Here is a 56544-nt window from a genome sequence, read left to right as displayed (position 1 = left end):
TCCATGAGACCGCCCCCGCACGATCGAAGTCCCGCTACACTCCCGCCACCCGGCGGAAAGACCTGGTCAGGCAGCGAAATCCTGCTGGAGTACTAATACTCCAGCCGTAGATCGTGATCTTGTCTCTTGCCGGCGGGAGGTCTGGGCTCGGGGTCTACGCGATGTTGTCGACCGCAGACTGCCATCCGATGACATCGTCGTGTCGGACCTCGCGCAGGATCGCTCCCTTGAGGCGGGCGCCGGTGATGTCGGTGAGGCCGTACGGTGGTCTGCCGGTGTTGACTCGGCCGAGGTCAGCGTCCGTGAGATCCGCTCCGCGCAGATCCGCGTCGCGAAGATCGCAGCCGGCGAGGTGCGCTCCCCTCAGTGAGGCTCCGCGCAGGTCTGCACGGTTCAAATCGCAGAACTTGAACGAACAGCCGTCCAAGCTGGCGTGACGCAGGTCGGCCTCCACGAACGAGCATCGGGTGAATCGCAGCTGTGAAGTCCTGGCCGAGACGAGGCTCTGGCCGGTGAAGTCCTCGCCGCTCAAGGCTGAGTAGCGCTGGAGTGCGGCGAGTCGTTGTCGGGGGTGCAGGGGTGTGGCCATGAGCGCTAGCGTGCCAGCCAAGCCGGAATCCGGCTCGCGGAATTTCCGCGGCCGGGCCGCTGCGGGAACGGGTGCGGCCACCGTTGATCATCGGTGTGTGAAGACAGAAGGTCAGGCGGTGGCCGCAGGTCACAGCGTAGACCCTGCCCGCTGGCAGGAAGCATTCGAGGCCCTGATGGGCCGCATCGCGGGCCGGTTCGCGCGGGTCGAGCCACGGCGTCGGGTCAGGCAGTTGGCCCTCGGGCTCCTGTCGGGCCAGCCGCGCAAGAACTGCTGGACCATCGCCGAATGGGCCGGGGACACCACCCCGGACGGCATGCAGCACCTGCTCGGCCGGGCCAAGTGGGACGCCGACGCCGTGCGTGGCTATGTGGTTGAGCACCTGCACGACGACCGAGCTGTGCTCGTTGTCGACGAGACCGGCGATCTGAAGAAGGGCACCGCCACGGTCGGCGTCCAGCGCCATTACACCGGCACCGGCGGCAGAATCGAGAACGCCCAGGTCGCTGTCTACCTCGTCTACGCCAGTCGGCGCGGCCACGCGGCCGTGGACCGGGAACTGTACGTCCCGCGCTCGTGGACCGCCGACCCCGACCGCTGTCGGGCCGCGGGCCCCTGCCCGAGGAGACCTCCTTCGCCACCAAGCCGGAACTGGCCGCTCGCATGATCACCCGGTTCCTCGACACTGGCCACCATGCCGCGTGGGCCGCGGGCGACGAGGTCTACGGAGGCAACCCGAACCTGCGGAGCGCTGGAGGAACGCGGCACCGGCTACGTCCTCGCGGTGGCCACCAACGCCAAACCACCCGCGCATGAAGATCACGATCTACGGCTGGAGTACCAAGCGCTTGCTCCATTGACATCCACGGCTGACCTCAAGGGCGGGGAACGATGACGCATCAAAGAGATCGCAGCCGGATCGCAGGGCGCCCATGGAGCCCCGTTTCGGCACGCCATGCCGCGGCGGGATCGAACGCGTAGAGCGGCTGCCTCCGCAAAGCACGAGCGCCCTCCCGGGCCGTCCTCGGGCCGTGGAAGGGCGCTCAATGGTGACCAACGTCGGCAGGTGCCGACAGCTCGGCAGCAGGTCAGGGCGTTGATCGATTAGGCGGCCGCAGGTCACAGCCGCCCGTGATCAGTTGTGGCTGTGCAGGACCTCGTTCAGCCCGCCCCACACCGCGTTGTTCGGCCGGGCCTCCACCGCGCCCGTGACCGAGTTGCGGCGGAAGAGGATGTTGGAGGCGCCGGAGAGTTCGCGGGCCTTGACGATCTGGCCGTCGGGCATCGTCACCCGCGTGCCCGCCGTGACGTACAGGCCGGCCTCGACCACGCACTCGTCGCCCAGCGCGATGCCGACGCCCGCCTCGGCGCCGATCAGGCAGCGCTCGCCGATGGAGATGAGGACGTTGCCGCCGCCGGACAGCGTGCCCATCGTGGAGGCGCCGCCGCCGATGTCCGAGCCGTCGCCCACGACGACGCCCGCCGAGATGCGGCCCTCGACCATCGACGTGCCGAGCGTGCCGGCGTTGAAGTTGACGAATCCCTCGTGCATGACCGTGGTGCCCTCGGCGAGGTGCGCACCGAGGCGGACGCGGTCGGCGTCGGCGATGCGGACGCCCTTGGGGGCCACGTAGTCCGTCATCCGCGGGAACTTGTCGATCGAGGTCACCTGGAGGTGCAGGCCCTCGGCGCGGGCGTTCAGGCGGACCTTCTCGACGTCGTCCACGGCGACCGGGCCGAGGGACGTCCAGGCCACGTTGGCGAGGAAGCCGAACTGGCCGTCCAGGCTGAGGCCGTGCGGCTTGACCAGACGGTGGGAGAGCAGGTGCAGACGCAGGTACACGTCGTGCGCGTCGACGGGCTTGTCGTCGATCGAGGAGATGACCGTGCGGACCGCGACGACCTCGACCCCGCGCCGGGCGTCCGGGCCGATCGCCTTGGCGGCGCCCTCACCGAGCAGTTCCACGGCCTTCTCGGCGGACAGCCGCTCGCTGCCGGAGGGGCCGGGCTCGGCGACGAGCTCGGGCGCGGGGAACCAGGTGTCCAGAACGGTGCCGTCGGCGGCGATCGTGGCAAGGCCGGCGGCCACGGCGCCGGTGGTGCGGGGAGCAGTCGTGTCGGTCATGAGGGAAACCTAACCGGCGCGGGGCCGCTCGGGCCAACCGGCGTCCGGGACGTCTCAGGGTGCGGGCCGAGGAGAGGGAGGCAGGGTCCCGCCCGGGCCGGTGACCCTAGATCGCCCCGACCCCACCCCCTCGCCCCACGACCCGCCCCAGCACCTCCCGGGCGTACCCCTCGTCATACGGCACCTCCGTGAGCAGCACCTGCAGGCAGATGCCGTCCATCAGCGCCACCAGCGCCCGCGCCGTGACCGGGTCCGTGTGGCGGGCCAGCAGGGCGGCCAGGGCGTCGGCCCACTCGGCGGCGACCGGGCGCAGGGCGGGGCGGCGCAGCGCGGCGAGGTAGAGCTCGTACTCCAGTTCCACGCCGGTGTGGTCGCCCGCCAGCCACTCCCCCATCCACCCGGCGAGTTCGGCGGCCAGGTCGGTGTCGGGGTCCTCCAGGCCGCCGCGCGAGGCGATCACCTTGGCGAAGCCCTCGTTGGCCTGGCGCAGCGCGGCCACGAGCAGGTCGTCGAGGGTCTTGAAGTGGTACGTCGTGGAGCCGAGCGGTACGTCCGCCTCCGCGGCGACCGTGCGGTGGCTCAGCCCCGCGATGCCGTGCGCGCCGACCACGCGGATCGCCGCGTCGATGATCCGCTGTCGTCGTTCGGGGTCGTAGCGCCGGGCCATCAGTGCGCACCGCCCAGGTTGAGCACGACCACGCCGAGGATGATCAGCGCGATGCCGGCGGCCTTGACGGCGGTCATCCCCTCCCCCAGGAACAGGACGCCGATGGTGGCGATGGTGGCGGTGCCGACCCCGGCCCAGATCGCGTAGGCCGTGCCGACGGAGACGGTCCTCAGGGTCTGGGCGAGCAGCGTGAAGGAGACGAGGTAGCCGAGCGCGGTCAGCAGGGAGGGCAGAAGCCTGCTGAAGCCTTCGCTGTACTTCATGGCGGTGGTGGCGGCCACCTCGGCCGCGATGGCTCCGGCCAGCAGCAGGTATCCCATGCGTACGAGCGTACACAGCGATACGTACGAGGGTACATAGCGATGCGTACGGCATGACACACGCATCGCTCGCGCGCGTTATGCGCAGAGCCCCTTCAGCAGGTCCGGCGCCGGTAGCCGGACTCCCCCCGCGCCACGACGTCCAGGTCCCGCAGGACCACCGAGACCCGGTCGCCCCAGCCCTGGCAGGCCGCGTCGAAGCCGTCCGTCCGGTACTCGATGTCGAAGACGCGGTCGTCGTAGGCGTCCGCGTACACATCGCACTCGTCGTACTGCCCGCACTCCTCGGCGACCGCGAAGTCGAAGCCGATGCGGCGTCCCCGCCCGGCCAGTTCGGCGGCGTTCTTCTGGCCGATGGCGAGGCCGGCGGCGTGTGCCCGCGCGGTGATCAGCTTGCCGAAGGCCATGTTGTCGGCCGCGGTCAGCAGCCCCTCGGAGCGTTCGTGCGAGTCGAGGTTGTCCGCCTCGACGGCCTGGAAGCCGTCCTTCGCGCAGCCGTCGATCCACTCGCCGACGATCCGGGCGAGGCGTTCGCGCTTGCCCCGTGTGGAGATGTCCAGGACCAGTTCGTCCCAGTCGCGGTCGACGACCGGGGCGCCGTCGGCGTCGCGCAGCACCAGGTCCGGGTGATGCTCCTGCCACCAGTCGCCGGCGTCCGGCTGGGCCTGGAAGGCGTTGACGTAGCAGATGGTGTAGACGCCCTTCGCCGGCTTCGACGTACGGTCGCGGGACACCGCGCGCACTCCGGCCGGGGGCCGGTAGGCGCCGCCGATCTGGTAGTCGAAAGCGAGACCCGGTTCGGGTGCCCGCACCGCGCGGGGCGCCGCCTTGTCCTCCTCGCCGCCGGAGCCGGCGCAGCCGGTCAGGGCCGTGCCGAACGCACCGCACAGGGCCGCGGCCGCCGTCAGCCGGCGCAGGGCGCGGGGGACGCGCTGGAACATGGTCGGGGCACTCCTGTCGTCGCCGGGAGATGATCTCCCGCCATGATGCCGTGCGGGGACCGCGAGACGGCCACGGACAGGGTCCGCGGTCGTCCCGCGTACGCGTCAAGTCCCCTTTGTGGCACGTGAGTTGCGTATGCGTGGGGAAGGAACACGTAACTGGACACGGATCACTTCGAACCGTTACTCCGGAGCCCTCGTCTCCACTAGTGTTCCACCGTTCACACACCAGTCCTGCACAGCCACGGCCGTCGCCGTTGGACGCCGCTGGAGGAATTCCGATGCCCGACAACGCATCCCGGCCGCCCCAGGACCGGCCGGTCTGGGAGGACGGCTGGGCCCCGGACACCTCCCGGGCGCCGGGGACCCGCCGTCTGTGGCTGGCCGGCGGGCTGGCCGTGGGGACGATCGTCGCCTGTGCGACGGCACTGACCGTCTCCGGTTCGGATGCTGACGACGTGTCGGCGACGCCGGCGCCCTCACGCGTCGAAGTCAGCGTCCCCGGTCTGCTCTCGTTCTCCACGCCCTCCGAGACTCCCCCCACCGGGCAGAGCGGCATGGCCGCGGGACAGTCGAGGACCCCGGCACCCGGGCGGGACGGCACCTCCACCCCGGCGTCCGCGCCGGAGGCGTCCCCGTCGGCCTCGGCCGGGGCCCGCCCGTCGGCCCGTCCCACCGGCCCCTCGCCGGTCCAGGCCGCCTGGCGCTCGGTCCGCGCGGTCAACTACCCCGACCGGCAGTGGCACGTGGCCGGCGGTTCCGTGCGGCTGGACCCGGTCGGCTCCGGGCAGCGCGCCGACGTCACCTTCCGGTTGGTCGCGGGCCTCGCCGACGTGTCCTGTCACTCCTTCGCCACGGCCGACGGCCGCTATCTGCGCCACCGGGACTTCCTGCTGCGCGAGGACCCCTACGACGGCTCCGCCCTGTTCCGTCAGGACGCCACTTTCTGCCCCCGCTCCTCGCCGCACTCCGGTGCCGTCATGCTGGAGTCGGTGAACCATCCCGGCCGTTTCCTGCGGCACCGGGACTTCCGGCTGTGGCTGGACCCCTACCAGCGGGACGGCCTGTTCCTGGCCGACTCGGCGTTCCGGCTGGTCGACGCGCCCGGCCGGGTGAGCCCGGACACACCTGTGGCCCCCGGCCGGTGAAGCCGGGGGCCACAGGGTCGCCGAAGCGGGGGTCTCAGACGTTGAAGCCGAGCGCGCGCAGCTGCTCGCGCCCGTCGTCAGTGATCTTGTCCGGGCCCCACGGCGGCATCCAGACCCAGTTGATGCGCAGCTCGCTGACGAGGCCGTCCGTGGCGGACTTGGCCTGGTCCTCGATGACGTCCGTCAGCGGGCAGGCCGCCGAGGTCAGGGTCATGTCGAGGGTCGCGATGTTCGCGTCGTCGACGTGGATGCCGTAGATCAGGCCGAGGTTGACGACGTCGATGCCCAACTCGGGGTCGACGACGTCGTACAGCGCCTCGCGGATCTCTTCCTCGGAGGCCGGCTTCATCTCAACGGTCTCGCTCATGCCGTCTTCCTTTCGGCGTCGGCTCCGGCGTCCAGCGCCTGGGCCGTCGCGTCCTTCCATGCCATCCAGCTGAGGAGGGCGCACTTGACCCGGGCCGGGTACTTGGAGACCCCGGCGAACGCGACCGCGTCCTCCAGGACCTCCTCCATGGCGTCGTCGGGCTCGATCTTCCCCTTGGACTGCATCAGCTCCAGGAAGGTCTCCTGGATCGTCCGCGCGTCGGAGAGGTCCTTGCCGACGAGGAGTTCGTTCAGTACGGACGCGCTCGCCTGGCTGATGGAGCAGCCCTGGCCCTCGTACGAGACGTCCTCGATCGTCGTGCCGTCGTACTTCACACGCAGGGTGATCTCGTCGCCGCACGTCGGGTTCACATGGTGCACCTCGGCGTCGCCATCCCTCAGACCACGCCCGTGCGGGTTCTTGTAGTGGTCCAGGATGACTTCCTGGTACATCGAATCCAGCTTCATGCGATCGCTCGTCCCGTCCCGTCAGCCGAAGAAGTTCCGTACGTGCTCCAGGCCGTCCACCAGAGAGTCGATCTCGGCCGGCGTGGAGTACAGATAGAACGACGCTCGCGTGGTCGCAGGAATTCCGTACCGCAGGCACACCGGACGGGCGCAGTGGTGGCCGACCCGGACCGCGATGCCCTGCTCGTCGAGCACCTGGCCCACGTCGTGCGGGTGGATGTCGCCCAGCGTGAAGGAGATCGCGGCGCCCCGGTCCTCGGCCGTGGTGGGGCCGATGATCCGCAGGTCGGGGACCTCCGTCAGGCGCTTCACCGCGTACTCCGTGAGAGCCTGCTCATGGGCGAGGATCTTGTCCATGCCGATCGAGTTGAGGTAGTCGATCGCCGCGCCCAGACCGATGGCCTGCGAGATCGGCGGGGTGCCCGCCTCGAACTTGTGCGGGGCGGGGGCGTACGTCGACGAGTGCATCGAGACGGTCTCGATCATCTCGCCGCCGCCGAGGAACGGGGGCAGGTCCTCCAGCAGCTCCTGGCGGCCCCACAGGACGCCGATGCCGGTCGGGCCGCACATCTTGTGGCCGGTGAAGGCCACGAAGTCGGCCTGGAGGGACTGCACGTCCAGCGGCATGTGCGGAGCCGCCTGCGAGGCGTCGATGCAGACCAGCGCGCCGACCTCCTGCGCGCGGCGCACTATGGCCTCGACCGGGTTGTGGGTGCCGAGGATGTTCGACACCAGCACGAAGGAGACGATCTTCGTCTTCTCCGTGATCACCTGGTCGATGTCGGACAGGTCGAGACGGCCGTCGTCGGTGAGGCCGAACCACTTCAGCTTCGCGCCCGTGCGCTGCGCGAGCAGCTGCCACGGCACGATGTTGGAGTGGTGCTCCATCTCCGTGATGACGATCTCGGTGTCGGCGTCCACGCGGTAGGGCTCGTCGGCCCAGCCCAGCATGTTCGCCACGAGGTTCAGGGATTCGGAGGCGTTCTTGGTGAAGATCACCTCGTCGCGCGAGGGCGCGTTGATGAACTCCGCGACCTTGTCCCGCGCACCCTCGTACAGTGCCGTGGCCTCCTCGGCGAGGACGTGCACGCCACGGTGGACGTTGGCGTTGTGCTGCTCGTAGTACTCGGAGAGCACGTCGAGGACCTGGCGCGGCGTCTGCGAGGTCGCCGCGTTGTCCAGGTACACGAGCTTCTTGCCGTCGTGCAGGACGCGGTCCAGGATCGGGAAGTCCTTGCGCAGCGCCTCGGTGTCGAGGAGGCCCGGCAGCTGTGTCACGCGGATGCGCCACCCTTCACGTACTTGTCGTAGCCCTCGGCCTCCAGCTGGTCCGCGAGCTCCGCCCCGCCGGACTCGGCGATACGGCCGTTCGCGAACACGTGCACGTGGTCGGGCTTGATGTAGCGCAGGATGCGCGTGTAGTGGGTGATGAGGAGAGTGCCGACCTCACCGGTCTCACGGACGCGGTTGACGCCTTCGGAGACGACGCGCAGGGCGTCGACGTCCAGGCCGGAGTCGGTCTCGTCGAGGATCGCGATCTTCGGCTTGAGCAGCTCCAGCTGAAGGATCTCGTGGCGCTTCTTCTCACCGCCGGAGAAGCCCTCGTTGACGTTGCGCTCGGCGAAGGCCGGGTCCATGTTGAGGCGCTCCATGGCCTCGCGGACCTCCTTCACCCAGGTGCGCAGCTTGGGGGCCTCGCCGCGGACGGCGGTGGCGGAGGTGCGCAGGAAGTTGGAGACGGAGACGCCGGGGACCTCGACCGGGTACTGCATCGCGAGGAACAGGCCGGCGCGGGCGCGCTCGTCGACGGACATCTCCAGGACGTCCTCGCCGTCGAGGGTGACGGAACCGGACGTGATCGTGTACTTCGGGTGACCCGCGAGGGAGTAGGCGAGGGTCGACTTGCCCGAGCCGTTGGGGCCCATGATGGCGTGCGTCTCGCCCTGCTTCACGGTGAGGTCGACGCCCTTGAGGATCTCCTTCGTGGCGTTGTCGGCCTCGACGGTGACGTGCAGGTCTCGGATTTCAAGCGTTGCCATGGGTGCCTCAGGACTCCTGGGTGAGGGAGACGAGCACGTCGTCCCCTTCGATCTTTACGGGGTATACGGGGACGGGGCGCGTCGCGGGAAGGCCGGACGGCTTGCCGGTGCGGAGGTCGAAGGCGGAGCCGTGCAGCCAGCACTCGATCTGGCAGTCCTCCACCTCGCCCTCGGAGAGCGAGACGTTCGCGTGGGAGCAGATGTCGTAGATCGCGAACACCTCTCCCTCGGTACGGACGACCGAGACCGGCGTGCCGTCGAGTTCCACCCGCTTGGGGGTGCCCTCCTCCAGCTCGCTCAGCCCACAGGCGCGTACGAAGGCCATCAGACCGACGCCTCCAGCTCTTCGTCGATCCTCTCGAGCAGCCGGGCCTGGAGGTCGTCGACGCCGATCTGCTGGACCAGCTCGGCGAAGAAGCCGCGGACCACCAGACGGCGGGCCTCGTCGGCCGGGATGCCGCGGGCCATCAGGTAGAAGAGCTGCTCGTCGTCGAAGCGGCCGGTCGCGGAGGCGTGGCCGGCGCCGACGATCTCACCGGTCTCGATCTCCAGGTTCGGCACGGAGTCGACACGGGCGCCGTCCGTCAGAACCAGGTTCCGGTTCATCTCGTAGGTGTCCGTGCCCTCGGCCTTGGCCTCGATGAGGACGTCGCCGATCCACACGGCGTGGGCGTCCTCGCCCTGCAGCGCGCCCTTGTAGACGACGTTGGACTTGCAGTGCGGGGCGTTGTGCGTGACCAGCAGGCGGTGCTCCTGGTGCTGCCCGGCGTCGGTGAAGTACAGGCCGAACAGCTCGGCCTCGCCGCCGGGGCCGGCGTACTCGACGCGCGGGTTCAGCCGGACGACGTCGCCGCCGAAGGTGACGACGACCGACTTGAAGGAGGCGTCGCGGCCCACGAGGGCGTTGTGCTGAGCCACGTGCACGGCCTTGTCGTCCCAGTCCTGGACGGAGACGACGGTCAGCTTGGCGCCGTCGCCCAGGATGTAGTCGACGTTGGCGGCGAGCACGGCGTCACCGGTGTGGTCGATGACGACGACGGCCTCGGCGAAGGCGCCCAGTTCGATGACCTGGTGGCCGTAGCGGACCCCGCCCTCGCCGTGCACGGCGATGCGGATGGGCTCGCTGAGGACCGTCTCCTTGGGGACGGTGACCACGCCGGCCTGCTCGAAGGCGGAGTACGCCTGGGCGGCGACGCGGTCCGCGGGGGTGCCCGCCTTGCCGAGCCGGGCGTCGTCACGGCCGACGGTCTCGACGACCACGCCGTCGGGCGCCGACACGGTGATCTTGACGCCCTCGCCGGCCGCGACGGCGGTGCCGTCGTGCAGGCCGCGCAGGCGCTCCAGCGGGGTGAACCGCCATTCCTCCTCACGGCCGTGCGGGACGGGGAAGTCCGCCACGTCGAACGACGGGGGCGCGCTCATGCGCGAGACGACGGTCGACTCCGCGGCCACCGCGATCGAGCCGGCGGTGGTCGACCCCACCGGTAGGGGTCCCCCCGCCCGAACGGAGTTGAGGGTGGGGGAGTTCTGGGCCTCAGCCATGGCTGTCGGTCTGCTCTCTTCCTACGTTTACGATCTTCGGCCCGCCGCTGGGGCGGGCCGCCTGCTGCCGGAGCGGAGGGCGGGTGTCAGCCGACCGCGCCTTCCATCTGCAGTTCGATCAGCCGGTTGAGCTCGAGGGCGTACTCCATCGGCAGCTCCTTGGCGATCGGCTCGACGAAGCCGCGCACGATCATCGCCATCGCCTCGTCCTCGCTCAGACCGCGGCTCATCAGGTAGAAGAGCTGGTCCTCGGAGACCTTGGAGACGGTCGCCTCGTGGCCCATGGAGACGTCGTCCTCGCGGACGTCGACGTACGGGTAGGTGTCCGACCGCGAGATCGTGTCGACGAGCAGGGCGTCACAGAGCACGTTGGACTTCGAGCCCGGGGCGCCCTCGCCGATCTCGATGAGACCGCGGTAGGAGGTACGGCCGCCGCCGCGCGCCACCGACTTGGAGACGATGTTGGAGGACGTGTTCGGGGCCATGTGGACCATCTTGGCGCCGGCGTCCTGGTGCTGGCCCTCGCCCGCGAAGGCGATGGACAGGGTCTCGCCCCTGGCGTGCTCGCCCATCAGGTAGACGGCCGGGTACTTCATCGTCACCTTGGAGCCGATGTTGCCGTCGATCCACTCCATGGTGGCGCCCTCGTAGGCGACGGCGCGCTTGGTGACCAGGTTGTAGACGTTGTTCGACCAGTTCTGGATGGTCGTGTAGCGGCAGCGGGCGTTCTTCTTGACGATGATCTCGACGACCGCGGAGTGCAGCGAGTCGGACTTGTAGATCGGCGCGGTGCAGCCCTCGACGTAGTGCACGTAGGCACCCTCGTCGACGATGATCAGGGTCCGCTCGAACTGGCCCATGTTCTCGGTGTTGATCCGGAAGTAGGCCTGGAGCGGGATCTCGACGTGCACGCCCTTCGGCACGTAGATGAAGGAGCCGCCGGACCACACCGCGGTGTTCAGCGCGGCGAACTTGTTGTCACCGGCCGGGATGACGGTGCCGAAGTACTCCTTGAAGAGCTCCGGGTGCTCCTTCAGCGCGGTGTCGGTGTCGAGGAAGATGACGCCCTGCTCCTCCAGGTCCTCGCGGATCTGGTGGTAGACGACCTCCGACTCGTACTGGGCGGCCACACCGGCGACGAGGCGCTGCTTCTCGGCCTCCGGGATGCCCAGCTTGTCGTAGGTGTTCTTGATGTCCTCCGGGAGCTCGTCCCAGGACGCCGCCTGCTTCTCCGTGGAGCGCACGAAGTACTTGATGTTGTCGAAGTCGATGCCCGACAGGTCCGAGCCCCAGTTCGGCATGGGCTTCTTCTCGAAGAGCTTCAGGCCCTTGAGGCGCAGCTTCGTCATCCACTCCGGCTCCGACTTCTTGCCGGAGATGTCGCGGACGACGTCCTCGTTCAGGCCGCGCTTCGCTGCGGCACCGGCCTCGTCGGAGTCGGCCCAGCCGTATTCGTAGGTGCCCAGGCCCTCGAGCTCAGGGTGGGCGGTCTCCGTGGGGAGAGTCATGCGGGGTTCCTCCCGGCCGTGCTTGCAGATGCTTGGTCAGTGGTGTGGGAAATCCTGGGGATGAACGTCGTGCAGACGCCGTCGCCGTGCGCGATGGTCGCCAGTCGCTGGACGTGGGTCCCGAGCAGCTCGGCGAAGATCTCCGTCTCCGCCTCGCACAGCTGCGGGAACTGCTCCGCGACGTGGGCGACCGGGCAGTGGTGCTGGCAGAGCTGCTCGCCCTGCTGCGGGTGGGGCGCACTGCGCGCCGCCGCAGCGTACCCGTCGGCGCTGAGGGCCTTGGCCAGGGCCTCGGTGCGCTCGTCGGGTCCGGCCGCCTCGATCGCCTCGCGGTAGGCGCGCGCCTGGGCCGCGATACGGGCGCGGGCGAAGGCGGCGACCGCCTCGCTTCCGCCCTCGCGCTCGGCGATCCACTTCAGGGCGTCCGCCGCGAGCTTGTCGTAGGACTGGTCGAAGGCGTCGCGACCGCAGTCGGTGAGCGCGAAGACCTTGGCGGGCCGCCCGCGCGTGCGCGTGCCGTAGACACGCTGCTCCCGGGCCTCCACGACGTCGTCGGCGACGAGCGCGTCGAGGTGCCTGCGCACGGCGGCCTGGGTGAGGCCCAGCCGGCCGGCCAGGTCGGCGACGGTCGACGGCCCGTGGTCCAGGATGGATCGCGCGACCCGGTTGCGCGTCGAGCGCTCTCCGGTCGCGAACTCCTCCTGAGGGGCCCCCGTGGGGGTCTCCCGAGCCTCGCCGACGTTTTTCACAACGCCATTGTTGCGTAATTCCTCGAAGCCAGGCAACCCACCCCCCTCCGCGACGACGGTGCCCTGCGTCACTTAGGTATACCTAACGTGACCTGCGGAAACGATCTTTGATCGATCAAACCGGTGGCGCCGGACGCCCCCGTCCGGAACACTCGCCGACCATGGCGACACCCCCTCCGACCGGCCCTCTTGTCACTCGCGACACCCTCGCGGCCCAGTTGCGCGCGCTCGGCGTGCGGGAGGGTGACACGCTCCTCGTGCATTCCTCGCTCAGTGCCCTCGGCTGGGTGTGCGGAGGTGCCGTCGCCGTCGTCGAAGGGCTGCTCGAAGCGCTCGGCCCGGACGGCACGCTGGTGGTCCCCACCCAGACCGGTGACCTCTCCGATCCGGCCGTGTGGCAGAACCCGCCGGTGCCCGAGGAGTGGTGGGAGACCGTCCGGGCGACCATGCCCGCCTTCGACCCCCGGGTGACCCCCTCACGTGGCATGGGCGCCGTCCCGGAGACCGTGCGGACCTGGCCCGGTGCCCTGCGCAGCGCGCATCCGCAGACGTCCTTCGCGGCCCTCGGCGCCCGCGCGCGGGAGATCACCGACGGGCACGCCCCGGACTGCCGGCTCGGCGAGCGCAGCCCGCTGGCCCGTCTGGAGGCGCTGCACGCGCGCGTGCTGCTGCTCGGCGCCGGCTACGGCACCTGCACCGGCTTCCACCTGGCCGAGTACCGGATCCCCTCCCCGCGGGTGCGCGTGGGACGGCCGGGGCCCCAGGGGTGGGAGGTGGTCACCGAGGTGTCGATCACCTCGGAACGCTTCGACGAGCTCGGGCACGACTTCGAACGGGACCGGCCGGTCCTGCGCGGCCAGGTGGGCGCGGCCGAGGCACGCCTGTTCCCGCTGCCGGACGCGGTGGCCTACGCGGTGCGGTGGCTGGAGACGCACCGGCCCCGCGCCGAGGAGATATGAGGCGGCCGATCGGGGAGATGCGCACCCGGCCGTTCGGGGGACCCGCGGTCTCCCTAGACTCTTGAGCCATGCGAAACGAGCCCGTGGTCCAGGTCCACGCCCTGGTGAAGCGGTACGGCGGCAAAACCGCGGTGGACGGTCTCGACCTGGTGGCCCGGGCGGGCGTCACAGCCGTGCTCGGACCGAACGGCGCGGGCAAGACGACGACGGTGGAGACCTGCGAGGGCTACCGCAGACCCGACTCCGGCACGGTGCGCGTCCTCGGCCTCGACCCGGTGCGGGAGTCCGGCGCGCTGCGGCCCCGGATCGGGGTGATGCTCCAGTCCGGCGGTGTCTACTCGGGTGCGCGCGCGGACGAGATGCTGCGCCATGTCGCCAGGCTGCACGCCCACCCCCTGGACGTGGACGCGCTCATCGAGCGGCTGGGGCTCGGCGGCTGCGGCCGGACCTCGTACCGCCGGCTCTCGGGCGGCCAGCAGCAGCGGCTCGCGCTCGCCATGGCCGTCGTCGGCCGGCCCGAGCTGGTCTTCCTGGACGAGCCGACCGCCGGGCTCGACCCGCAGGCCCGCCGTGCCACCTGGGACCTGGTCCGGGACCTGCGTGACGACGGCGTCTCGGTGATCCTCACCACGCACTACATGGACGAGGCCGAACAGCTCGCCGACGACGTCGCCATCATCGACGCGGGGCGGGTCATCGCCCAGGGGTCCCCCGAGGAGCTGTGCCGCGGCGGCGCCGAGAACACCCTGCGCTTCACCGGCCGCCCCGGCCTGGACGTGGGCTCCCTGCTCAAGGCGCTGCCCGCCGACTGCACGGCCGCCGAGCTGACGTCCGGCTCGTACCGGGTCGTCGGCAAGGTCGACCCGCAACTGCTCGCCACGGTGACGTCCTGGTGCGCGCAGCACGGGGTGATGCCGGACCGGATCTCGGTGGAGCGGCACACGCTGGAGGACGTCTTCCTGGAGCTGACCGGCAAGGAGCTGCGCTCATGACCACCACGAGCACCGGGGCGTACGCCCCGAAGCCGGGCGCCGCGCCGCTGGGGCGCATGATCGCCGCGCAGGCCGCGCTCGAGACGAAGATGCTGCTGCGCAACGGCGAGCAGTTGCTGCTGACGGTGGTGATCCCGACCCTGCTGCTGGTGCTCTTCAGCTCGGTCGACATCGTGGACACCGGCTCCGGGAAGGCGGTCGACTTCCTCGCCCCCGGCATCCTGGCGCTCGCCGTGCTGTCGACGGCGTTCACCGGGCAGGCCATCGCGACGGGCTTCGAGCGCCGGTACGGCGTGCTGAAGCGGCTGGCGGCCTCCCCGCTGCCGCGCTGGGGCCTGATGACCGCCAAGACGCTGTCGGTGCTGGTCACCGAGGTCCTGCAGATCGTCCTGCTGACGCTGATCGCCTTCTCGCTCGGCTGGTCGCCGCACGGCAACCCGGCGGCCGTGCTCGTGCTGCTGGTCCTCGGCACGGTCGCCTTCTCGGGCCTCGGCCTGCTGATGGCGGGCACCCTGAAGGCGGAGGCCACGCTCGCCGCCGCCAACCTGGTCTTCCTGCTGCTGCTCGTCGGCGGCGGGGTCGTCGTGCCGCTGGAGAAGTTCCCGGAGGCCGCCCAGGACGTCCTCGGCCTGCTGCCCGTCTCCGCGCTCTCCGACGGGCTGCGGGACGTGCTCCAGCACGGCTCCGGGATGCCCTGGGGCGATGTGGCGATCCTCGCCGCCTGGGCGGTCGTGGGCCTCGCGGCGGCCGGCCGGTTCTTCCGCTGGGAGTAGCGCGCCGGCCCGCGGTGCGCCCCCCTCGTGAAAGCGTGCACAAGCGGCGGCCTACGATGGTGCGCGTGCAGAACCTGACCCGCGCCGACGCCCAGGCCGCCGTGCGCAACCCGCTCGCCTTCATCGCCGCCCGCTGGACCCCGGACCCGAGGACCGTCCGGCGCGCGGCGCTCGCCGCGCTCGTGATGTCCGTGATCATCGTGGTCACCGGCGGGGCCGTCCGCCTCACCGGTTCCGGGCTCGGCTGCCCGACCTGGCCCAAGTGCACCGGCGACTCGCTCACGTCCACCCGCGAGATGGGCCTGCACGGCGCGATCGAGTTCGGCAACCGCATGCTGACGTACGTGCTGTGCGCGGCGGTCGGCTGGGCGATCATCGCCGCCCGCTCCACCGAGCCGTACCGGCGGGGCCTGACCCGGCTGGGCTGGGCGCAGTTCTGGATCGTGATGAGCAACGCCGTGCTCGGCGGCGTCGTCGTCCTCGTCGGCCTGAACCCGTACACCGTCGCGGCCCACTTCGCGGCGTCGTCCGCGCTCATCGCGGTCGCCGTGGTGATGTGGCAGCGCACCCGTGAGGGGGACGCGGCGCCTCGTCCGCTGGTCGGCAAGGCCGTCCAGCAGCTCGTGTGGTTCCTGGTGGCCGCCTCGGTGCTGCTGATCCTGGTGGGCACGGTGGTCACCGGCGCGGGTCCGCACGCGGGCGACTCCAGCGAGGTCGAGCGGATGCCGGTCGACTGGGAGACCGTGACGAAGCTGCACGCCGTGCTGGCCTGGATCGTCGTGACGCTGACCTTCGCGCTCTGGTTCGTCCTCAAGGCGGTCGACGCCCCGAAGGGCCCGCTGGACCGCACCCGCGATCTGTTCCTCGTGCTGCTGGCGCAGGGCGTCGTCGGCTACGTCCAGTACTTCACGGACCTCCCGGAGCTGCTGGTCGGCCTGCACATGCTGGGCTCGGCCCTGGTGTGGATCGCGGTGCTGCGCGTGCTCCTCGCGCTGCGCGAGCGGCCGGAGGCGTCCGTGCCGGATCCGCCCGCTCAGCCGCTCGACGCCACCAGCGCGTCGATCGCCGGCCCCAGGTAGGCACGCGTCAGCCGGGCCCGGCGCGCCGCCCAGGCGTCGGACGGCGGTTCGGACCGGCCGTAGCGGCGGCCGTGGACGTCGTCGACGACCTCGGCGGGCGCCCCCAGCCGGGGCAGCAGCTCCAGAGCCTCCCGCTTGGAGATGAGCCGTCCCTCGCGCGCGGTCACGCTCGCCCGCGCGAAGGTGATCAGCCCCAGGTCGACCCAGACGTCCCGCGTCCACAGCCGGGCGTCGGCCAGGGCGGGCCGCCAGAAGTCCCGCTGGTCGCGCACGACGAACGCGGCCAGCTCAGGGTCCGGCACCGGCGGCAGCAGGGCGGCGGGCGCCTCGCCGTGCAGCACGCGCCCGAAGGTGTGCAGCTCCCGCCGGGTCACGGGGGTGACCGGCCGCCGGAACAGCTCCTCGTGTGCCCAGGTGAGATGGCGCCGGGCGGGGTCGGCCAGCGTGTCCGGGGTGAGGTAGGAGCAGTGCAGCAGCGGCGCGAGCGGCGCGGTCCGCAGCCGGGCGTGCAGCGTCGCCAGACGCCAGATCGTGCGCGCGGTGAGCGGGCCGTCCAGGACGGCGATCAGGTCCAGATCGCTGCGGCCCTCCTGGTAGTCGCCGCCGGCGAGCGAGCCGTGCGCCCAGACGGCGAGGGGCTCCAGCGGTCCGAGGGCGGTCAGGAAGCGGTCGAGCAGGGCGTCGGTCGGCATCCGGCCAGTCTGGCCGCGGGCGCGCCGGGCGTACACCCCGCTCACTCCAGGCCGTAGACCCGGCGGGCGTTCCCCCACGACACCATCTCCGCCACCCGCTGGGCGTCCGCCGGTGACCACGCGCCCTCGGTGACCCAGGTGCCGAGTACCCGGGCGAGGGACTCGCGGAACAGCTGTGCGGCGACGACGTGCAGCTCGGGCAGACCCTGGGCGCCGCTGGAGAAGAGGATCTTGCCGAAGGGGGCCAGCTCCAGGATCTCGGCGAGGATCGTGGCCGCGCGGGCGCCGGTGCGCACGAGGGCGGCGCCGGAGTCGGAGTAGACGTGCGGGAAGACACCGGCGAGATGGGCGGCGTGCCGGTGGTAGGGGTAGCCGTGCAGCAGGACCAGGTCGGTGCCGAGGCCGGCGGTGGCACGGACGAAGTCCGTGAGCAGGACCGGGTCGGTGCGGTCGATGCGCAGACCCGGCTGGCCCAGCCCGGCGTGCAGCTGGAGCGGCAGCCCGGACGCCACCGCGATCCACAGCAGGTGCCGCAGCAGCACCGGGTCGGTCAGCTCGCCGCCGACCTCGCGGGCCGCGAGCCAGCGTCCGGCCGCGCCCCGCACCTCCCCCGGCCCCGGCGGCTCGGGCGCGAGCGCCAGGCCGTGCCGTACGCCGGCGACCGAGGTGAAGGCCACGGCGTGCGCGGCCGCGGCGTGCACGGACTCGGCGAGGTTGGCGAGGAAGGACTCGACGGTGCCGGAGGTGTCGGCGACCTGTTCGGCGAGGAGTTCGAGGCGGACGATCTCGTGGGCCTCCGCGGAGGCGGCGGAGGCCATCTCCGGGGGGCCGGTCAGGTCGCCGGGCAGGCCTGTGTCGACCAGGTAGGTCGTGATGCCGCTGCCCCGCAGCAGCCGCCGCCCGGCCTCCCAGACGCCGAGCTCACGGCGCCGGGCCAGATAGCGGGCGGGGGCGCAGTGCGGCTCCAGGCCGAGGAGCGGGGGGCACCAGCGCCGTACGGCGAAGCCGGTCTGGGTGTCGAAGAGCGTGGTGCCGGGCGCCGGTGGTCCCTCGGTGCGGGCGAGCTGGGCCTCGAAGGTGCCGAGGCCCAGTTCCGCTCTCAGTACGCCGTGGCAGTACTGGTCCACGAGGGACGGCGTGTCGATCATCCGGGCTCCCCGGGGGTGGACGCTGGCGTGCTCTACACGTCCTAACGGGTGAACCGGTGCCGAGGTGTTGGGGGGAAGCGGGCGGGCTCCTCAGCCGCCGATCTGGATGCCGGCCATCCGCTTCCACTCGAAGGGGCCCGTGGTCACCTTCGCGGCGAACTCGCCGTCGAAGGACTCGTGCCGGGTGATCCCGGCCTTCTCGACGGCCTTCTCGGCGGTCTCGAAGGTGGGGGCCACCAGGTCGCCCCAGCCGCCGTCCTCGCCCACGAGCACGATGCGGGCGCCGCGCTCGCCGATGTACGCGACATGGGCCTCGGCACCGCCGTGGGACTTGGCGAAAGCGTTGATCCGGTGCGCGAGGCGGGTCACCTTGCGCTTGTCGACCTGCTGCGTGTCGTCTGCCATGGCCAGGATGCTACCGACCGGTAGATCAATGCGCGACGGACGGGGTGCGTGAGCCGCGCCTCAGCGCAGGAAGGGGTCCACGGCGACGGCCACGAAGAGCAGCGACACATAGGTGATCGACCAGTGGAACAGGCGCATCTCCTTCAGCTTCCCGCCCGTCACCTCGGCCTTCGCGCGGTTCTGCAGCGCGTGGGCCTCCCACAGCCACCAGCCGCCCGCGCCGAGCGCGACCGCGGTGTAGAACCAGCCCGTGTAGCCGAGCGGCGTCAGCAGCAGCGAGACCGCCACCATCACCCAGCTGTAGAGGACGATCTGCTTGGCGACGACCTTGTTGGAGGCGATGACGGGGAGCATCGGCACGCCCACGCGCGCGTAGTCCTCCTTCACCTTCATGGACAGCGGCCAGTAGTGCGGCGGCGTCCAGAAGAAGATCACCATGAACAGGATCAGCGGGGCCCAGGAGAGGGAGTTCGTGACCGCGGACCAGCCGATGAGCACCGGCATGCAGCCCGCGATGCCGCCCCACACGATGTTCTGCGAGGTGCGGCGCTTGAGCAGCATCGTGTAGACGACGACGTAGAAGAGCAGCGCTCCGAGTGACAGCCAGGCCGACAGCCAGTTGACGGTGAGGCCGAACAGCAGCGTCGAGACCACCGCGAGGGTGATGCCGAAGGCGAGGCACTCGCGCGGACTGACCATCCCGGTGACCAGGGGACGCTGGGAGGTGCGGTCCATCAGCGCGTCGATGTCGCGGTCGATGTACATGTTGAGCGCGTTTGCGCCGCCCGCGCTGAGGTAACCGCCGACACAGGTGAGCAGCACCAGACCGAGGTCGGGCACGCCGCGCTCGGCCAGGAACATCACCGGGACGGTGGTGATGAGCAGCAGCTCGATGATCCGCGGCTTGGTCAGCGCCACGAAAGCCGCGACCCGGGCCCCGATCGGCCGTCGGTTCGGGCTCTGGCTCGTCCCGACAATCCCCGCTGGACGGGATTCAACGGCCGTCACGCACACCCCTGACAGAGACATCCCAGCAAGCCCGACCCGTGTGAAGTCCCGGTAAAGGCTCGCGCGTACCACGCCACTGTAGACGTTGCCCAGACCCGGGCCGTCGCGGGGGTCCGGTCGTGTTGGAGGTGTGGTCCGACGGGTACCCGCGGGCTCGATTGAGCACCCGGATGAGCGGCTGCGTATTCATGTGCCGAGCCCCGGAACGGCGCGGCCGACAGGCACATCCGGAAGAGTCCCGGCAGTCTGGGTTGAGTCGAAAAAACGCACGTACTTCCGGGGGTAGGCTCGACAATGGCCGGCCGACGCCGAGTACGCCGGCAGCCGGTGGGCGCGTGCCCGTGACGCCGGCAACCGACATGTGGAGAGGAGCCCTGACCCAGGGTGAGCACCAAGCCGACCACCACAGACCTCGAGTGGACCGAGCTGGACCAGCGGGCGGTGGACACCGCCCGCGTCCTGGCCGCAGATGCCGTACAGAAGGTCGGTAACGGCCATCCTGGTACGGCGATGAGCCTGGCGCCCGTCGCCTACACCCTCTTCCAGAAGGTGATGCGGCACGACCCGGCGGACGCCGACTGGGTCGGGCGGGACCGCTTCGTGCTGTCCGCCGGCCACACGTCCCTGACCCTCTACACCCAGCTCTACCTGGCCGGCTTCGGCCTGGAGCTGGACGACCTCAAGGCGTTCCGGACGTGGGGTTCGAAGACCCCCGGCCACCCGGAGTACGGCCACACCACGGGTGTGGAGACGACGACCGGTCCGCTGGGCCAGGGTGTCGGCAACGCCGTCGGCATGGCCATGGCCTCCCGCTACGAGCGGGGTCTGTTCGACCCGGAGGCCCCCGCGGGCACCTCCCCGTTCGACCACTTCATCTACTGCATCGCCGGTGACGGCTGCCTCCAGGAGGGCATCACCGCCGAGGCCTCGTCGCTGGCCGGTCACCAGAGGCTCGGCAACCTCATCCTTCTGTGGGACGACAACCACATCTCGATCGAGGGCGACACCGAGACGGCCGTATCCGAGGACACGGCCAAGCGCTACGAGGCGTACGGCTGGCACGTGCAGCGCGTGGCCCCGAAGCCGGACGGCGACCTGGACCCGCACGCGATCTACGACGCGATCCAGGAGGCCAAGAAGGTCACCGACCGCCCGTCCTTCATCGCGATGCGCTCGATCATCGCCTGGCCGGCCCCGCACGCGCAGAACACCGAGGCCGCGCACGGCTCGGCGCTCGGTGACGACGAGGTGGCGGCCACCAAGCGGGTCCTCGGCTTCGACCCGGAGAAGGCCTTCGAGGTCTCCGACGAGGTCCTCGCGCACACCCGGGGCGCCCTGGAGCGCGGGCGGGCCGCCCGTGCCGTGTGGGAGAAGTCCTTCCAGCAGTGGCGGGACAACAACCCCGAGCGCGCCGCCGAGTACGACCGCATCGCCAAGGGCGAACTGCCCACCGGCTGGGAGGAGAAGATCCCGGTCTTCGAGCCCGGCAAGGGTGTGGCGACGCGTGCCGCGTCCGGCAAGGTGCTCCAGGCGCTCGGCGCGGTCATCCCGGAGCTGTGGGGCGGCTCGGCCGACCTGGCGGGCTCGAACAACACGACGATCGACAAGACGTCGTCGTTCCTGCCGGCCGGCAACCCGCTGCCGGAGGCGAACCCGTACGGCCGCACGATCCACTTCGGCATCCGCGAGCACTCCATGGCCGCGGAGCTGAACGGCATCACCCTGCACGGCAACACCCGCGTCTACGGCGGCACCTTCCTGGTGTTCTCCGACTACATGCGCAACGCCGTGCGGCTGTCGGCCCTCATGCACCTGCCGGTGACGTACGTGTGGACGCACGACTCCATCGGCCTGGGCGAGGACGGCCCGACCCACCAGCCGATCGAGCACCTCGCGTCGCTGCGCGCCATCCCCGGCCTGAACATCGTCCGCCCGGCGGACGCCAACGAGACGGCGATCGCCTGGCGCGAGATCCAGCGGCGCTGGACCAAGGAGTACGGCAAGGGCGCCCCGCACGGTCTGGCACTGACCCGTCAGGGCGTGCCGACGTACGAGCCCAACGAGGACACCGTGCGCGGTGGCTACGTGATGTTCGAGGCCGAGGGCGGCGAGCCCGAGGTCATCCTGATCGCCACCGGTTCCGAGGTGCATGTGGCGGTCGAGGCGCGTGAGCGCCTCCAGGCCGACGGGGTCCCGACGCGCGTGGTCTCGATGCCGTCCGTGGAGTGGTTCGAGGAGCAGGACCAGGGGTACCGGGACAGCGTCCTGCCGCCGTCCGTGAGGGCGCGTGTCGCGGTTGAGGCCGGGGTGGGCCTGACCTGGCACAAGTACGTCGGGGACGCGGGCCGCATCGTGTCGCTGGAGCACTTCGGCGCTTCCGCCGACGGCAAGGTCCTTTTCCAGGAGTACGGCTTCACCGCCGAGAACGTGGCGGCCGTCGCGCGGGAATCCCTCTCCGCGGCCCGGCGCTGACGCTCACATACGCAACGTAGGAGTCTGATTTTCCATGACAGACGCACTGAAGCGCCTCTCCGAGGAGGGCGTCGCGATCTGGCTGGACGACCTGTCACGCCAGCGCATCACTTCCGGCAACCTGGCCGAGCTGATCGACCAGCAGCACGTCGTCGGCGTCACCACCAACCCGACGATCTTCCAGAAGGCCATCAGCGAGGGCCACGGCTACGACCAGCAGCTCGCCGACCTCGCGGCCCGCAAGGTCACGGTCGAAGAGGCGATCCGCATGATCACCACGGCGGACGTCCGGGACGCCGCCGACATCCTGCGCCCGGTCTTCGAGGCCACCGACGGCCAGGACGGCCGGGTCTCCATCGAGGTCGACCCGCGGCTCGCGCACAACAAGCACGCGACCGTCGCGGAGGCCAAGCAGCTGGCCTGGCTGGTCGACCGGCCCAACACGCTCATCAAGATCCCGGCCACCCGGGCCGGCATCCCGGCGATCACCGAGGTCATCGGCCTCGGCATCAGCGTCAACGTCACGCTGATCTTCTCGCTGGAGCGCTACCACGAGGTCATGGACGCCTACCTCGCCGGTCTGGAGAAGGCGAAGGCCAGGGGCCTGGACCTGTCGCAGATCCGTTCGGTGGCTTCGTTCTTCGTGTCCCGGGTGGACTCCGAGGTCGACAAGCGCCTCGACGCGCTCGGCACCGACGAGGCCAAGGCCCTGCGCGGCAAGGCCGCCATCGCCAACGCCCGGCTCGCCTACCAGGCGTACGAGGAGGTCTTCTCCTCCGACCGCTGGAACGCGCTGGAGAAGGCGGGCGCGCGCAAGCAGCGTCCGCTGTGGGCGTCGACCGGTGTGAAGGACAAGGCGTACAAGCCGACCCTCTACGTCGAGGAACTGGTGGCGCCGAACACCGTCAACACCATGCCCGAGGACACCTTGCACGCGGTGGAGGAGCAGGGCGAGATCACCGGCAACACGATCTCCGGCAGGTACGAACAGGCCCGCGCCGACCTCGACGCGCTCGAGCGGCTCGGGATCTCGTACGACGAGGTCGTGCAGCTGCTGGAGGACGAGGGCGTCGAGAAGTTCGAGTCGTCCTGGAACGACCTGCTCAAGTCGACCGAGGCGGAGCTGCAGCGCCTCGCCCCCTCGGAGGGCTGATCCCTTGCCACCCTTCAACGTCACTGAAGCGAACCCGCTTCGTGACGCCGCCGACCGACGGCTCCCGCGTATCGCGGGGCCGTCGGGCCTGGTGATCTTCGGCGTTACGGGCGATTTGTCACGTAAAAAGCTGATGCCCGCTGTGTACGACCTCGCGAACCGGGGACTGCTGCCGCCGGGCTTCTCGCTCGTCGGCTTCGCCCGCCGGGAGTGGGCGAACGAGGACTTCGCCCAGGAGGTGCACGACGCGGTCAAGGCCCATGCCCGCACCCCCTTCCGCGAGGAGGTCTGGCAGCAGCTCATCCAGGGCATGCGCTTCGTGCAGGGCACCTTCGACGACGACGACGCCTTCGAACGGCTGCGCGCCACCATCGAGGAGCTGGACAAGGCCCAGGGCACGGGCGGCAACTTCGCCTTCTACCTGTCGGTGCCGCCGCGCTCCTTCCCGGTGGTCATCCAGCAGCTGAAGAAGCACGGGCTCGCCGACCAGACGGGCGGCTCCTGGCGCCGCGCGGTCATCGAGAAGCCGTTCGGACACGACCTGGCCTCCGCCGAGGAGCTCAACAAGGTCGTGCACGAGGTATTCGCCCCGGACCAGGTCTTCCGCATCGACCACTATCTGGGCAAGGAGACCGTCCAGAACATCCTGGCGCTCCGCTTCGCCAACACGATGTTCGAGCCGATATGGAACCGGTCCTTCGTGGACCACGTCCAGATCACCATGGCCGAGGACATCGGCATCGGCGGCCGGGCCGGCTACTACGACGGCATCGGCGCCGCCCGCGACGTCATCCAGAACCACCTGCTGCAGCTGATGGCGCTCACCGCGATGGAGGAGCCCGCCTCCTTCGACGCGGACGCGCTCGCCGCCGAGAAGACCAAGGTGCTCGGCGCCGTCCGGCTGCCGAAGGACCTCGGCCGCGACACGGTGTTCGCGCAGTACGCCGAGGGCTGGCAGGGCGGCGAGAAGGCGGTCGGCTACCTCCAGGAGGAGGGCATCGACCCCAAGTCGAAGACCGACACGTACGCCGCGGTCAAGCTCTCGATCGACAACCGCCGCTGGGCGGGCGTCCCCTTCTACCTGCGCACCGGCAAGCGGCTCGGCCGGCGCGTCACGGAGATCGCGGTCGTCTTCCAGCGCGCCCCGCACTCCCCCTTCGACACGACGGCCACCGAGGAGCTGGGCCAGAACGCGATCGTCATCCGCGTCCAGCCCGACGAGGGCGTCACCGTCCGCTTCGGCTCCAAGGTGCCCGGCACCTCCATGGAGATCCGGGACGTGTCGATGGACTTCGCGTACGGCGAGTCCTTCACCGAGTCCTCGCCCGAGGCGTACGAGCGGCTGATCCTCGACGTCCTGCTCGGCGACTCGAACCTCTTCCCGCGCACCGAGGAGGTCGAGCTGTCCTGGAAGATCCTCGACCCGATCGAGGAGTACTGGGACCGGCACGGCAGGCCCGCCCAGTACCCGGCAGGCACCTGGGGGCCCGTCGAGGCGGACGAAATGCTCGCACGAGAGGGACGGAGCTGGCGCAGGCCATGAAGATAGACCTCACGGACACCACGGCCAGCAAGATCAACAAGGCACTGGTGAAGGCGCGGCGGGCCATCGGCACGCCGGCCGTCGGCATGGTGCTGACGCTGGTCATCGTCACGGACGAGGAGAACGCCTACGACGCCCTGAAGGCCGCCGGCGACGCCTCGCGCGAGCACCCCTCGCGCACGCTGCTGGTGATCAAGCGTGTCTCGCGCTCGCCCCGGGACCGCACGCAGTCCCGGCTGGACGCCGAGGTGCGGGTGGGCGCCGACGCCGGTACCGGCGAGACGGTGGTGCTTCGCCTCTACGGCGAGGTGTCCGAGCACGCCCAGTCCGTCGTCCTGCCCCTGCTGCTGCCGGACGCCCCGGTGGTGGTCTGGTGGCCGGTGACCGCGCCCATCGACCCGGCGAACGACCCGCTCGGCGCGCTGGCCCAGCGCCGGGTGACCGACACCTACGCCTCGGAACAGCCGGTGCGGGAGCTGTCGGCGCGCGCCGGGACGTACACGCCGGGCGACACCGACCTGTCCTGGACCCGGATCACGCCGTGGCGCTCGATGCTGGCGGCGGCCCTGGACCAGGTGCTCTGCGAGGTGAAGGCCGTCGAGGTGGAGGGCGAGGAGTTCAACCCGAGCTGTGAGCTGCTGGCGATGTGGCTCGCGGACCGGCTGGACGTCCCCGTGCAGCGGTCCGTGTCGTCGGGCCCCGGCCTGACGGCGGTGCGGCTGGACACCGACTGCGGCCCGATCGTCCTCGACCGGGCCGACGGCTCGCTGGCGACCCTCTCCATCGAGGGGCAGCCGGACCGGGCGGTGGCGCTGAAGCGACGTGAGACGTCCGAGTTGATCGCGGAGGAACTGCGCCGGCTCGACCCGGACGACACCTACGCGTCGGCGCTGCGCTTCGGCGTGGACCGGCTCCACGCGTCCGCGGTCACCCGGCCCGCCGGGACCGGGAGGGCGGCGGAGGACGGGCCGGCCAAAGGAGAAGCGGCCGCGACTCCTGTCGAAGACGCCGCCAAGGCCCCGGCGAAGGAAGCGACGGCGGGGGAACCGGTGAAGAAGGCGGCGGCCAAGTGAGCACCCACACCCCGCAGCTGGTCGTCCACCGCGACAAGGAACTGATGGCCCAGGCCGCGGCGGCCCGGCTGATCACGAAGATCGTGGACACGCAGGCCTCCCGGGGCTCGGCGTCCGTGGTCCTCACCGGCGGCCGCAACGGCAACGGCCTGCTGGCCGCGCTGGCGGCGGCCCCCGCCCGGGACGCCATCGACTGGGGCCGTCTGGACCTGTGGTGGGGCGACGAGCGGTTCCTGCCCGAGGGCGACCCGGAGCGCAACGTCACGCAGGCCCGCGAGGCCCTGCTGGACGCGGTGCCCCTGGACCCGAAGCGGGTGCACGCCATGCCCGCCTCGGACGGCCCGTTCGGCACGGACGTGGAGGCGGCGGCCGCCGCCTACGCGGAGGAGCTGGCGCGGGCCGCGGGCCCCGAGGACCACGGCGCCGTGCCCTCGTTCGACGTCCTGATGCTGGGCGTGGGTCCCGACGCGCACGTCGCCTCCCTGTTCCCGGAACTGCCCGCGGTACGGGAGACCGAGCGCACGGTCGTCGGGGTCCACGGCGCGCCCAAGCCCCCGCCGACCCGCATCACCCTCACGCTTCCCGCGATCCGCGCGGCGCGCGAGGTGTGGCTCCTTGCGGCCGGCGAGGACAAGGCGGAGGCCGTGGCGATCGCCCTGTCGGGCGCGGGCGAGATCCAGGCCCCGGCGGCGGGCGCGCGGGGGCGCTCCCGCACCCTGTGGCTCCTGGACGCGGCGGCGGCGTCCCAGCTGCCGCGGTCGCTGTATCCGCCGGCCACTCCCTGACCGGTACGTGAACGGCAGTCAGGGCCCCCGCCTCGTACGAGGCGGGGGCCCTGACTCGTGTGCCGGACGGGCTACTTGACCGAGCCCGCCATCACCCCCTGCACGAAGTGCCGCTGGAACGCGAAGAACACCACCACCGGCACCACCAGGGACAGGAACGCCCCCGGTGCCAGGACGTCGATGTTGCTGCCGAACTGGCGGATCTGGGACTGCAGTTCCACGGTGAGCGGCTGGGAGGAGCTGTCCGCGAAGAGCAGCGCCACCAGCATGTCGTTCCAGACCCACAGGAACTGGAAGATGGCCAGGGAGGCGATCGCCGGGCGGCCGACCGGCAGGACCAGCCGGGTGAAGATCCGCCACTCGGTGCCGCCGTCCATGCGGGCGGCCTCCAGCATCTCCTTCGGCATCTCCGCGAAGTAGTTCCGCAGCAGGAACACCGCGAACGGCAGTCCGTAGGCGACGTGGAACAGGACGACGCCCGGGATCGTGCCGAACAGGCCGAGCTGCCCGAAGAGTTTGGCGACCGGGAGCAGACCGATCTGCACCGGCACCACCAGCAGGGCCACCACGAGCAGGAAGACCGCGTCGCGGCCCGGGAAGTCCAGCCAGGCGAAGGCGTACCCGGCGAGGGCGGCGAGCACCACCACCAGGACGGTCGTCGGCACCGAGATCAGAACCGTGTTCCAGAAGGCCTGGGTGATACCGGAGTTGGCGAGCAGGGCCGAGTAGTTGTCGAAGGACAGCTGCCCGGGGCTGGTGAAGACCGTCCACCAGCCGCCCTTCGCGGTGTCCTCGGCGGACCGCATCGACGACAGGAACAGTCCGGCCAGCGGGGTCAGCCAGACCAGGCCGACCACCACGAGGAAGGCCTGCACCAGTGAGCTGCCCAGACCGCGCCTGACCGCGTTCATCGCTGACTCCTCTTGAAGCGGCGGACGTTGAAGACCATGGCGGGGATGACCAGCAGCAGGAGCAGGACACCGAGGGCGCTGCCGAGGCCCTGGTTGTTGCCGCCGCCGAACGACACCAGCCACATCTGCGTCGCGAGCACGGTCGCGTCCTCCTGCACCGGGCCGGGCGCGATGATGTAGACGAGGTCGAAGACCTTCATCACGTTGATGACGAGGGTGATGAAGACGACGGTGAGGACCGGCGCGAGCAGCGGCACGGTGATCCGGCGGAAGATCTGCCACTCGTTGGCGCCGTCCATCCGGGCCGCCTCCAGCGAGTCCCGGGGCAGGGCGGACAGGCCCGCGCCGATCAGGACCATCGCGAACCCGGTCCAGATCCACAGGTACGCCCCGATGATCGCCGGGGTGACGAGCGTGGGTCCGAGCCAGGAGATGCCCTCGTAGGGGGCGGCGAAGTTCGACGCCGGCAGCCGCACCGTGTACGAGCCGTCGTCCAGGCCGTCGAAGCGGAACGAGCCGTCGGACGCCGTGGTCGTGGTGGCGACGGTCTCCCCCGCGCGCACCGCCTCGACCTTCATCCCGGGCAGGCCGCTCTCGCGTCGGTCGACGGTGCCCTGCTTCCCTCCCCCGCCGGGGGTGAAGTCCAGGTAGACGACGCCGGTCAGCTCACCGGCGCCGGCCGTGCGCCGGGCGGCCTCGTACGCCGGTCCTGTGCCGTCGGGCAGGTCGGCGGGCAGGACGCCGACCAGGCCCAGCGTGACGCTCTGCCCGGGCGCGAGGGTGCCGGCCGTGCGGTAGGCGCCGTCGGACGCCTTCGTCAGGCCCTGCCCGTCGCGGGCGCGGGCCGTGGGGTAGGCCGAGGTGTCCTGGAACATGTCGTGCACCGAGACCGCGGCGGCGTTGAGCACGCCCTTGTCCGGGTCCTCGTCGTAGGCGAGCCGGAAGATGATGCCGGCGGCGAGGAAGGACACGGCCATCGGCATGAACAGCAGCAGCTTGAACGCGGTCGCCCAGCGGACCTTCTCCACCAGCACGGCCAGGATGAGACCGAGGCCGGTGAGCAGGGCCGGGGCCACCACGACCCAGATCGTGGTGTTGCGGACGGCCTTGAGGGTCGCCGGGTCCCGGAACATCTCGGTGTAGTTGTCGCCGCCCACGAACCGGGTGCCGGAGGCGTCGAAGAAGCTGCGGCCGACGGAGAACAGCACCGGGTAGACGACCAGGGCGCCCAGCAGGAGCAGGGCGGGGAGGACGAAGAGCAGGGCGATGACGCGGGCGCGCCGCCGCGAGCGCCGGGCGCGGGACGCTCCGGGGCTCGCGGCGGGCGGCCTGGGCCCCGCCTCGTTGACGAGGGTCGCGGTCATGACGGGTCAGCCCTGGCCCTCGTACGCCTTGGCCGCCGCCGCCTCCAGCTTCGCCGCGGTCCCCTTCGGGTCGGACGGGTCGCGCAGGAAGTCCTGCAGGAGCTTCCACTCGCCGGCGCCCTTGGTGCCGCCGAAGGCCGCCGGGGCCTGGTCGGACATGTCGAAGCGGACCGAGTCACCGGCGGCGACCAGCGACTTGGCGGTCTCGCGGGTGACGTCGTCGCCGTACGAGGCGAGTTCGAGGTTCTTGTTCGGCGACAGGAAGCCGCCCGCCTCGGCCCACACGGCCGCGGCCTCGGGGGTGGCCAGGTACTCCAGCAGGGCCATGCCGGCCTTCTGGCTCTTGCCGTCCTTCAGCACGACGGCCGCGTCGCCGCCGCTGACGACGGGCGGCTTCCCGGCGCCGACCGCCGGGAACGGGAAGAAGTTCGCGTCCTCGCCGATCTTCCGGCCGAACTGGTCCTTGGCGACGCCCGCGACGAAGTCGCCCTCGTAGACCATGCCGGCCTCGGGCTTCGGTCCGAACACCTTCTCCACCGAGCCCGGGAAGTCGGTGTTCAGGGCGCCCTTCTGGCCGCCCGCGATCAGCTGCTTGTCCTTGAACAGCTCGCCGAGGGTGGTCAGGGCCTTCACCACCGAGGCGTCGGTCCACTTGAGCTGGTGCGCGGCGAGCGCGTCGTACTTCTCGGGGCCGGCCTGGGAGAGGTAGACGTTCTCGAACCAGTCGGTCAGCGTCCAGCCGTCCTGACCGGCGACGGAGAAGGCGGCGAGCCCGGAGTCGGAGACGGTCCGCCCGGCCTTGAGCAGGTCGTCGTAGGACGTGGGCGGCTCGACGCCCGCCTGGGCGAGGGCGTCGGGGCTGTACCAGACGGTCGACTTGTGCGCGGCCTTGAAGTAGAGGCCGTACAGGGTGTCGTCGACGCTGCCGTAGTTCTTCCACACGGGCGCGAAGTTGGCGTCCACGGACTTCTGGGCGGTGGCCGACAGCGGCTTGAGCCAGCCCTTCTGCGCGAACTGCTTGAGCACACCGACCTGCGGGACCATCACGACGTCGGGGGCGTTGCCGCCCTCGATCTTGCTGCCGACGACGGTGGAGACGTTGTCGCCGGTGGAGACGAACGTCGTCTTGGCACCGGTCTTCTCGGTGAAGGCGTCCAGCACCTTCTGGAAGTTCTTCTGCTCGGTGCCGGTCCAGACACCGGCCACGGTGACCGTCTGTCCGTCGAGTGCCTTGTCGCCACCGCCGGCCGAGACGGGGCCGCCGCCGCAGGCGGTCGCGCCGAGCGCCAGGACGAGGGCGGTACAGCCGGTGAGCAGGGTGGTACGGCGTCGCATCATCATCGATGTCCCTTCGGGGAATGGGAAGAACGGACGGAGGTTCCGCGGGTGCGGGGGTTCAGGAAGCGGGGGACTCGGTCCCGTCGCTCATCCACCAGGCGGCAGTGGAGCCGGGCAGCACCCCGGCCGGGCAGGGGCCGCTCGACAGCAGCGGGGTGCCGGAGACCGGCGCGGAGGTGGGTGCCGTGCCGAAGTTGACGGCGCAGACCAGGCCGTCGCCGCGGGCGAAGGCGAGGACGCCGGGCGGGCTGTCCAGCCAGCGCAGCGTGCCCTCGCCCAACTGGGGCAACGCGGCGCGCAGTTGCAGGCCGTCGCGGTACAGGTGCCAGAAGGACCGGGTGTCGGCCAGCGCCCGGTCGGTGGCGTACTCGGCGAAGTACTCGGGCTGGGGCAGCCAGGGCCTGGCGCTCTCCACGCCGGAGGTGAAGCCGAACGGTGACGCCTGTCCCGACCAGGGCAGCGGCACCCGGCAGCCGTCGCGGATGCGGGCGCGGCTCCCGGTGCGGCGGAAGATGGGGTCGGTGAGGACGTCGTCGGGGAGGTCCACGACCTCGGGCAGGCCGAGTTCCTCGCCCTGGTAGATGTACGCGGCACCGGGCAGCGCCAGCATCAGCAGCGCGGCGGCGCGGGCGCGGGCGGTGCCGAGGCCGCTGCCCTCGGGTGCGGGCTCTCCGTAGCGGGTGACGGTGCGGACCTGGTCGTGGTTGTTGAGCACCCAGGTGACCGTCGAGCCGGTGCCCGCGATGTCCTGCATGGCCTCGGAGATGACCTTGCGGAAGGCGTCGGCGTCCCAGGCGGCGCTGAGCAGGTCGAAGAAGAACGCCTGGTGGAGTTCGTCGCAGCGGACGTAGAGGGCGTGTTCGCGGGCGGTCGGCACGGACACCTCGCCGACGAGGAGCCGTTCGCGGCCGTCCCGTGCCGTGTACTCCTCGCACAGGGAGCGCCAGGAGCGCCACACCGTGTGCACCTCGGGCTGGTTCCAGGCGAGCGGGTTGACCGAGTCGCGGGTGCGGGCGTCCGCCTCCGGGTCGTCGGAGTCGGGCAGCTCCGGGTGCTTGAAGAGGCCGGCGGCGACGTCGATGCGGAAGCCGTCGGCGCCCCGGTCCAGCCAGAAGCGCAGGACCCGCTCGAACTCGGCGCCGACCTCGGGGTTGCGCCAGTTCCAGTCGGGCTGCTCGGGGGTGAACATGTGCAGGTACCACTGGCCGGGCCGCCCGTCCGCCTCGGTCACCCGGCTCCACGCGGGGCCCCCGAACATGGCGTGCCAGTTGTTGGGGGGCTCGCTGCCGTCGGCACCGCGGCCGTCGGCGAAGTGGAAGCGGGCGCGGGCCGCGCTGCCGGGACCGGCGCTCAGCGCCTCCTGGAACCAACGGTGTTCGCTGGAGCAGTGGTTGGGGACGATGTCGAGCAGCACCTTGACGCCGAGCCGCCGGGCCGCCGTGACCAGCAGGTCGAACTCGGCGAGGTCCCCGAAGAGCGGGTCGACGTCGCAGTAGTCGGCGACGTCGTAGCCGTGGTCGTGCTGCGGCGAGGGGTAGAAGGGGCTCAGCCAGATCCCGTCGACCCCGAGCTTCTTGAGGTACGGCAGCCCCGCGCGGACCCCGGCGAGATCGCCGACACCGTCGCCGGTGCTGTCGAGGAAGCTGCGGACGTAGACCTGGTAGATCACCGCGTCACGCCACCAGTGGTACTTACTCAGCATGTATGCATGTTAGGTAGCTGTTTCAGAGGGGTGTCAATGAAATGGCGCAAGCTACCGAACAGTTGACCCGGCAAATTCGGGCATACCCGTACGGGATTCGAGAGGATGAGATGCCGCCGTTACCTAACAAGTAGGTAGGCAAAGGTGCCGTGACGGCTCAGCGCGCGATGGCGTCGAGCTCGCGCGCCAGGCGGCGCACCGCGGCCTCGGACGTGTCGTGCCCGGCCATCGCGTCCCGTACGACCGCCTGCACCACGAGGCTCACCTGGCCGTACCGCGGGCTCTTGGGGCGGGGAGCGGCCGTCCGGACGCTCTCGCGCAGCGTCGGCAGATACGGGAACCTGCGCACCAGTTCCGGGTCCTCGTACAGGTCGGCCCGTACGGGCGGCAGGGCGCCGCGGGTGAGCACCTGCCGCTGGACGTGCTCGCTGGTCAGATACGCGAGCAGACGGGCCGCAGAGTCCGGGTGGCGGGCGTGCGTGCTGACGGCGAGGTTGGAGCCGCCCAGCACGCTCGTGCCGGGTCCGTCGGGCCCGGGCAGCGGGACGGCGCCGATCTTCCCGGCGACCGGTGAGCCCTCGGCCGACGCGACGACGTAGGCGTACGGCCAGTTGCGGAGGAACAGCAGCCGCCCGTCCTGGAAGGCCTGCTTGGACTCCTCCTCCTTGTAGGTGAGCGCCTGCCTCGGGATCCAGCCCTCGCGCACCCCTCGGGCGAGGAAGTCGATGCCGTCGCGGGCGGCCTCCGAGTCGACGGTGACGCGTTCGCCCTCGTCGCCGAGGATGGAGCCGCCCGCCGAGTAGACCGCCTCGGCGGCGTTGACGGTGAGTCCCTCGTACGGCAGGAACTGGCCCGCGTACCCGTCGAGTCCGTACTTCGGCGCGATCGTCCTCGCCGCCCGTTCCAGCTCCTCCCAGGTGCGCGGCGGGTCGACGCCCTCCTCGGCGAGGATGTCCTTGCGGTACAGGAGCAGACCGGCGTTGGTGACGTACGGGACCGCGTACAGCCGTCCGTCGTAGGTCGCCGTGCCCACGACCGGCTTGAGGAAGGTGTCCAGCGGGAAGCGGTCGCGCTCCAGGGGGCGGATCCAGCCCTGCGCGGCGAACTCCGAGGTCCAGCTGACGTCGATGTTGAGGATGTCGAAGCGGCTGCGGTCGCCGCCGCGCAGGTCGGTGGTCATCTGCGCGTGGGTCTCGTCGGCCGAGTCGGGCAGTTCGACGAGGGTCACCCGTTCGTCGGGGTGCGTGCGGTTCCAGCCGTCCAGGACGGAGCCGAGATACCCCGTGAGGTCCCCCGCGGTGGCCAGGGTCATCGGCCCGCGGCCCGCTGCCGGACCGTCGTCGGCACGGGCTCCGGAGGCGACGTACCCGGTCAGGATCACGACGAGGACGAGAAGGCCCCTACCGGCGGCGTGGATCCACCGCATAGGTTCCTCCCTGTACACCTGGCACCGGGCTTCGTCGCCCGGGACAGAGGCCATGTATACCCGTTAGGTATGCGCGATACTAGGGCCTGGCGTCATTTTCCCGTCGTCCGCCCGAAGGGCGGGCCGTCGTCGGGCAGACGGGAACACGACGCCTGGCCCTCGGGCCTGCGGCACATTGACTCGGGATCGGGAGGAGAGCACGAGTGCGGCTGCCCCTCCTGGCCCTGCTGGCGCGCGGCCCGGCGCACGGATACGAGCTGAAGCAGGACCTTGAGCTACTGCTGGGCTCCGCGTACCCTCAGCCGAACGTCGGCCAGATCTACGTCACCCTCGGCCGTCTCGAGAAGGCGGGACTCCTGGAGGGCGAGGACGTCGAGCAGTCGGGCCGGCCCAACAAGAAGGTCTACCACCTCACCGACGCCGGGCGTGAGGCGCTGCACGCCTGGTTCGAGGAGACCGAGGACGAGCCTCGGGTGCGGGACGAGTTCTTCATGAAACTGGCCCTCGCCCCGCAGACCGGCCTCGCCGACCAGATCGCCCTCATCAACCGACAGCGGCGCCAGTACCTGAACACCATGCGTCACCTGTCGAAGCTGGCCGCCGCCGAGGACCGGGACAACCGCGTCGCGCATCTGCTCATCGAGGGCGCGATGCTGCACCTCCAGGCCGACCTCGACTGGCTGGAACGGTGCCAGGAGGAGCTGGAGGAACTGGAGTGAGCGACGACCCCACTCCTGTGCTGCGCGCCGAGGGCCTGGTCAAGACGCATCACGGCGAAGGCGCCCCGGCCCACGCCGTGCGGGGTGTCGGCCTGTGTGTCCGGCGCGGCGAGTTCGTCGCCGTCACCGGCCCGTCCGGCGCCGGCAAGTCGACCCTGCTGCATCTGCTCGGCGGCCTGCAGCGCCCGGACAGCGGCAGCATCTGGCTGGACGGCGAGTGCGCGGACGGCTGGCGCGAGGCCCGCTGGGCGGTCGAGCGCAGGAAGCGCATCGGCATCGTGTTCCAGTTCTTCAACCTGGTCTCCGACCTGTCCGTCGCCGACAACGTCGAGCTGCCCGCCCTGCTGGCCGGGGTCCCGCCCAAGCGGGCCCGGGCCGAGCGCGCGGACCTGCTGGCCGAGCTGGGTCTGGAGGGCAAGGAGCGCAGCATGCCGGGCGAGCTGTCCGGCGGGGAGCAGCAGCGTGTCGCGCTCGCCCGGGCCCTGGTCAACCGTCCGCCGCTGCTGCTGGCCGACGAACCGGCGGGCAGCCTGGACAGCAAGGGCACCCGTGAGGTGATGCGGCTGCTGACCCGCTTCCACCAGCGCGGCCAGACGATCGTGCTGGTCACCCACGACGCCCGGCTGGCGAGCGCCGCCGACCGTGTGATCAGCTTCTTCGACGGCCGGATAGCCGACGACGCGGCGCTCGACGGCGGTGCCCCGCCCCGCCGCGCCGGCGCCTCCGGGGTGCTGGAGCTCAGGGACTGACATGCCGGAGTACGACCACCGCCCCGCGTCCGGGCCGAGGGGCTGAGGCCATGCGAGCCACCCTGCGCTGGGCGCACTCCGATCTGCGCACGCACCGCGGCGAGGCACTGTTCCTGGTGCTGGCCACGGCCGGGATCGTCGTCTCGCTGCTGCTGGCCACCGCCCTGTTCGGGTACGCCACCAACCCGTGGCAGCGTGTCTTCACCCAGGCGCACGGCGCGCACGTGTGGCTGCACACCGCGCCGTCCGCGGACACCGGGAGGCTGACCGAGCTCGACGGCGTCGAGTCCGTCTCCGGCCCCTACCCCATCGCCTCCGCCACCCTGGCCTCCCGGGGCGCCCGTGCCGCCGTCGAACTGCGCGGCACCCCGGAGGAGCCGTCCGTGGGCCGCCCCCTGCTGACGTCCGGCCACTGGCTGGACGCGGCGAACCCCGACGGGGTGGTCCTGGAGAGCCGCCTCGCCCGCGCCCTGCTCGCCGCGCCCGGTGACACCCTCGCCCTGCCCGGCACGGACCGCACGGTGACCGTCCTCGGCGTGGCGGACAGCGCGGAGAAGCGTTACCGGCCCGGTGAGCAGCCCGGACTGGTCTGGGTGCAGCCGTCCGCGGTCCGCGACCCGGGGGGCCAGGTGGTGGCGCTGCGCCTGGACGACCCCGAGGACACCGACTACGCCGTCCAGCGCGCCGTGACCGTGCTGGGCGCCGGCGCGGTCAGCGAGGTCTCCACCTGGAAGCAGGCCCGGGCCGAGGCGCAGGGCGACAACCGGCTGCTCGGGCAGGTCCTGGGGCTGTTCGGCCTCGGTGCCCTGGTCGCGGCGGGACTGGCCGTGCACGGGGCGATCGGCACCCGGATCCGCGGGCATCTGCGGGACATATCGGTGCTGAAGGCGATCGGGTTCACGCCGGGCCAGGTCGTCCGGGTCTTCCTGCTCCAGCACCTCGCGTACGCGCTCCTCGGCGCGCTGGCCGCCGCGGCCGTCGTCCAGGGCCTGGGCAGCCGGATACCGGGGCGGCTCGGGGACGCGGTCGGGGTGTGGCACGGGCTGCCCGGCCACACGGTGGCGCTGCTCGTGGTGCCGGTCGCGGTGGTGCTGTTCATCGGCGCGACCACCGGGCTCGCCGCGTGGCGGGCGGGGCGGGTGCCTCCGGTGCCGGTGCCGCGGCGGGCGTCCGCTCCCGGTGGGCGGCTGTCGGGCGCGGCCCGGAGTGCGCTGGGTCTGCGGCTGCCGCCGGCGCTGGTGCTGGGCTGGCACCGGGCGTTCAGCAGGCGTCTGCGGTCCCCCGCCACGGTCGCCCGGCTGGCGCTGCCGCTGCTGCTGGTCGTAGTGGCGATGAGCGCCTGGACCACCATCGAGCGCTTCGACGGCCGACCGGAGCAGGTCGGACTGCCGACCTCGCTCACCGTCCACGCCGACGCCGGGCTGACCGGGCGGGCCGCCCGGACCGTGCTGGAGGGCGACCCGCAGGTGGCGGCCGCCTACCCGGGCGTCGAGGTGGCGGCGCTGGTCCCGGGCCAGACGGCCACGATCGCGCTGCGGGGGCTCGGCACCCGGCAGGACCCGTACCCGTACTCCCTGGCCGAGGGCCGGGCCGCGACGGGCCGCGACGAGGCCGTCGCCGGTCAGGGGCTGCTGGCGCTGCTGGACGCGCGGGTCGGCGACTGGGTCCGGATCACCGTGGGCGACCAGCCGCAGATCCTGCACATCGTGGGCCGCAGCATCGAGCCGGAGAACGCCGGGCGGGTCATCTCCACCTCCCTCGACACCCTCCGCGAGAACGATCCCGGGCTCGGGCCCACGCTCTACGAGCTGCGGCTGCGTCCCGGCGCCGACCCGGGAGCGGTCGCCGACCGGCTGACGGCCGCCGGACGCGGGCACCTGGACGTGCACGCGGTGCCCAACCCGGCCGACGGGCTCTCGCCCCTGCGCGGGGTGATCGTGGGTCTGATCGTCGTCCTGGCCCTCATCGGGCTGATCGAGCTGCTGACGGCGATCGGCGGGACGGTGCGCGAGGGCGAGCGCGATCTGCTGGCCCTCAAGGCCATCGGTCTCTCGCCGCGGCAGATCACCGCGATCACCGTCGTGTCGACCGCGTGCACCGCCCTGGCCGCGGCGGTCGTCGCCACCGGGCTCGGTGTGCCGCTCGCGCGCTGGCTCATCGACACCCAGGGAGCGTCGAGCGGGATCGGCTCCGGCATCGCCGCCGGACCGCCGGCTGCACTTCTGCTGCTGCTCGGCGGCGCGGCGGTGACGGGGGCCGCGGCGCTGGCCGCGCTCCCGGCGTCCCGGGCGGCCCGCCGCCGCCTCGCGGACACGCTGAGCGCGGTGGCCTGACGCGGTTTCAGCCGGCAGGGACCCGGCCGGACCGGGAGCGCCCCCCGGCTGCCGACGGGAAGCGGGCGACCACGCGCCGCCCGCTTCCCCCATCTGCCGTCACGCCCGGCCGCGCAGCTCCCGGTACCGGGCGACGAGGGCCTTCGTCGACGCGTCGAGCCCCGGCACGTCGGTGCCCTCGGTCAGCGCGGGCTCGACGCGCTTGGCGAGGACCTTGCCGAGTTCGACGCCCCACTGGTCGAAGGAGTCGATGTTCCACACGGCGCCCTGCACGAACACCTTGTGCTCGTACAGGGCGACCAACTGGCCGAGCACGGACGGCGTCAGCTCACGGGCGAGGATCGTCGTCGTCGGGCGGTTGCCCTTGAACGTCTTGTGCGGCACCAGCTCCTCGGGCACGCCCTCGGCCCGCACCTCGTCCGGCGTCCTGCCGAACGCCAGCGCCTGCGTCTGGGCGAAGAAGTTCGCCATCAGCAGGTCGTGCTGCGCCTTGAGCCGCTCGCTCATCCCGGCGACGGGCTCCGCGAAACCGATGAAGTCCGCCGGGATCAGCTTGGTGCCCTGGTGGATCAACTGGTAGTAGGCGTGCTGCCCGTTGGTGCCGGGCGTGCCCCACACCACCGGCCCGGTCTGCCACTCGACCTCGCGTCCGTCCCGCCCGACGGACTTGCCGTTGGACTCCATGTCCAGCTGCTGGAGATAGGCGGTGAACTTCGACATGTAGTGGCTGTACGGCAGGACCGCGTGGGTCTGGGCGTCGTAGAAGTTGCCGTACCAGATGCCCAGCAGGCCGAGCAGGAGCGGCACGTTGGACTCGGCGGGCGCGGTCCGGAAGTGCTCGTCGACGGTCCGGAAGCCGTCGAGCATCTCCCGGAAGCGGTCCGGGCCGATCGCGATCATCAGCGAGAGACCGATCGCGGAGTCGAACGAGTAGCGGCCACCGACCCAGTCCCAGAACTCGAACATGTTGGCGGTGTCGATGCCGAAGTCCGCGACCTTCTCGGCGTTGGTCGACAGCGCGACGAAGTGCCGGGCGACCGCTTCCGGTCCGGCCTTCAGCTCGTCGAGCAGCCACTCGCGCGCGGAGGTGGCGTTGGTGATCGTCTCGATCGTGGTGAAGGTCTTGGACGCGACGATGAACAGCGTCTCGGCCGCGTCCAGGTCACGGGTGGCCTCGTGCAGGTCGGCCCCGTCCACGTTGGACACGAAGCGCACGGTGAGGTCCCGGTCGGTGAAGGCGCGCAGCACCTCGTACCCCATCGCCGGGCCGAGGTCGGAGCCGCCGATGCCGATGTTGACGACGTTCCTGATCCGCTTGCCGGTGTGGCCGGTCCAGGCCCCGGAGCGGATCCGTTCGGTGAAGTCCGCCATCTTGTCGAGGACGGCGTGCACCGCGGGGACGACGTTCTCCCCGTCGACCTCGATCACCGCGTCGCGCGGGGCGCGCAGCGCGATGTGCAGCACCGCGCGGTCCTCGGTGACGTTGATCTTCTCGCCGCGGAACATGGCGTCCCGCAGTCCGAACACGTCCGTCGCGGCGGCCAGCTCGCGCAGCAGCCGCAGTGTCTCATCGGTGACGAGGTGTTTGGAGTAGTCGATGTGCAGGTCGCCGACCTGCAGGGTGTACCCCGTGCCACGGCCCGGGTCGGCGGCGAACAGCTCCCGCAGCCCCACGCCGTCGAGCTCCTCACGGTGCCTGGCCAGCGCGGTCCACTCGGGTGTCTGGTTGAGCCTGGTACGGCCGTCTGCGTTCATGTCCGACTTCAGCCTTCTTTCGTGCCTGTCCCAGCTGTTCCAACCTAATTGATCAGCGCGGGACGTGAGCCGTCGTGACGTCGTCCGGCGCATCCACAGATACGTCCCGCTCCCGCCCGGGTATCAGCGCGAGGACCGCCAGGACGAAGAAGGCGGCGGTGAGCAGTGCGGGCGTGTTCGGGCCCCAGGCGGTGGCGACGGCCCCGCCGAGCAGGGCGCCCAGCGGGGCGCCGGCCACGGCCAGGGTGCGGAAGGCGGAGGCGACCCGGCCCAGCAGGCCGGCGGGTGTCCGCCGCTGCATCAGCGTCGTGGTGTTGACGTTCCACACCATGCCCATGAAGCCGAAGACCGCGAGGGCCGCCGCCAGCGCCGTCTGGCTGCGTACGGCGCCCATGACGATCAAGGCGCCGATCTGCACGAGCCCGGCGAGCAGCACGGCCCTGGTCAGCCCGAGCCGGGCGGTGATCGGCCCGTGTCCGAGCCCTCCCACCAGGCTGCCGGCGGCGTAGGCGGTGGAGGCGACGGCGTAACCGGTGGTGCCCGCCTCGAGCCAGCCGGTGACCAGGATGACCAGGGTCGCGACGAGGGCGCCCATCCCGATGTTGCACAGGGCGGTCGCGGCGCACAGGCCGCGCAGGGCCCGGTCCCGCCACAGGGTGCGCAGCCCGTCGGCGATCTCCCGGCGCAGGGTGCTGCCCTCGGGCCGGGCCACCCGGTCCGGCGGCCGGGTGCGCAGGGAGGCGACGAGGGCCGCGGCCACCAGGAAGGTCGCCGCGTCGGCCAGGAAGGGGGCGGCGGCGCCGGCCGCGAGCAGCAGCGGCACCGCCGGCGCCCCGAGCAGGCCGCCGGCGATCCGCTGCCCGGTCATCAGCCGGGCGTTCGCCGCGCCGAGCGCGTCCCGGTCGACCAGGGTGGGGAGCAGGGCCGTGGCGGCGTTGTCGAAAAGGGTCTGGAGCGTGGTCAGGGTGAACGCCAGGGCGATGAGCAGGCCGATCGAGGCGTGTCCGAGCGCCACGGCGACCGCGAAGGCGGCGACCAGGGCGCCTCGTACGGCGTCGACCGTCCACATCGCGCGCCGCTGGTCGACCCGGTCGGCGACGGCGCCGCCGAGCAGTCCGAAGACGATCCACGGCAGATAGCCGCAGGCGGTGACCGCGGCGATCAGCAGGGGCCGGTCGGTCAGCGTCACGGCGAGGAGCGGCAGGGCGGCCGTACGGAGGGAGTCGCCGAAGCTGGAGAGCACGGCGGCGCCCCACAGCCGTCCGAAGCCCCCGCTCCAGGCGGGCGTCCGCACGCCCGTCTCCCCCGTCGTCGCCACAGGTCCCCCTCCCGGTGCATCGACGCGTGGGCGTCGACGAGAACCACCGTAGAGGGCACCACTGACAATCAGTCCGCAGCGCGGGTGGGGCAGGGGTGACACGGCTCCGGCCGAGTGCCCTGGGGCGCCCGGCCGGTCGTCAATGTCTAGATCTCGCCCCGCAGTTTGGCGAGCGCCTCGGCGAGGATCGCCTCGCCGTCCGCGTCGCTGCGCCGCTCCCGTACGTACGCCAGGTGCGTCTTGTACGGCTCGGTGCGCGGCGGGTCCGGCGGGTTGTCCCGGTCCTGCCCGGCGGGGAAGCCACAGCGGGGGCAGTCCCAGGTCTCGGGAACCTGCGCGTCGCTGGCGAAGCTGGGCTGCGTCTCGTGCCCGTTGGAGCACCAGAAGGAGATGCGCAGACGCGGTGCGGACTCGCCGCGCTCGGCCTCGCCCATCGGCCCCGCCCCGACCCGGCTTCCTCGGATCGCGTTGCCACTTGCCACGGTCGTAACTCCCTGCGTGATGGTGCCGCAAAAGCGAGTCGGCGTTTCGCTTCACTGCGAGCGCCTCAGTCTACGTAAGGCCCAACGCGCGTCCAGTGATTGGAGTTACAAGCCCCCCACACCTAGACGCAAGCCCCATGATAGGCCGCGCTGAGCTGCGCGTACCGAACATGGGGCCTTACGTGGGGACGGTGTGTGCCGGTCAGTTGTTCACCTTGATCAGCAAGCCCAGCACGACAATGCACGCGAACCACAGCAAACCGACCACCACGGTGATCCGGTCCAGGTTGCGCTCGGCGACGGACGAGCCGCCGACGGACGACTGCATGCCGCCACCGAACATGTCGGAGAGGCCGCCGCCCTTCCCCTTGTGCATCAGCACCAGCAGCATCAGCAACCCGCTGAAGACGATCAGGGCGATCGAGAACCCCAAAACCACGGCTGGACCAACTCTCTCGGACTCGGATGAACGACGGGGGCACGGCAGCCGCGCGGAGCGAGCCACGCATCCAGGCCTACCATGCCCCCGCAAGGGTACGACGGATCGCCGCTACGGCCTACTCACTGGTCACGGAATCGCACGATCTTGACGAACTCGTCCGCGTCCAGGGAGGCACCGCCGACCAGGGCGCCGTCGATGTCGGCCTGCGCCATGATCTCGGCGACGTTGCCCGACTTCACGGAGCCGCCGTACTGGATGCGGACCTTGTCGGCCACGTCCTGCGCGTACAGCTCGGCGATCTTGCCGCGGATGGCGGCGCAGACCTCTTGTGCGTCCTCGGCACCGCAGACCTTGCCGGTGCCGATGGCCCAGACGGGCTCGTAGGCGATCACGACGGTCTCGACCTGCTCGGCGGGGAGGTCCTTGAGACCGCCCTCGACCTGGGCGAGCGTGTGGGAGACGTGGTTGCCCGCCTCGCGGACGTCCAGCTCCTCGCCGACGCACAGGATCGGGGTCAGGCCGTGCCTGTAGGCGGCCTTGACCTTGGCATTGACGAGCTCGTCGGTCTCGGCGTGGTACTGGCGGCGCTCGGAGTGGCCGACCACGACGTACGTGCACTTCAGCTTGGCCAGCATGGACCCGGAGATCTCGCCGGTGTAGGCACCGGAGTCGTGCGCGGAGACGTCCTGGGCGCCGTACTTGATCTTCAGCTTGTCGCCGTCGACCAGGGTCTGGACCGAGCGCAGGCTCGTGAAGGGCGGCAGGACCGCGACCTCGACGGCCTCGTAGTCCTTGTCGGCCAGGGCGAAGGCGAGCTTCTGGACGTGCGCGATGGCCTCGAGGTGGTTGAGGTTCATCTTCCAGTTGCCTGCCATCAGCGGCATGCGCGTGCTCATAAAGAGTCAGTCCTCCAGTGCGGCGAGGCCGGGGAGCGTCTTGCCCTCGAGGTATTCGAGGGAGGCGCCGCCTCCGGTCGAGATGTGGCCGAATGCCGTCTCGTCGAAGCCCAGGGTACGGACGGCCGCGGCGGAGTCGCCGCCGCCCACCACGGTGAAGCCCTTGGACTCGACGAGGGCCTGGGCGACCGCCTTGGTGCCCTCGGCGTAGTCGGGGTGCTCGAAGACGCCCATGGGGCCGTTCCAGAAGACGGTGGCGGCGTCAACGAGCTTCGAGGCGTACAGCTTGCGGGTCTCCGGACCGATGTCCAGGCCCTCCTGGTCGGCGGGGATGGCGTCCGCGGCGACGATCGTGGGGTGGGTGGGGGCCTTGGTCTTCAGGTCCGGGAACTCGGGCGCGACCAGGACGTCGACCGGCAGCACGATCTCCACGCCGCTCTTCTCGGCGCGCTCCAGGTACTCGGTGACGGTCGGGATCTGGTCCTCCTGGAGGAGGGAGATGCCGACCTCGTAGCCCTTGGCCTTGAGGAAGGTGTACGCCATGCCGCCGCCGATGAGCAGCCGGTCGGCCTTGCCGAGCAGCTGGTCGATGACGGCGAGCTTGTCGGAGACCTTGGCGCCGCCGAGGGCGACGACGTACGGCCGCTGGACGTCGTCGGTGAGCTTCTTCAGGACGCGGACCTCGGTCACGATGAGGTAGCCGGCGTAGTGCGGCAGACGGGACGGAAGGTCGTACACCGAGGCGTGCTTGCGGTGCACCGCGCCGAAGCCGTCACCGACGTAGACGTCGGCGAGCTCGGCGAGCTGGTCGGCGAAGGCGGCGCGCTCGGCGTCGTCCTTGCTGGTCTCACCGGGGTTGAAGCGCAGGTTCTCCACGACGGCGACCTGGCCGTCGGCGAGGCCCGCGACGACACCCCGGGCGGAGTCGCCCACCGTGTCGGTGGCGAAGGCCACGTCGGCGCCGAGGAGTTCACCGAGGCGCACGGCGGCCGGGGCGAGGGAGAAGGCGGGGTCCGGGGCACCCTTGGGGCGGCCCAGGTGGGAGGCGACGACCACGCGGGCGCCCGCCTCGGCGAGGGCCTTGACGGTGGGCAGCACGGCGCGGATGCGGCCGTCGTCGGTGATCGTGGTGCCGTCCAGCGGCACGTTCAGGTCGGCGCGGACGAACACCCGCTTGCCGGCGACGCCTTCGGAGAGAAGTTCGTCGATCGTCTTCATGAAGGGGACTCCTGGGAAGAGCTCGTGATCGCTCGGAAGCGCTCGTGATCCAACAGGTCTGATCTGTACGTGAGTCAGGGCTCGGGCGACGCGTCCCTGCGCCGCCCGAGCCCTGAACCTCACATCGAGGTGCCTGCTCTGGATATCAGAGCTGGTTGCCGACGAAGACCGTCAGGTCGACGAGGCGGTTGGAGTAGCCCCACTCGTTGTCGTACCAGCCGATGACCTTCACGTTCTTGCCCTCCTGGACCATGGTCAGGGAGGAGTCGAAGGTGCAGGACGCCGGGGCGTTGACGATGTCCGAGGAGACGATCGGGTCCTCGGTGTACTCGAGGATGCCCTTGAGTTCACCCTCGGCGGCCTTCTGGAAGACCGCGTTGACCTCTTCCTTGGTGACCTCGCGGCCGAGCTCCAGGACGAGGTCGGTGACCGAGCCGGTCGGGACCGGGACGCGCATCGCGATGCCGTCCAGCTTGCCCTTGAGCTGCGGGAGGACCAGCGCGGTGGCCTTCGCGGCACCCGTGGTGGTCGGGATGATGTTCTCCGCGGCGGCGCGGGCGCGGCGCAGGTCCTTGTGGGGGAAGTCCAGGATGCGCTGGTCGTTCGTGTACGCGTGGACCGTCGTCATGAGGCCGCGGACGATGCCGAAGTTCTCGTCGAGGACCTTCGCCATCGGGGCCACACAGTTGGTGGTGCAGGAGGCGTTGGAGATGACGTGGTGCTTCGCCGGGTCGTACTTGTCCTGGTTGACGCCCATCACGATGGTGATGTCCTCGTCCTTGGCCGGAGCCGAGATGAGGACCTTCTTGGCGCCGCCCGCGATGTGCTTGGCGGCGTCGTCCTTCTTCGTGAAGATGCCGGTCGACTCGATGACGATGTCGACGCCCAGCTCGCCCCACGGGATGTCGGCGGGGCTGCGCTCGGAAAGGACCTTGATGGTGCGACCGCCCACGGTGATGGTGTCGGCGGTGTGGCTGACCTCCTGCTTCAGACGACCCAGGATGGTGTCGTACTTCAGCAGATGAGCGGTGGTCGCGGTGTCACCCAGGTCGTTGACAGCCACGATCTCGATGTCTGCACCCTGCTCCAGCAGTGCGCGGAAGTAGTTGCGACCGATACGACCGAAGCCGTTGATGCCTACGCGGATCGTCACGAACCGATCTCCTCGTTGGTACGCCGGCCATGCGGTGCCGGCGAGCTCTGTTTGGGATGTCCCCGACCGCCTCCGACCCTACCCCCCTGAAGCCGCCGTGGTGACATTCAGATGCCTCATACACGGCATGGCGGCCCGTACCCGTCAGTAGGGTACGGACCGCCCCGCCCGGGAGCCCGGATCGGCCGATCCGGTCACGCTCCGCCGGGCGTGTGCCACTTCGGCGAGTTACCTCTCAAGTGAGGAAAATGCCTTTCTGATGAGCGCCGTTCGATCGGCCGCCGAGGGCAGGTGCTCCAGGCCGAAGCCGAGGAGGACCGTGTCGCGCGTGGTGACCGCGCCGTAGGTCTGGAACAGCGCTCCGGTGCGCGCCCAGTCCTTGAGGACGGCCGGGCTGCCCGGGGGCGGTCCGGTCGTGCTCCAGGCGCCGAGCGACGTCTCGAAGCCCTCCGTCTCGACCGCCGTGCCGCCGACGACGAGCGAGGCCTGGTCGGCGAGGACGCCGCGTCCGCCGAAGCCCGGGTCGGAGACATAGCTGATGGAGACCACGACGGACTTGCCCGCGTACGCGCTGAGGTCGAACTCGACCTGCTGCCAGCCCTCGGAGGCACCGGTGAGCGCGTTCCAGCTTCCGCTGCTGCCGGACGCCGTGCAGCCCTGCGGCGACTGCGTCAGGTAGTGCGCGAGCCAGGGGTGCTCGTTCATGTAGAAGCCGGCCTCGCACTCCGCGGGCACGGTGGCGCTGGACGCGCCGTTCTTCTCGGGGAGTGTCGTCCAGTCCTCGGCGCCGGTGGTGTGGGCCTCGATCAGGACGTTGTCGTAGCCGGGCTCGACGTCCCACAGCAGTTGGGTGCGCAGCGTGGGCTGCTGGGCCGCGGTCACGCCGGTGAGGTCGACGGTCCTCGTCAACCGCTTCCAGGCGTCGTCGGTGTGCACGGCGGCCGCCATCCAGGAACCCGCGAACGGCCCGTAGGGGCTGACGGTCCCCGCGAACCGGCCCGCTCCCGCGCTCGCGAACTGCGGATACGTGGCGGCGGGCAGCTGGTCGGAGGTGACGCTGTAGCTCCCGGCCCGGTCGAGCGGGTTGCCGGGGGCGCCGGCGAGCGCGCCGGAGAACCCGGCGAGCCTGCCGGACCCGGTGAAGCCGGCGGCGCCGGGCAGGGACGTACGGGAGTAGGCACCCAGGTAGTACTGACTGAAGTCGTTCGACAGGGTGCCGTCGCCGAGGTCGACGTTGCCGCCGGCCTGCTCACCGGCCTCCAGCAGCTTGCCGCCCTCGTTGAGGTAGGCGCGCAGCTGGAGCTGGGTGGCGTTGCCGGGGACGCCGGCGCCCGTGTAGTGGACGACGGTGTCGAAGTGGCCGAGCACGCCGAGGGCGTCGGGCGCGCCCTGCGCGGCGACGTCCCAGACGACCGCCCGGTGCCCGTTGGCCTTCAGCGCGTCCACGTACTTCTGCGCCTGCGGGGCTCCGGCGCCCTCCTCGGCGACCACGAGCACGTCCGCGCGTGGTCGTTCGGCGATCGTGTAGGTGAAGTGGCTGCTGGAGACCTTCTTGCCGTTGCGGGTCTCGCCGGTGAACCACACCTCGACCTTGTCGCCCCGGTCGCCGTCGAGGACCTTGGCGCGGTACTCGTCGAAGTAGAGGTTGTCCTCGCCGCCGAAGGTCTCGCCGCCCTTCCAGTGCCGCAGCGCGACGTCGTGCGTACGGCCGCCGTTGACGCGGTACTTCAGCTCCTTGTCGCGCAGCGCCTTGCGGACGACGACGGAGACCTCCTGGTCCGCGCCGCGCGCGTACGACGTGGTGAACGGCGCCGGGGTGAAGTCGGCGGCCTTCAGGCCGAGCGAGGAGGAAGGCTGGTCGGGACGGTCGGCGCTCTCGGCGACGGAGAGCGCGAACGGCACGTTCTTCGCGAACTCGTCCTGGATCAGCTTCTCGTCGTCGGGGAAGTTGAAGACCGACTGGCAGTCCGCCGCGTTCCATCGGTCGTTCGGGTCGATGTTCGACGCGGTCTGGCAGGTCGACATCTCGGGGGTGAACATCGCCAGCCCGTTGACGTTCGCGGCGTGCCCGTCCGCCTCGCCGTTGGTCGTGTACAGCTCCGAGGAGACCTGCGGGTGGTAGCCGGGGATCGCGGAGTTGTCGGGGGTGCCGGCGAGCGCCTTGTACATCACGTCGTCGGGGGTGTTCGTGGCCACCTGCCAGCCGACGCCGTAGAGCAGGAGTTCGGCGGCGGAGTGGTAGTTGATGCCGTAGGTGAAGCCGACGCGCTTCTGCAGGGCGTCCAGCGCCTTGGTCTCGGGCTCGGAGCCCGGGGACGCGCCGCGGTAGGTCTCACTGGTGGGGTTGGGGGACGAACCCTCGTCGTCGTAGCCCCACTTGTAGGCGAAGTTGCGGTTCAGGTCGACGCCGTCGCCGGTGCTGATGACGCCGTCGCCGTTGATGTCCCGCAGGTTCTTGCGCCACAGACGGGTGCTGGAGTCCTTGAAGGTGTGGTCGTAGCCGTCGGGGTTGGCCGAGAGGACGAACCACAGCTCGGTCGAGTCGACGATCTTCCTGACCCGCTTGTCCTTCTTGTAGTTGTCCAGGTAGTAGTGCATCAGCCGCCTGGTCATCTCCGGCGTGATCCACTCGCGGGCGTGCTGGTTGGACATGTACAGGACGGCGGGCTTGGAGCCGTCCTTGGACTTCGCGGCGTTCTTGGTCAGCTTCAGGGCCAGGATGTCCTGGCCGCGTATGGTCTTGCCGATGGAGACGACCTTGGTGAGGCCCGGGTTCTGCTGCCCGGCCCGGACGATCTCCTCCTTCAGCCCGCCGCTTCCGCTGTACGGGCGGAACACGCCCTCGGCGGCCTTCTCGGTGCGGGCCTCGGCTCGGGCGGTGACCTGGTGCTCGGTGAGGGCGACGCCCTGCTTGCGCAGTTTCCCGGCCTGTTCGTCGGTCAGGTAGACCTCGACGGTGGCCTTGCCCTTGTCGGGTGTCTGCTCACTGAGTTCGTGGCCGTCCTGGCCGGCCGCCAGCAGCAGGGGTACCTGCTGTTTGGTGACCTCGGCCCGGAAGACCTTCACTTCGCTCGGGTCGGTGTGGGGCGAATTCCCCGGTTGTGCCTGGGCGATGGGTGCGATACTCGCTCCCCCGACGAGGAGCGCGCCGACAGCGAGGATCGATCTCGCTCTGGGTCTCATGTACCCCCCTAGCAGTGTTTCGCCACAGCGACGAATGACTGCCAGGCTCATGCCACATCATGTCCTAGTCAAGAGTGCCGCAAAGAGCGACAAATGACGGTGCCGATGTCCCAAGTGGGCATCGGCACCTATCTTCTGACATCAAGTCAGCTCAGGCCGTCATCCCACGAGGTTGTCGGCGAGTTCGTCGCTGAGGTTGGCCTCGGTGCCCGGGATGCCGAGATCCTGGGCCCGCTTGTCGGCCATGGCCAGCAGACGGCGGATACGGCCCGCGACCGCGTCCTTGGTCAGCGGCGGGTCGGCGAGCGCGCCCAGCTCCTCCAAGGACGCCTGCTTGTGCTCCATGCGCAGCCGCCCGGCCGCGGCGAGGTGCTCGGGGACCTCGTCGCCGAGGATCTCCAGGGCGCGCTGCACGCGGGCCCCGGCGGCGACGGCCGCGCGGGCGGAGCGGCGCAGGTTGGCGTCGTCGAAGTTGGCGAGGCGATTGGCCGTGGCCCGCACCTCGCGGCGCATCCGGCGCTCCTCCCAGGCCAGCACCGACTCATGGGCGCCGAGCCGGGTCAGCAGCGCGCCGATCGCGTCGCCGTCCCGGACGACCACGCGGTCCACGCCGCGCACCTCCCGGGCCTTGGCGGCGATGGACAGCCGGCGGGCGGCGCCGACGAGGGCCAGCGCGGCCTCGGGTCCGGGGCAGGTCACCTCGAGGGAGGAGGAACGGCCGGGCTCGGTCAGCGAGCCGTGCGCGAGGAAGGCGCCGCGCCACGCGGCCTCGGCGTCGCACGTGGCCCCCGAGACCACCTGCGGGGGCAGCCCGCGGATCGGGCGCCCGCGGCCGTCGACCAGGCCGGTCTGCCGGGCCAGCTGATCACCGCCGGCAACCACCCGAACGACGTAACGCGAGCCGCGCCGCAGTCCGCCGGGCGCCATGACGATCAGCTCGGAGCTGTGCCCGAAGATCTCCAGGATGTCCCGCTTGAGTCTGCGGGCCGCCATCGCCGTGTCGAGCTCCGCTTCGATCACGATGCGTCCGCTCACCAGGTGGAGGCCGCCGGCGAACCGCAGAATGGCGGAGACCTCCGCCTTCCTGCAGCAGGTCCGGGTGACGGGGAGCCGGGAGATCTCATCCTTCACCGCTGCCGTCATCGCCATGGGCCGATCCTTCCATGCATCCGAAAAATACGGTCGTACGCGGCGGCGAGGAGCTCCGGGTCGTGCCGGGGCGTCCCATCCGTCCGGGCCACCGGGGCCAGCTCGACCGCGGCACCGAGCCGCTTCGCGGCCTCCGTGAGCACTTCGCGGTCGGGCACGGCAGCCTCGTCGGCCAGCACCACGTCCAGGGCGAGTTTAGGGGCGTGTCGTCCCAAAACCTCCAAATGACGCTGCGGGGAGAAGCCTTCGGTTTCTCCCGGCTGCGGGGCGAGGTTCAGGGAGAGTACCCGGCGCGCCTTCGTCTCGGTGAGGGCGTCCAGGAGTTCCGGCACCAGCAGGTGCGGGATGACGGAGGAGAACCAGGAACCCGGGCCGAGCACCACCCAGTCCGCGTCCCGCACCGCGGCGACGGCCTCGGGGACGGCGGGCGGGTCGGGCGGCACCAGGTGCACGGACTGCACCTCGCCCCGGGTGAGGGCGACGGTGGCCTGGCCCCGGACGGTGTCCACCTCGTCGGGCCGCTCCGGGTCGTGCCCCTTGACCAGGGCCTGGAGCTCCAGCGGCACGGCCGACATGGGCAGCACCCGGCCGTGCGCGCCGAGCAGCTTGCCGACCAGGTCGAGGGCCTGGACGTGGTCGCCGAGCTGCTCCCACAGAGCGACGATCAGCAGATTGCCGACGGCGTGGTCGTGCAGGTCGCCCTGGGAGTGGAAGCGGTGCTGGATGACCCGGGACCAGGTCTGGCCCCAGTCGTCGTCGCCGCAGAGCGCGGCCAGTGCCTTGCGCAGGTCACCGGGCGGCAGCACGCCCAGCTCGTCGCGCAGGCGCCCGCTGGAACCGCCGTCGTCGGCCACGGTGACGACGGCGGTGAGGTCACCGGTGATCCGGCGCAGCGCGGCGAGCGACGCCGACAGGCCCATGCCGCCGCCGAGAGCGACGACCTTGGGCTGGGCGCCGCGGCGGCGCGGCCGGCCGCCCCGGGTCTCGGCGGTCCGGCCGGCGCGGCCGGCGCGCCCTTCCGGCACCGCCCGGCGCAGCCTGCTCAGCCGCGGAGTACGTCCGGTCATTCCCGTCCCATGTCCCGGTGCACGACCACCGTCTCCACGCCGTCGGCCGCGAGGCGCGCGGCGAGCTTCTCCGACATGGCCACCGAGCGGTGCTTCCCGCCCGTACAGCCGACGGCGATCGTCACATAGCGCTTGCCCTCACGACGGTAGCCCGCAGCAACCAGCTGGAGCATCTCGGCGTACCGGTCGAGGAACTCCTTGGCGCCGGGCTGGTTGAAGACGTAGGCGGCGACCTCGTCGTTCAGACCGGTGTAGGGGCGCAGCTCCGGCACCCAGTGAGGGTTGGGCAGGAACCGCATGTCCACGACCAGGTCGGCGTCGACGGGCAGGCCGTACTTGAAGCCGAAGGACATGACGGTCGCCCGCAGCTCGGGCTCCTCCTCGCCGGCGAACTGGGCGTCCATCTTCGCCCGCAGTTCGTGCACGTTCAGGCTGGAGGTGTCGATCACCAGGTCGGCGTCGCCGCGCAGCTCGCGCAACAGCTCCCGCTCGGCGGCGATGCCGTCGACGATCCGGCCGTCGCCCTGCAGGGGGTGCGGGCGGCGCACGGACTCGAAGCGGCGCACCAGGGCGTCGTCCGAGGACTCCAGGAAGACGATCCGCCGGGTCACACCGCGCGCGTCGAGGTCGGAGAGGGACTCGCGGAGGTTGTCGAAGAACCGCCGGCCGCGGACGTCGACGACGACCGCGATCCGCGCCACGTTGCCCTGGGAGCGGGCACCGAGCTCCACCATGGTGGGGATCAGCGCCGGCGGGAGGTTGTCGACGACGAACCAGCCGAGGTCCTCCAGGCACTTCGCGGCCGTGGAACGGCCGGCTCCGGACATACCGGAGATGATCACCAGCTCGGGGATGGCCGCGTCGGGGACCCCGGCCTTCTCGCTGCCCGTATCCACCTGTGTTTCGTCTTTCTGGCGTGCGTCCTGCTGGGCGGGATCGTCTCCGGAATTCCTGTGTGGGTCCCGGGACCGTCGATCTCGGTCGGCCATGGCCCCGGTGTCGTGCTCGTTCATCTCTCCTGCCCCCGTCGTTCGTCCGGGGCGCCCGCGGACACGGACTCCCCCGAGGCCCCCCTCGTGGGTTCTGGTACCTCGTCCTCCATGATCTCTCCCGTCGCGGTGTTCACGGCGGGCGCGGCCGGGGCCGCCTGCGCGAGGGCCGCGGCGATGGCCTCGGCCGTCTTGCGGCCTATGCCCGGAACCTCGCAGATCTGGTCGATGGTCGCGGACCGCAGCCTCTTCAGCGAACCGAAGTGCTTGATCAGCGCCTGCCTGCGGGTGTCGCCCAGACCGGGGACGTCGTCCAGCGGACTGGACCGGAAACGCTTGGAACGCTTGGTGCGCTGGTAGGTGATCGCGAACCGGTGAGCCTCGTCGCGGATGCGCTGGAGCAGGTAGAGGCCCTCGCTGGTGCGGGGCAGGACGACCGGGTCGTCCTCGCCGGGGACCCAGACCTCCTCCAGCCGCTTGGCGAGGCCGCACACGGCGATGTCGTCGATGCCGAGCTCGTCCAGCGCCCGCTGGGCCGCCGCGACCTGCGGCTGCCCGCCGTCCACGACGACGAGCTGGGGCGGGTAGGCGAAGCGCTTGGGACGGCCGTCCTCGTCCTTGAGGCTGTCGGACAGCGGAGGCGAGGAGACCTCCGTGAGGCGATCCGAATCGTCGCCCGGACCAGCCCCGGCCCCGGCGCCCCCGTCCGGGATCTCGCCGTCGACCCACTCCCCCATCCGCTCCTTCTCCGTCAGGTAGCGCTTGAAGCGGCGGGTGATCACCTCGTGCATGGACCGGACGTCGTCCTGGCCCTCGAAGCCCTTGATCTGGAACCTGCGGTACTCGCTCTTGCGGGCCAGACCGTCCTCGAAGACGACCATGGAGGCCACCACGTCGTCGCCCTGGAGATGCGAGATGTCGTAGCACTCGATCCGCAGCGGGGCGCTGTCCAGCCCCAGGGCGTCGGCGATCTCCTCCAGTGCGCGGGAGCGGGTGGTCAGATCGGAGGCGCGCTTGGTCTTGTGCAGGGCGAGGGCCTGCTGGGCGTTGCGCTCGACGGTCTCCATCAGGTCGCGTTTGTCGCCGCGCTGCGGCACGCGCAGCGAGACCTGGGCGCCACGCCGTCCCGACAACCACTCCTGTACGGGCTCCACCGGGTCGGGCAGGGCCGGGACGAGCACCTCCTTGGGCACCGCGTCCCCGGTCTCCTCGCCGTAGAGCTGCTGGAGGGCGTGCTCCACCAGGGCGCCGGTGGTGATCTCCTCCACCTTGTCGGTGACCCAGCCGCGCTGGCCGCGCACGCGTCCGCCGCGGACGTGGAAGATCTGGACGGCCGCCTCCAGCTCGTCCTCGGCGACGGCGATCAGGTCGGCGTCCGTCGCGTCGGCGAGCACGACGGCGTTCTTCTCCATGGCCTTCCTCAAGGCCTCGATGTCGTCCCGCAGGCGCGCGGCGCGCTCGTACTCCATCGCCTCGGCCGCCTCCCGCATCTGCCGCTCCAGGCGGCGCAGATAGGTGTTGGTGCGGCCGGCCATGAAGTCGCAGAACTCGTCGGCCAGCTCCCGGTGGTCCTCGGCGGAGATCCGGTCCACGCAGGGGGCGGAGCACTTGCCGATGTAGCCGAGGAGGCAGGGGCGGCCGGTGCGGCGGGCGTTCTTGAACACGCCCGCCGAGCAGGTGCGCACGGGGAACACCCGCAGGAGCAGGTCGACGGTGTCCCGGATCGCCCACGCGTGCGCGTACGGCCCGAAGTACCTGACGCCCTTCTTCTTGTGGCCGCGCATCACCTGCACGCGCGGATAGTCCTCGTTCATCGTCACCGCGAGGTACGGGTAGCTCTTGTCGTCGCGGTACTTGACGTTGAACCGGGGGTCGTACTCCTTGATCCAGGAGTACTCCAGCTGCAGCGCCTCGACCTCGGTGGAGACGACGGTCCACTCCACGGACGCGGCGGTGGTGACCATCGACCGGGTGCGCGGGTGCAGACCCGCCAGGTCCTGGAAGTAGTTCGCCAGGCGTTGGCGCAGGCTCTTCGCCTTTCCGACGTAGATCACCCGGCGGTGCTCGTCCCGGAACCTGTACACCCCGGGCGAGTCCGGGATCTGTCCCGGCTTGGGGCGGTAGCTGGAGGGGTCGGCCATATCTCACACCCTACTGGCGCGCGGTGACACTCCGGCGAGCCTGTGGACAACCGGACACCATGGTCACCGCGGCCAACGGCACGTGGGCGGCACGCCCCGACGCCGGATACGGGCTCGGTGCCCTCACCCCGTCACCCTCCGTCATCGGTGGTGAACAGGTCCGCAGGGCGGGATACCGGGGGCCTGCTCCGTCGGGGCGAGCGGATGTCGGAGGCTCACCGGTGACGGGAGCCCTCGGGGCGTCCGGAAGCCGATGCGTCGGGACTCGGCCAGGACCGTGCCGCCGTTGCGGCCCAAGTGTTGTCGGGGCCTGGCCGACACGCTTCAATGCGGGGGAACTCGGGGCCCTGAGCGACGGCTTACGGATGTGAAGACCCCCGCCCCACCCTCGCCGACGCGTGACCCCGAGCCGCGTGAACGGTCCGACCAGCCGTTGTCACCCCACAGAAAGGCCCCTGCATGCAGCACGCCCCTCAGCACGCGGACTTCGCCGCCGTCCCCACCGCGGAGCTGGACACGGCTCTGCGAGGCGGCCCCTTCCACGTGGCCCTGCGTGCCGCGATCGCGGCACGGGGCCTGCCCCTGCAGCGTGTCCAGCACCATCTGTCCCGGCGCGGGGTGAAGGTAGGCGTGACCAGCCTGAGCTACTGGCAGCAGGGGGCCCGCCGGCCGCAGCGCCCGGAGTCCCTGCGTGCGGTGCGGGCCCTGGAGGAGATACTCCAGTTGCCCGAGGAGTCCCTGATCCGGCTGCTCGCCGAGACCGACGGCCAGGCCGCCCACCAGCGCCCGGCGGCCCGCTCCTACCGGTCCCTGGTGGAGGCGTCCGGCGTCCTGGAGCAGCTGCTGTCCGAGCTGGACTGCCCCCGTGACGGCGGCCTGCACACGCTGGCCCACCACGAGCGCGTGCGGATCGGGGAGCGTCGGGAGCTGGCGGAGTGCGAGTCGCACCACATCGTGCGGGCCCACAAGGACGGCGTGGACCGCTTCGTGGCCGTCCACCACGGCGATCCGGGCGGTCTGCCGGACCGTATGAGGGTGCACGCCCTGGAGAACTGCCGCACCGGGCGTGTCCGCCGGCACCGGGAGACCGGCGTCCTCGTCGCCGAGCTGCTCTTCGGCACCCGGCTGCGGGCGGGCGAGACGCATCTCTTCCGGTACGGCGTGGAGGGCGGCACGGCCGGCATCTCCCATGAGTACGCGCGGGGCTTCCCGCTCGCGGGCGGGCAGTACGCCCTGCAGGTCCGCTTCGCCGAGAACGCCGTGCCCGTGCAGTGCCACCGGTTCTCCCAGCACTCGGCGGCGGCGCCTCGCGGCGGCCGGCAGCGGCTGGTCCTGAGCGCCCAGCACCGTTCCGTCCACCTGGTCGAGCAGCGGGTGCGGACGGGGATCGTGGGCATCGGGTGGGCCTGGGCGTGAGATCGCTGCCCGTTTCCGGGGGTCTGGGGGCCCGAGTGACGTAAACGCTTGCGCAAGCGTTTACGTGTGCTTCTCCATGCGCTACGTTCCCGGACGGAAGGGGGAGAGCGGGCTGCTGGAGCGAAAGGAGCCACCATGGCGACCATGGCCGACGTCGCGCGCCGCGCCGGTGTGTCCGTGGCGACCGTCTCCCATGTCCTGAACGGCACCCGGCCCGTGCTGCCCCTCACCCGCCGGGCCGTGCTGGACGCGATGGACGAGCTCGGCTACACGCCCAACACGCTTGCGCGCTCCCTGGTGACCTCGCGCACGCGCTCCATCGGGCTCGCCGTGTCGGCGATCAGCAACCCCTACTTCACGGAGATCCTCCAGGGCGTCGAGGCGGCGGCCCTGGAGCGGGGGTACAGCCTGCTCATTGCCGACCCGCACGACGATCCGCGTCATGAACGCAAGGTCGTCCAGCTGCTGCACGAACGCCGGGTCGACGGCATGATCGTCGCCCCGTCGCCCGACCCGCGCGAACTCCTCGCCTACCTGGGGCGCCACAAGGTGCCGATCGTGCTGCTCGACCGGGTGGTCGACCTTCCTGCGGACGGTTCACCGGTGTGCGACCAGATCTGTGCCGAGAGCGCCGCGCCGATGGCCCGGCTCGTCACCCATCTCGCCGCCCTCGGCCACCGCCGGATCGGCATGGTCGCCGGCCTTGCGGGGCTGAGCACCACCGTCGAGCGGCTCGCCGGGTACCGGGACGGCTTGGCGGCCGCCGGGCTCGCGTACGACGAGGGGCTGGTCGTGCACGGCGACTCCGAGTCCCCGGGCGCCGAAGTGGCGACCGCAGCGCTGCTGGCCCTCCCTTCGCCGCCGACCGCGCTGGTGACCGCCAACAACGCGATGACCATCGGCACCCTGCGCGCCCTGCGCGGGCACGGCCTGTCGGTGCCCGGCGACATCGCCCTGTGCTGCTTCGACGACTTCCCGTGGGCCGATCTGTTCTCCCCCCGGCTCACCGCGATCGCCCAGCCGAGCAGGGACATCGGTGCCGAGGCCGTCCGGGTGCTCCTGGACCGGCTCGCGGCACCGGACGGGCCCGCCCGGACCCTGCGTCTGCCCTGCACCTTCGTGCACCGCACGTCGTGCGGATGTGCCGAACAGCCCCTGACGTCCGTGAAAGGAACCCCCTCGTGATCGTCGTCGCCGGTGAGGCCCTGATCGATCTGGTGCCGCAGGGCACAGGCGCCCTCGCCCCTCTGAGGCCGGCGCTCGGTGGGGGCCCGTACAACACCGCCGTCGCCCTCGGCCGGCTCGGCTCCCCCACCGCCTTCTGCTCCCGGACGTCCCTCGACGCCTTCGGGGAGGCCCTGCTCGACCGGCTCCGCGAGGCGGGGGTGGACGTGTCGGCCGTGCAGCGCGGCCCGGAGCCGACCACGCTGGCGGTCGCGACCATCGACGCCAAGGGGTCGGCCGCCTACTCCTTCTATGTCGAGGGCACCGCCGACCGGCTCTTCGCGGCGCCCCCGGAGCTGCCGGAGCGGACCCGCGCGGTGTCCTTCGGGACCTGTTCGCTCGTCCTGGAACCGGGGGCGAGCGCCTACGAGGAGCTGATGCGCAGGGCGGCCGGGCAAGGGGTGTTCACCGCGCTCGACCCGAACATCCGGGCAGGGCTGATACCGGACCCGGACGGCTACCGTGCGCGGTTCAAGAGCTGGCTGCCGTCGGTGTCGCTGCTCAAGCTGTCCGAGGAGGACGCGGCGTGGCTGGGTGGGACGCCGCGTGAGTGGCTGGCCGCGGGACCGGCGGCCGTCGTGATCACTCGGGGCGGGGACGGGCTCACCGCCTATACGCGGGACGGGGCGGTGCACTCCGTGCCGGGGGAGGCCGTCGAAGTGGTGGACACGATCGGTGCGGGCGACACCGTGAACGCGGCCCTGCTGCACGGGCTGGCCGCCGAGGACGCTCTGTCCGCCGACGCGCTCGTGGGACTGGGCGCGGAGGGCTGGACGCGGCTGCTGCGGTTCGCGGCGCGGGCCGCCGCGATCACCTGCTCCCGGGCGGGGGCGGAACCGCCGTACGCCGCCGAACTGGCGGACTTCGCATTTTCGGCCGGGGACGGTGCCGAGGGCTTCTGAGCCGGGCGTCCTCGTGCGCCTCTGCCTCTCGTCTCTCGTGCGCTGTTGAGGAGTCAAAGAACGGCGCGGTCCGCTGGCTGGGGCCGCTGATGATCCAACGGGCGGCGACCCGCGGGAAGTTCC

At 71.1% G+C, this 56544-nt stretch carries 50 protein-coding genes and 1 pseudogene; 17 read left to right on the top strand and 34 right to left on the bottom strand.

Features of this window, described 5'->3' with window-relative positions; all coding sequences use genetic code 11:
* Positions 1-154: 154 nt before the first annotated feature.
* Entirely contained in the window at positions 155-589 is a 435-nt protein-coding gene (locus ACFRAC_RS32300; RefSeq protein ID WP_382936781.1) for a pentapeptide repeat-containing protein, read from the bottom strand.
* A gap of 175 nt (positions 590-764) precedes the next feature.
* Between ACFRAC_RS32300 and ACFRAC_RS32295 the strand changes: the two are divergent.
* Positions 765-1379 (top strand): annotated as a pseudogene (locus tag ACFRAC_RS32295) (IS701 family transposase); the annotation flags it as partial.
* Positions 1380-1724: 345 nt separating this feature from the next.
* Here ACFRAC_RS32295 and dapD read toward each other — a convergent pair.
* From dapD to ACFRAC_RS32275, 4 genes are all read right to left on the bottom strand, one after another.
* A complete protein-coding gene (gene dapD / locus ACFRAC_RS32290; RefSeq protein ID WP_382936777.1) occupies positions 1725-2714 on the bottom strand; it encodes a 2,3,4,5-tetrahydropyridine-2,6-dicarboxylate N-succinyltransferase in 990 nt (329 codons plus the stop codon).
* Positions 2715-2820: 106 nt separating this feature from the next.
* Entirely contained in the window at positions 2821-3381 is a 561-nt protein-coding gene (locus ACFRAC_RS32285; protein WP_382936773.1) for a TetR/AcrR family transcriptional regulator, read from the bottom strand.
* The gene (locus ACFRAC_RS32280; protein WP_382936770.1) at positions 3381-3701 is read right to left on the bottom strand and encodes a DMT family transporter; all 321 of its coding nucleotides are present in this window, start codon (positions 3699-3701) and stop codon (positions 3381-3383) included. The genes ACFRAC_RS32285 and ACFRAC_RS32280 overlap by 1 nt, the downstream gene beginning before the upstream one ends.
* 95 nt (positions 3702-3796) lie before the next feature.
* Positions 3797-4642, bottom strand: a complete 846-nt coding sequence (locus ACFRAC_RS32275) for an endo alpha-1,4 polygalactosaminidase (RefSeq protein ID WP_382936765.1) — start codon at positions 4640-4642, stop codon at positions 3797-3799.
* A gap of 281 nt (positions 4643-4923) precedes the next feature.
* Here ACFRAC_RS32275 and ACFRAC_RS32270 point away from each other — a divergent pair, with 281 nt between their 5' ends.
* Positions 4924-5790, top strand: a complete 867-nt coding sequence (locus ACFRAC_RS32270; RefSeq protein WP_382936759.1) for an AbfB domain-containing protein — start codon at positions 4924-4926, stop codon at positions 5788-5790.
* 34 nt (positions 5791-5824) lie between these two features.
* On the opposite strand, the gene ACFRAC_RS32265 is transcribed toward ACFRAC_RS32270, so the two are convergent.
* The 8 genes from ACFRAC_RS32265 to ACFRAC_RS32230 all read right to left on the bottom strand — a co-directional run bounded on the left by ACFRAC_RS32265 (position 5825) and on the right by ACFRAC_RS32230 (position 12462).
* A complete protein-coding gene (locus ACFRAC_RS32265; protein WP_007381214.1) occupies positions 5825-6157 on the bottom strand; it encodes a metal-sulfur cluster assembly factor in 333 nt (110 codons plus the stop codon).
* Positions 6154-6624, bottom strand: a complete 471-nt coding sequence (gene sufU, locus ACFRAC_RS32260; RefSeq protein ID WP_361343211.1) for a Fe-S cluster assembly sulfur transfer protein SufU — start codon at positions 6622-6624, stop codon at positions 6154-6156. Before sufU ends, ACFRAC_RS32265 begins: the two co-directional genes overlap by 4 nt.
* Before the next feature lie 21 nt (positions 6625-6645).
* Positions 6646-7902 (bottom strand): cysteine desulfurase, encoded by a 1257-nt coding sequence (locus ACFRAC_RS32255; RefSeq protein ID WP_382936736.1) that lies wholly within the window; start codon positions 7900-7902, stop codon positions 6646-6648.
* A complete protein-coding gene (gene sufC, locus ACFRAC_RS32250; RefSeq protein ID WP_361343205.1) occupies positions 7899-8663 on the bottom strand; it encodes a Fe-S cluster assembly ATPase SufC in 765 nt (254 codons plus the stop codon). Before sufC ends, ACFRAC_RS32255 begins: the two co-directional genes overlap by 4 nt.
* 7 nt (positions 8664-8670) lie before the next feature.
* A complete protein-coding gene (locus ACFRAC_RS32245) occupies positions 8671-8988 on the bottom strand; it encodes a non-heme iron oxygenase ferredoxin subunit (protein ID WP_382936727.1) in 318 nt (105 codons plus the stop codon).
* Positions 8988-10205 carry a Fe-S cluster assembly protein SufD gene (gene sufD / locus ACFRAC_RS32240; RefSeq protein ID WP_382936723.1) on the bottom strand — a complete coding sequence of 406 codons (1218 nt, stop codon included), beginning with the start codon at positions 10203-10205 and terminating at the stop codon, positions 8988-8990. Before sufD ends, ACFRAC_RS32245 begins: the two co-directional genes overlap by 1 nt.
* 86 nt (positions 10206-10291) lie before the next feature.
* Positions 10292-11713: a Fe-S cluster assembly protein SufB gene (sufB, locus tag ACFRAC_RS32235; RefSeq protein WP_382936720.1), complete on the bottom strand. Its 1422-nt coding sequence runs from the start codon at positions 11711-11713 to the stop codon at positions 10292-10294.
* On the bottom strand, positions 11710-12462 hold the full coding sequence (locus ACFRAC_RS32230; protein WP_382936706.1) for a helix-turn-helix transcriptional regulator: 753 nt from the start codon (positions 12460-12462) through the stop codon (positions 11710-11712). Before ACFRAC_RS32230 ends, sufB begins: the two co-directional genes overlap by 4 nt.
* 161 nt (positions 12463-12623) lie before the next feature.
* On the opposite strand from ACFRAC_RS32230, the gene ACFRAC_RS32225 reads away from it, so the two are divergent.
* The 4 genes from ACFRAC_RS32225 to ACFRAC_RS32210 all read left to right on the top strand — a co-directional run bounded on the left by ACFRAC_RS32225 (position 12624) and on the right by ACFRAC_RS32210 (position 16265).
* On the top strand, positions 12624-13421 hold the full coding sequence (locus ACFRAC_RS32225) for an aminoglycoside N(3)-acetyltransferase (RefSeq protein WP_382936688.1): 798 nt from the start codon (positions 12624-12626) through the stop codon (positions 13419-13421).
* A 68-nt stretch (positions 13422-13489) separates the two neighbouring features.
* Positions 13490-14413: an ABC transporter ATP-binding protein gene (locus ACFRAC_RS32220; protein ID WP_382936683.1), complete on the top strand. Its 924-nt coding sequence runs from the start codon at positions 13490-13492 to the stop codon at positions 14411-14413.
* On the top strand, positions 14410-15186 hold the full coding sequence (locus ACFRAC_RS32215; RefSeq protein WP_382936675.1) for an ABC transporter permease: 777 nt from the start codon (positions 14410-14412) through the stop codon (positions 15184-15186). Before ACFRAC_RS32220 ends, ACFRAC_RS32215 begins: the two co-directional genes overlap by 4 nt.
* 56 nt (positions 15187-15242) lie before the next feature.
* Positions 15243-16265: a heme A synthase gene (locus ACFRAC_RS32210; protein WP_382936672.1), complete on the top strand. Its 1023-nt coding sequence runs from the start codon at positions 15243-15245 to the stop codon at positions 16263-16265.
* On the opposite strand, the gene ACFRAC_RS32205 is transcribed toward ACFRAC_RS32210, so the two are convergent.
* From ACFRAC_RS32205 to ACFRAC_RS32190, 4 genes are all read right to left on the bottom strand, one after another.
* Positions 16220-16957 (bottom strand): nucleotidyltransferase domain-containing protein, encoded by a 738-nt coding sequence (locus tag ACFRAC_RS32205; RefSeq protein WP_382936669.1) that lies wholly within the window; start codon positions 16955-16957, stop codon positions 16220-16222. The two genes, ACFRAC_RS32210 and ACFRAC_RS32205, sit on opposite strands and share 46 nt — an antisense overlap.
* Positions 16958-16998: 41 nt before the next feature.
* Positions 16999-18105, bottom strand: a complete 1107-nt coding sequence (locus tag ACFRAC_RS32200) for an amidohydrolase family protein (RefSeq protein ID WP_382936665.1) — start codon at positions 18103-18105, stop codon at positions 16999-17001.
* A gap of 90 nt (positions 18106-18195) precedes the next feature.
* Positions 18196-18510: a hypothetical protein gene (locus ACFRAC_RS32195; protein WP_382936662.1), complete on the bottom strand. Its 315-nt coding sequence runs from the start codon at positions 18508-18510 to the stop codon at positions 18196-18198.
* 60 nt (positions 18511-18570) lie between these two features.
* The gene (locus ACFRAC_RS32190) at positions 18571-19539 is read right to left on the bottom strand and encodes a heme o synthase (protein WP_382936659.1); all 969 of its coding nucleotides are present in this window, start codon (positions 19537-19539) and stop codon (positions 18571-18573) included.
* Positions 19540-19902: 363 nt separating this feature from the next.
* Here ACFRAC_RS32190 and tkt point away from each other — a divergent pair, with 363 nt between their 5' ends.
* Genes tkt through pgl form a run of 5 tightly spaced genes read left to right on the top strand, consistent with a single transcriptional unit; the run spans position 19903 to position 26544 of the window.
* On the top strand, positions 19903-21990 hold the full coding sequence (gene tkt / locus ACFRAC_RS32185) for a transketolase (RefSeq protein ID WP_382936654.1): 2088 nt from the start codon (positions 19903-19905) through the stop codon (positions 21988-21990).
* A gap of 34 nt (positions 21991-22024) precedes the next feature.
* Positions 22025-23143, top strand: a complete 1119-nt coding sequence (gene tal / locus ACFRAC_RS32180; protein ID WP_382936650.1) for a transaldolase — start codon at positions 22025-22027, stop codon at positions 23141-23143.
* Between the two features lie 4 nt (positions 23144-23147).
* The gene (gene zwf, locus ACFRAC_RS32175) at positions 23148-24686 is read left to right on the top strand and encodes a glucose-6-phosphate dehydrogenase (RefSeq protein WP_382936646.1); all 1539 of its coding nucleotides are present in this window, start codon (positions 23148-23150) and stop codon (positions 24684-24686) included.
* On the top strand, positions 24683-25759 hold the full coding sequence (gene opcA / locus ACFRAC_RS32170; RefSeq protein ID WP_382936640.1) for a glucose-6-phosphate dehydrogenase assembly protein OpcA: 1077 nt from the start codon (positions 24683-24685) through the stop codon (positions 25757-25759). Before zwf ends, opcA begins: the two co-directional genes overlap by 4 nt.
* Entirely contained in the window at positions 25756-26544 is a 789-nt protein-coding gene (gene pgl, locus ACFRAC_RS32165) for a 6-phosphogluconolactonase (RefSeq protein ID WP_382936635.1), read from the top strand. The genes opcA and pgl overlap by 4 nt, the downstream gene beginning before the upstream one ends.
* Before the next feature lie 71 nt (positions 26545-26615).
* Here pgl and ACFRAC_RS32160 read toward each other — a convergent pair whose 3' ends face one another.
* The 5 genes from ACFRAC_RS32160 to ACFRAC_RS32140 form a co-directional block, all read right to left on the bottom strand.
* Positions 26616-27455 carry a carbohydrate ABC transporter permease gene (locus ACFRAC_RS32160; protein ID WP_361343161.1) on the bottom strand — a complete coding sequence of 280 codons (840 nt, stop codon included), beginning with the start codon at positions 27453-27455 and terminating at the stop codon, positions 26616-26618.
* The gene (locus tag ACFRAC_RS32155) at positions 27452-28819 is read right to left on the bottom strand and encodes an ABC transporter permease subunit (RefSeq protein WP_382936629.1); all 1368 of its coding nucleotides are present in this window, start codon (positions 28817-28819) and stop codon (positions 27452-27454) included. The genes ACFRAC_RS32160 and ACFRAC_RS32155 overlap by 4 nt, the downstream gene beginning before the upstream one ends.
* A 6-nt stretch (positions 28820-28825) precedes the next feature.
* Positions 28826-30157 (bottom strand): ABC transporter substrate-binding protein, encoded by a 1332-nt coding sequence (locus ACFRAC_RS32150; protein WP_382936622.1) that lies wholly within the window; start codon positions 30155-30157, stop codon positions 28826-28828.
* Positions 30158-30215: 58 nt separating this feature from the next.
* On the bottom strand, positions 30216-31859 hold the full coding sequence (locus ACFRAC_RS32145) for a glycoside hydrolase family 13 protein (protein WP_382936617.1): 1644 nt from the start codon (positions 31857-31859) through the stop codon (positions 30216-30218).
* Positions 31860-32016: 157 nt separating this feature from the next.
* On the bottom strand, positions 32017-33285 hold the full coding sequence (locus ACFRAC_RS32140) for an ABC transporter substrate-binding protein (protein ID WP_382936612.1): 1269 nt from the start codon (positions 33283-33285) through the stop codon (positions 32017-32019).
* Between the two features lie 203 nt (positions 33286-33488).
* Here ACFRAC_RS32140 and ACFRAC_RS32135 point away from each other — a divergent pair, with 203 nt between their 5' ends.
* The 3 genes from ACFRAC_RS32135 to ACFRAC_RS32125 are packed head-to-tail and all read left to right on the top strand — an operon-like array spanning position 33489 to position 37086.
* Complete coding sequence (locus ACFRAC_RS32135; protein ID WP_382936608.1) at positions 33489-34004, top strand: PadR family transcriptional regulator; 516 nt, start codon at positions 33489-33491, stop codon at positions 34002-34004.
* The gene (locus tag ACFRAC_RS32130; RefSeq protein WP_382936603.1) at positions 34001-34753 is read left to right on the top strand and encodes an ABC transporter ATP-binding protein; all 753 of its coding nucleotides are present in this window, start codon (positions 34001-34003) and stop codon (positions 34751-34753) included. Before ACFRAC_RS32135 ends, ACFRAC_RS32130 begins: the two co-directional genes overlap by 4 nt.
* A 50-nt stretch (positions 34754-34803) precedes the next feature.
* Complete coding sequence (locus tag ACFRAC_RS32125; protein WP_382936597.1) at positions 34804-37086, top strand: FtsX-like permease family protein; 2283 nt, start codon at positions 34804-34806, stop codon at positions 37084-37086.
* Positions 37087-37185: 99 nt separating this feature from the next.
* Here the strand turns inward: ACFRAC_RS32125 and pgi are convergent, their stop codons facing one another.
* The 12 genes from pgi to uvrC form a co-directional block, all read right to left on the bottom strand.
* Entirely contained in the window at positions 37186-38841 is a 1656-nt protein-coding gene (gene pgi / locus ACFRAC_RS32120; protein WP_382936594.1) for a glucose-6-phosphate isomerase, read from the bottom strand.
* Between the two features lie 52 nt (positions 38842-38893).
* Positions 38894-40159 (bottom strand): MFS transporter, encoded by a 1266-nt coding sequence (locus ACFRAC_RS32115; protein ID WP_382936588.1) that lies wholly within the window; start codon positions 40157-40159, stop codon positions 38894-38896.
* 146 nt (positions 40160-40305) lie between these two features.
* Entirely contained in the window at positions 40306-40641 is a 336-nt protein-coding gene (locus tag ACFRAC_RS32110; protein WP_003976875.1) for an RNA polymerase-binding protein RbpA, read from the bottom strand.
* A 202-nt stretch (positions 40642-40843) separates the two neighbouring features.
* Positions 40844-41074 carry a preprotein translocase subunit SecG gene (secG, locus tag ACFRAC_RS32105; RefSeq protein WP_361343569.1) on the bottom strand — a complete coding sequence of 77 codons (231 nt, stop codon included), beginning with the start codon at positions 41072-41074 and terminating at the stop codon, positions 40844-40846.
* 128 nt (positions 41075-41202) lie between these two features.
* Complete coding sequence (tpiA, locus tag ACFRAC_RS32100; protein WP_382936581.1) at positions 41203-41979, bottom strand: triose-phosphate isomerase; 777 nt, start codon at positions 41977-41979, stop codon at positions 41203-41205.
* Between the two features lie 6 nt (positions 41980-41985).
* A complete protein-coding gene (locus tag ACFRAC_RS32095; RefSeq protein ID WP_382936578.1) occupies positions 41986-43197 on the bottom strand; it encodes a phosphoglycerate kinase in 1212 nt (403 codons plus the stop codon).
* A gap of 145 nt (positions 43198-43342) precedes the next feature.
* Positions 43343-44350 (bottom strand): type I glyceraldehyde-3-phosphate dehydrogenase, encoded by a 1008-nt coding sequence (gene gap / locus ACFRAC_RS32090; RefSeq protein WP_382936572.1) that lies wholly within the window; start codon positions 44348-44350, stop codon positions 43343-43345.
* 228 nt (positions 44351-44578) lie between these two features.
* On the bottom strand, positions 44579-47533 hold the full coding sequence (locus ACFRAC_RS32085; protein ID WP_382936566.1) for a M14 family zinc carboxypeptidase: 2955 nt from the start codon (positions 47531-47533) through the stop codon (positions 44579-44581).
* A gap of 159 nt (positions 47534-47692) precedes the next feature.
* The gene (whiA, locus tag ACFRAC_RS32080) at positions 47693-48682 is read right to left on the bottom strand and encodes a DNA-binding protein WhiA (RefSeq protein ID WP_382936561.1); all 990 of its coding nucleotides are present in this window, start codon (positions 48680-48682) and stop codon (positions 47693-47695) included.
* Positions 48673-49749, bottom strand: a complete 1077-nt coding sequence (gene yvcK, locus ACFRAC_RS32075; protein WP_361343122.1) for a uridine diphosphate-N-acetylglucosamine-binding protein YvcK — start codon at positions 49747-49749, stop codon at positions 48673-48675. The genes whiA and yvcK overlap by 10 nt, the downstream gene beginning before the upstream one ends.
* A complete protein-coding gene (gene rapZ / locus ACFRAC_RS32070) occupies positions 49746-50762 on the bottom strand; it encodes an RNase adapter RapZ (protein WP_382936551.1) in 1017 nt (338 codons plus the stop codon). Before rapZ ends, yvcK begins: the two co-directional genes overlap by 4 nt.
* Complete coding sequence (uvrC, locus tag ACFRAC_RS32065; protein WP_382936546.1) at positions 50759-52879, bottom strand: excinuclease ABC subunit UvrC; 2121 nt, start codon at positions 52877-52879, stop codon at positions 50759-50761. Before uvrC ends, rapZ begins: the two co-directional genes overlap by 4 nt.
* A 459-nt stretch (positions 52880-53338) precedes the next feature.
* On the opposite strand from uvrC, the gene ACFRAC_RS32060 reads away from it, so the two are divergent.
* From ACFRAC_RS32060 to ACFRAC_RS32050, 3 genes are all read left to right on the top strand, one after another.
* Positions 53339-54295, top strand: coding sequence for a hypothetical protein (locus tag ACFRAC_RS32060; RefSeq protein ID WP_382936540.1), 957 nt, complete (start codon positions 53339-53341; stop codon positions 54293-54295).
* Positions 54296-54430: 135 nt separating this feature from the next.
* Positions 54431-55480, top strand: coding sequence for a LacI family DNA-binding transcriptional regulator (locus ACFRAC_RS32055; protein WP_382936534.1), 1050 nt, complete (start codon positions 54431-54433; stop codon positions 55478-55480).
* Complete coding sequence (locus ACFRAC_RS32050) at positions 55477-56421, top strand: carbohydrate kinase (protein ID WP_382936528.1); 945 nt, start codon at positions 55477-55479, stop codon at positions 56419-56421. The genes ACFRAC_RS32055 and ACFRAC_RS32050 overlap by 4 nt, the downstream gene beginning before the upstream one ends.
* The last annotated feature ends 123 nt before the right edge of the window (positions 56422-56544 follow it).

The sequence above is a fragment of the Streptomyces sp. NPDC056628 genome, from assembly GCF_042792555.1.
Lineage (GTDB): Bacteria > Actinomycetota > Actinomycetes > Streptomycetales > Streptomycetaceae > Streptomyces.
Note: the sequence above shows the minus strand (reverse complement) of the source record. Positions and strands in the feature narration are given on the sequence as shown.

Coding starts and splice junctions, on each gene's coding strand:
- ACFRAC_RS32285 (WP_382936773.1), bottom strand. CDS start 3,381: ATGGCCCGGCGCTACGACCCCGAACGACGACAGCGGATCATCGACGCG.
- dapD (WP_382936777.1), bottom strand. CDS start 2,714: ATGACCGACACGACTGCTCCCCGCACCACCGGCGCCGTGGCCGCCGGC.
- uvrC (WP_382936546.1), bottom strand. CDS start 52,879: ATGGCCGACCCCTCCAGCTACCGCCCCAAGCCGGGACAGATCCCGGAC.
- ACFRAC_RS32210 (WP_382936672.1), top strand. CDS start 15,243: ATGGTGCGCGTGCAGAACCTGACCCGCGCCGACGCCCAGGCCGCCGTG.
- ACFRAC_RS32150 (WP_382936622.1), bottom strand. CDS start 30,157: ATGATGCGACGCCGTACCACCCTGCTCACCGGCTGTACCGCCCTCGTC.
- tpiA (WP_382936581.1), bottom strand. CDS start 41,979: ATGAGCACGCGCATGCCGCTGATGGCAGGCAACTGGAAGATGAACCTC.
- ACFRAC_RS32055 (WP_382936534.1), top strand. CDS start 54,431: ATGGCGACCATGGCCGACGTCGCGCGCCGCGCCGGTGTGTCCGTGGCG.
- ACFRAC_RS32195 (WP_382936662.1), bottom strand. CDS start 18,510: ATGGCAGACGACACGCAGCAGGTCGACAAGCGCAAGGTGACCCGCCTC.
- whiA (WP_382936561.1), bottom strand. CDS start 48,682: ATGGCGATGACGGCAGCGGTGAAGGATGAGATCTCCCGGCTCCCCGTC.
- ACFRAC_RS32155 (WP_382936629.1), bottom strand. CDS start 28,819: ATGACCGCGACCCTCGTCAACGAGGCGGGGCCCAGGCCGCCCGCCGCG.
- sufD (WP_382936723.1), bottom strand. CDS start 10,205: ATGGCTGAGGCCCAGAACTCCCCCACCCTCAACTCCGTTCGGGCGGGG.
- ACFRAC_RS32300 (WP_382936781.1), bottom strand. CDS start 589: ATGGCCACACCCCTGCACCCCCGACAACGACTCGCCGCACTCCAGCGC.
- ACFRAC_RS32205 (WP_382936669.1), bottom strand. CDS start 16,957: ATGCCGACCGACGCCCTGCTCGACCGCTTCCTGACCGCCCTCGGACCG.
- ACFRAC_RS32280 (WP_382936770.1), bottom strand. CDS start 3,701: ATGGGATACCTGCTGCTGGCCGGAGCCATCGCGGCCGAGGTGGCCGCC.
- ACFRAC_RS32265 (WP_007381214.1), bottom strand. CDS start 6,157: ATGAGCGAGACCGTTGAGATGAAGCCGGCCTCCGAGGAAGAGATCCGC.
- sufB (WP_382936720.1), bottom strand. CDS start 11,713: ATGACTCTCCCCACGGAGACCGCCCACCCTGAGCTCGAGGGCCTGGGC.
- ACFRAC_RS32095 (WP_382936578.1), bottom strand. CDS start 43,197: ATGAAGACGATCGACGAACTTCTCTCCGAAGGCGTCGCCGGCAAGCGG.
- sufU (WP_361343211.1), bottom strand. CDS start 6,624: ATGAAGCTGGATTCGATGTACCAGGAAGTCATCCTGGACCACTACAAG.
- ACFRAC_RS32190 (WP_382936659.1), bottom strand. CDS start 19,539: ATGTCTCTGTCAGGGGTGTGCGTGACGGCCGTTGAATCCCGTCCAGCG.
- ACFRAC_RS32060 (WP_382936540.1), top strand. CDS start 53,339: ATGCAGCACGCCCCTCAGCACGCGGACTTCGCCGCCGTCCCCACCGCG.
- tal (WP_382936650.1), top strand. CDS start 22,025: ATGACAGACGCACTGAAGCGCCTCTCCGAGGAGGGCGTCGCGATCTGG.
- ACFRAC_RS32220 (WP_382936683.1), top strand. CDS start 13,490: ATGCGAAACGAGCCCGTGGTCCAGGTCCACGCCCTGGTGAAGCGGTAC.
- pgi (WP_382936594.1), bottom strand. CDS start 38,841: ATGAACGCAGACGGCCGTACCAGGCTCAACCAGACACCCGAGTGGACC.
- ACFRAC_RS32085 (WP_382936566.1), bottom strand. CDS start 47,533: ATGAGACCCAGAGCGAGATCGATCCTCGCTGTCGGCGCGCTCCTCGTC.
- ACFRAC_RS32160 (WP_361343161.1), bottom strand. CDS start 27,455: ATGAACGCGGTCAGGCGCGGTCTGGGCAGCTCACTGGTGCAGGCCTTC.
- ACFRAC_RS32215 (WP_382936675.1), top strand. CDS start 14,410: ATGACCACCACGAGCACCGGGGCGTACGCCCCGAAGCCGGGCGCCGCG.
- ACFRAC_RS32125 (WP_382936597.1), top strand. CDS start 34,804: ATGCGAGCCACCCTGCGCTGGGCGCACTCCGATCTGCGCACGCACCGC.
- ACFRAC_RS32245 (WP_382936727.1), bottom strand. CDS start 8,988: ATGGCCTTCGTACGCGCCTGTGGGCTGAGCGAGCTGGAGGAGGGCACC.
- rapZ (WP_382936551.1), bottom strand. CDS start 50,762: ATGAACGAGCACGACACCGGGGCCATGGCCGACCGAGATCGACGGTCC.
- yvcK (WP_361343122.1), bottom strand. CDS start 49,749: ATGACCGGACGTACTCCGCGGCTGAGCAGGCTGCGCCGGGCGGTGCCG.
- ACFRAC_RS32270 (WP_382936759.1), top strand. CDS start 4,924: ATGCCCGACAACGCATCCCGGCCGCCCCAGGACCGGCCGGTCTGGGAG.
- ACFRAC_RS32200 (WP_382936665.1), bottom strand. CDS start 18,105: ATGATCGACACGCCGTCCCTCGTGGACCAGTACTGCCACGGCGTACTG.
- ACFRAC_RS32145 (WP_382936617.1), bottom strand. CDS start 31,859: ATGCTGAGTAAGTACCACTGGTGGCGTGACGCGGTGATCTACCAGGTC.
- ACFRAC_RS32140 (WP_382936612.1), bottom strand. CDS start 33,285: ATGCGGTGGATCCACGCCGCCGGTAGGGGCCTTCTCGTCCTCGTCGTG.
- opcA (WP_382936640.1), top strand. CDS start 24,683: ATGAAGATAGACCTCACGGACACCACGGCCAGCAAGATCAACAAGGCA.
- sufC (WP_361343205.1), bottom strand. CDS start 8,663: ATGGCAACGCTTGAAATCCGAGACCTGCACGTCACCGTCGAGGCCGAC.
- ACFRAC_RS32225 (WP_382936688.1), top strand. CDS start 12,624: ATGGCGACACCCCCTCCGACCGGCCCTCTTGTCACTCGCGACACCCTC.
- ACFRAC_RS32275 (WP_382936765.1), bottom strand. CDS start 4,642: ATGTTCCAGCGCGTCCCCCGCGCCCTGCGCCGGCTGACGGCGGCCGCG.